The sequence below is a fragment of the Kushneria phosphatilytica genome, assembly GCF_008247605.1.
Taxonomy (GTDB): Bacteria; Pseudomonadota; Gammaproteobacteria; order Pseudomonadales; family Halomonadaceae; genus Kushneria; species Kushneria phosphatilytica.
Genome location: NZ_CP043420.1, coordinates 3,388,063 through 3,445,733 on the forward strand (window position 1 = coordinate 3,388,063; position 57,671 = coordinate 3,445,733).

Genomic DNA, 57,671 nt, shown 5'->3' on the forward strand with positions numbered 1-57,671 from the left:
ACTCGGTCATGCGCCTGCTGCGCATTTTCCCGATAGCTTTCAAGTTGCTGAGTTGCCTTCGGAGAATCCGGCAGCGCACGCAGGTAACCCATTTCGGCCACACGTGCCTGATAGAGATCACGATCAGCATTCAGCATGGCGTCACTGGCCTCGCCGAAGACATGATTGAATTCATGCATGCGCTGCTTGACCGAGTTCATCAGCAGGAAATCCAGCGCCACCACCAGCAGCAGTGACAAGGCGACCCCGATAAATGCGACTGCGTATTTGACGCTGATCCTGTGCCAGTATCTGCTCATTGCCTGCCCCCTCCACTTCCCATGGATGCCGTATCCTTTACGGCTCACGTGTCGTCAGCCGCTTGTGTAGGGGTTATCGGCTTTTATGATCCGGCAGTCGATACCAGGTCCGGGTGTTGTCACCCTTGTTCACATTTGCAGCTCCTGAGGCGCCCGACTCGGATGAACAGACGTAACTTCACCTAAAGTCCAGGTCGGCCTTCCGGAGTGATACAGCGCCGTCACTGCTGGTCTGACGCCGAATCGCTCTCTCCCCAGGACTAAAGTCCCCATCGACAGCCAGGGCTGCGGCCTTTATCAAATACGCACAGATGAATGACATCATATAACTGACAACTCGGTGTGATGTTGCCACTTGCCTTGCGCGGGAGAGTGTTTTGATGAGTCTTGCCAAATCCGATACTTCCGGACCGACCCTGCGGTCCCGCTTTGCGCCCCTGGCTCTGGCCACGGTGAGTGCCATGGTGGGGCTGCTGTCACTGCCGGCCCAGGCGGCCGATAGCGTCACCCTGCGGCTGGGGCACGCCCTCAATGAAGATCACGTGGTGGCGCGCTCCTATCGTCACATGGCCGATGAGATCGAGCAGCTATCCGATGGCAGCATGCATCTGCGCATCTTCCCCAACGGCCAGATGGGCGGCACCCAGGATATGCTGGGACAGATGCAGAATGGCGCGCTGGATCTGGTGCACGCATCAGCGAGCAATCTGGAAAGTTTCGATGATGTCTATTCGGTGTTCAATCTGCCCTATCTGTTCCCCAATCAGGCCGACTTCAAAAAGGTGGTCTTCGGCCCGATCGGACAGCAGATCATGCAGTCCACCAAGGACAAGGGCTTCTTTGCCATTGGCGCCTATGTCGCCGGGTATCGCAGCTTCTACGCCAGCAAGCCGATTCGCACGCCGGCCGATCTCAAGGGCATGAAGATCCGCGTTCAGTCCTCGCCGACCACCATCAGCATGATCAAGCTGATGGGCGGCTCGCCTACCCCGATCGATTTCAGCGAAGTCTACAGCGCGCTGCAGCAGGGTGTGGTTGATGGTGCCGAGAACAATGTGCCCTCTTATGTGCAGACCCGCCACGTCGAACTCGCCAAATACTTCTCCGAGGATCAGCACACTTCGGTGCCGGATTTCCTGACCGTTTCCACCTCCACCTGGAATCGGCTGGATGAGAAGCAGCAACAGATTCTGATGAAGGCCGTGCACGACTCCGAGAAGTACCAGCAGCAGCTGTGGGACAAGGTCGACCAGCAGGCGCGCGAGCAGGCAAAAGAGATGGGCGCGCACTTCGTCGAGGTCGACAAGGCGCCTTTCCGCAAGGCCGTGCAGCCGCTCTACAAGGAGTACAAGCAGGATCCCGAGCACGCCAGACTGCTCAAGCAGATTCGCCAGGCCGAAGAGTCCAGTGATGATCAGCCGCAGAGCTGATCTGCCGTACTGGGGTCGGGCCGGGTCGGTGAGCCGACCCGGCCCGGTGTCGTTGATGCGTCGTCACTCTGTGAGTCTTCCATGACGCTTGAAACCTTCAAGAAACCTGTTGATGCCGTCATCGCCACCCTGACTGTTATCGTCATGGTGGCGCTGGTGTGCTGTGTGGTGTGGCAGGTCTTCAGCCGCTATGTGCTGGCCGAGCCCAGTACCATCACCGGAGAACTCGCCCGCTACTCGATGATCTGGGTCGGTCTGCTGGGCGCGGCCTATACCGTGGGCCTGCAGCGCCATCTGGCCATCGACCTGGTGACCGATGCCATGGGCGCGCGCGGCAGGGCGGCCATGGGTCTTCTGATCAATGCCATGATGATGGCCTTTGCGCTGCTGGTCATTACTTATGGTGGACTCGGGCTGATCGACAAATCGTTCTCCTCCGGGCAGCTCTCACCCGCCATGCGCATTCCCATGGGCTATATCTATTTTGTGCTGCCGATCAGCGGCGTGGTGATGAGCTACTACTGTGTGCTGTTCTGCATCGGTCATCTGATGGATCTGATCCGACCCGAGCAGCATCGGGTCGGGGGGCTGGCTGCGCCGGGCGACCACTATGAAGCCGTGGCCGCGGAAACGGCGGCAAGCCGTTCTGCGAGCCTGAACGAGCGTGAGGAGCCCCGCTGATGGATACCTCGATGCTGACCATGTTCGGCAGTTTCTTCCTGCTGATCTTCCTCGGTGTGCCGGTGGCCTTCTCGATCGGTATTGCCACCGTGATCACCATGCTGCTGACCTTTCCGTTTGATGTCGCGGTCTCGATCGTGGCTCAGCGCATGGCCACCGGTCTGGACAGCTTCACGCTACTGGCCATTCCGTTTTTCATTCTCGCCGGCACCCTGATGAGCAGCGGCGGCATTGCCAAACGGCTGATCGACTTCGCTCAGGTTCTGGTTGGCCGGCTGCCGGGCTCGCTGTCGCACGTCAACATCATGTCCAACATGATGTTCGGCGCCATTTCCGGTTCGGCGGTGGCCGCCGCGGCAGCGGTCGGTGGCACCCTCGGGCCGATCCAGCAGCGCGAAGGCTACCCGGCGCCCTACTCCACCGCGGTCAACGTCTCTTCCTGTGTCACGGGGCTGCTGATCCCGCCCTCCAACGTGCTGATCGTCTACTCGCTGACCTCGGGCGGGGTGTCGATCGCCACCCTGTTCATGGCCGGCTATATCCCCGGTATTCTGATGGGGCTGGGGTTGATGCTGACCGGTGGCATCATTGCCAGACGGCGTGGCTATCCGACTGCCGAGCGGCCGACGCTGAAGCAGGCCACGCAAGCCTTTCTGCGTGCCATTCCCAGCCTGATGATGATCGTGGTGGTGATCGGCGGCATTCTCGGCGGCGTCTTTACCGCCACCGAAGCCTCGGCGATCGCGGTGGTCTACACCTTCGTGCTCTCGGTGCTGATCTATCGTGAGGTGAAGTTCAGCCAGCTGCCGAAACTGATCCTGGAGTCAGTGGTAATGTCCTCGGTGGTACTGCTGCTGATCGGTCTGTCGGTCAGCATGTCCTGGGCGATGAACGTCTCCGGCATCCCTCAGGCGATCAGCGACACCCTGCTGTCAGTCTCCAGCAACCCGATCGTGATCCTGCTGATGATCAACCTGGCGCTGCTGATTGTCGGCGTCTTCATGGACATGACCCCGGCGGTACTGATCTTTACCCCGATCTTCCTGCCAATCGCGACCCAGCTCGGCATCGATCCGGTGCATTTCGGCATCATGATGGTGTTCAACCTCTGTATCGGGCTGCTGACGCCACCGGTGGGCAGCGCGCTGTTTGTCGGCTGCTCCGTTTCGGGGGTCAAGCTGCAGCATCTGATCAAACCGCTGTTACCGTTCTACGCCGTGCTGGTCGTGGTGCTGCTGGCGGTGACCTTCATCCCCGCCCTCTCGCTGGCACTGCCGCATCTGTTCGGTCTGAAGTAACCTGCCCGATGCTCATGAGCCGCCCATATCGGGCGGCTCATGTCGTGCTCTCCACTGCGACCAAAGTTGACAACAGTGGGTGTCCTCGCCATCACTTGTGATCAGTCCCTGCCGCTACAACGGCATTCATGGATTGTCGAGGTTACGTCATGCCCGAAATACTGATGACCTGGCTCACCCATCTGCCCCCCTGGGCACAGGCCGGCGGCGTACTCGCCCTGACGCTGGCTCTTCACGCCGTTCTGGGCTATCTGCATATTCGCCTGCGTCGACTCGAACGCAGCCGCTTTCATCCGCTCAACGTCGCCGCCATCGCCGTTCATCCACCGCTGGTGACAGGTCTCTGGGTTTACGGACTGGCGATCACGTTCTGGTACCTGGTGCCCAATACCGTGGCATGGCATCCGGGTATCATGACGCTGGCCAATGCCGCTGCTGCCCTGCTTGGCGTATGGCTGGTCATCCGGGTATCGCGTCGGCTGATCGCGGTGATGGATCGCTGGGCCACGCAGCGACACAGCCGTTTCGAGCGCTATCTGGCGCCCTTCCTGGTGCGTTGCATCGCCGCCCTGGCCCCGGTGCTGCTGTTATTTTCACTGTTCCCGCTGTTCATTACGTCCACGCGAATCGATGCCGTACTACATAACATCACCAGTCTGCTGCTGATTGCGAGCATCGCCGCGGTGATGATTCATGGGGTCAATGTCACCGAGCGCCTTCTGAGCGAGCGCTACCGGATCGATGTCGATGACAATCTGTTGGCGCGCAAGGTGCATACCCAGATTGCCGTACTGCGCAAGCTGATCAATTTCATTATTATCCTGCTGGCACTGGCCTCGATGCTGATGGTGTTCGACAAGGTGAGACAGCTGGGCGCCAGCATCCTGGCCTCGGCCGGCATTCTGGGCGTGGTGCTGGGGTTCGCTGCGCAGAAGGTGATCGGTAATCTGATTGCCGGTATCCAGATCGCCCTGACCCAGCCGATTCAGCTCGATGATGCCGTAGTGGTCGAAGGCGAATGGGGCTGGGTGGAAGAACTGACCCTCACCTATGTGGTGGTGCGACTGTGGGACTGGCGTCGTCTGGTGTTGCCGATCAACTATTTCATCGATCATCCGTTCGAGAACTGGACCCGGCGCACCAGCGATCTGATCGGGAGCGTCATGCTCTATGCTGATTACTATCTGCCACTCGATACGCTACAGCAGGAGGCCGAACGCATCGCCCGGGCTTCGCCGCTATGGAATGGCAAGGTCTGCAAGGTGCAGCTGCTGGAGATGACCGAGCGCAACATGCAGCTGCGCGTCCTGGTGAGCGCCACCGGCGGCGGCAACACCTTTGATCTGCGCTGCGAGATGCGCGAAGGACTGCTCCGGTTCATTGCCGAACACTACCCCGATGCACTGCCCCGAGTGCGCCTCGACCTGCCGCCGCAGGGCGGTGTCAGCGCCCAGGCAGCCGATAACGCGCACACCGGGGCCGAGCAGGCACGAAATTACAACATCCCTGAGCGCAGTGGTTCGACCGCATCGCCGGGTACCTGAGGCCTGGCAGCCCGGTGGCTGGCAGGCAGCTCGACGCCCTCCAGAGTGAGGAGGGCGCGCTTGCGCTCCAGACCGCCGGCATACCCCCCCAGCTTGCCTGAACCCGCCAACACCCGGTGACAGGGCACGATGACCGATAGCGGATTACGCCCCACCGCGCCACCCACGGCACGCGCATGTCCCGGTGAAAGCGACAACTGTTCGGCCAGCAGACCGTAGGCAGTCACCGTCCCTGGTGGGATGGCCCGTAACGCCTCCCAGACCCGCTGCTGAAATGCCGTCCCGGGCGGTGCCAGCGGCAGATCGAACGCGCGACGTTCACCATTGAAAAAGGCTGTCAGCTGCTCGGCGGCTCGCCGGAGCACCGGCGACCGGCTGGCACTGATCGATACGGGCGACTGTGTCAGTGTCGGAAAGTGACGCTGACCGACAAAGAAGACACCGGTCAGTTGATCGTGCGCATCGGCACGCAGCACCATCTCACCCAATGGGCTCTCCATGCAGGCGTAATGCATCATGGTGAGGTGACCTCCTCTGCTAGTGATACTGGTCCGGATCGAGGCGCATCCTCCCACAGCCGAATGGCGGCGTAGGCACGCCAGGGGGACCAGCGCTCGGCGTACTGCTCAAGGGCTTTGGCACTGGTCAACCCCAACCGCTTCTTGAGCACGGCATCGCCATGGGGAAAGGCATCGGGCCAGGCGAGCGAGCGCATGGCGATGTACTGCACCGTCCATTCCCCGATACCCCGAATGGCACGCAGCGCCGGCAATACGTCATCCGGCGCCATCAGCGGCGCCAGACTCAGTCGCTGAGCGACGATTTCACGCGACAGCGCAATGATCGCCTCCGCCCGCTGACGCAACAGCCCCAGTCCGATCAGCGCCTCCGGATCAAGCCCGGCGATCCGCGAGGCTTCCGGAAAGGCGACACGCAAGCCTGCTGGAGCGCCCGCCACCGGCTCACCGAACTGCTCGACCAGCCGCGATAGAATGCGCCGCGCCTGCGTGACGCGAATCTGTTGGCCGGCGATCGCGCGCACCGCCATTTCAAAACCATCGAAGGCGCCCGGCACCCGCACACCCGGCCGGGCAGCAGCCAGTGCTCCCAGATGGTCATCGATGATCTCCGGTGAACAATCCAGATCGAACAACCGACGCACGCGTGACAATACCCCGGCGATCACCGGGTGCAGGCTCGCCGGCAGGGTCACACTCAACGCATGACGTTCTGGCACATGGCTCACCCTTACCCAGCCATGATGCCACTGCCCTCGACGCTCGATCGCGACCGTGCGGGCATAGTGCTCCCCTTCGATCCACTCCACCCCTTCGATGGCGCGCGGCGCCAGAAAGGATAACAACGCCGACCAGCATAGCGGCGGCCGATAGGCAAGCTCGATACACAGTGGCGCGCCGGCGTCACTACTGCCGGTCCGGCGCAGGGCGCTCGGCGTCAGCCCATAACTGTGACGAAACAGGGCATTGAAGCGTCGCTGACTACCGAAGCCCGCGGCCAGTGACAGTTCGGTCATCGGCAGCCGGGTTTCGGTCAGCAGCCGTTTGGCCAGCAGCAATCGGCGGGTCTGCACGAAACGACCGATACTCACCCCGAAATGGGCTTCGAAGATCCGTCGCAGGTGGCGATCGCTGACACCAATGCGCCTGGCCAGCTCGGCAATCGAGGCATCATCGAGAAAGCCGCTCTCGATCAACGCGGCCGCCGATTGGGCCAGCCGCGCCGACATGTCCGTCATCGCCAGTCCCGGCGCCCGCTCGGGACGACAGCGCAAACAGGGCCGAAACCCCGCCTGTTCGGCAGCAGCACTGTCAGCGAAAAAGCGACAGTTCTCCCGCCGCGGTTTACGTACCCGGCAGATCGGCCGGCAGTAGATGCCGGTAGAGGTCACGCCGGTCAGAAACCAGCCGTCGAAACGGCGATCGCGCGAGAGCATGGCCTGGTAACAGATATCGAAATCGAGGTTCATGCTGCTACTGTATGCCGACCTTACCCGCAGTGCTCGCCGGATTCGGACATGTGGTTGGCGATGTCAGCGGCCCAGGCCGGCAGTGAGATCGGGCTGCACAATCTCGATCCAGTAGCCATCCGGGTCCTTCACGAAGGCAATGTTCGGCATCTTCCCCGTGCCCGGGCGCTTGACGAACTCCACGCCCATATCTTCAAACCAGGTGGTGGCGCTCTCAAGGTTGGGTACGCTGAAGCAGATATGACCGAAGCCCTGGGGCGCATCGTTACCATTGTGATAGGCGAAGTCGGGATCGTCCTCGGTGCCCCAGTTGTGGGTCAGCTCCAGCAGGCCGCGCTGGCTGAAGGTCCATACCGTGCGCTCATCCGGGTCCTCCGGCACACTGTCTTCCGGCAACAGTCGGGTGAGAAAGTAGAGCGTGAACTGCATCTCGGGAAAGTCGAGCTTGCGCAGCAGACGCATGCCGAACACATGAGTATAGAAATGAAGCGAGCGTTCGGGATCCTTCACTCGCAGCATGGAGTGGTTGAGGGTGAAGCCAGCCGCGGCCTCGGGCGACTGTTCGGCTACACCGGGGGCATTTTCGGTAAAGGTCGACACTGCAGACTCCTGTCATGGAACTCGAGTCTGCAAGGGTAGGCGATCCGAAGGCCGATGACTGCCCCCGGGTACGCCTGCCTGGTTCTGGTATCACTGGATGATGCGTTTTCCGGCATGGGGGAGCACCTGCTCGGTCTTCATGCTGCGCATGACCATGCACTGATAAAGCACTTCTCAGGAAAGGATCATCGACAGGTACCCTCCAATCAACGCCAGCACCGTCGTCAGCGCGTAACTGACCGGATACGGTATGGCGGCCACGGAACTCCCCGACTCTTCAATAATGGCATTCAGCCCCGGGGTACTATTACGTCCCCCGGTGGCAGCCCCATCCGCAATAACCGAATTCAGACCAAAGAATTTAAAACCTGCCCAGAAGGCAATGAATGGCGGGACAAGCGCGCCCAGTATGCCTATCAATGCCAGCCACAACATGGTGTCACCTCCCAGTGCCGAGATGACTTTTGGACCGACATTAGCCGACAGGACCGCGACGAATGCATTCAACCCGAAGTCCTGAAGAAAACTTCGTGCCCCCTCATGTACCGGCCCGCCAAACTCGGGATTACGGCTTCGGAAATAACTGACGCCTACCCCGGCAAGAATGCAACCTGCCGAAGTGCCAAGCGCAAACGGGATACCGGAAACCGTAATGCTGATGATCCCCACCAGATAGCCCACCAGCATGGCCAGAGCGAGATACAGCACTTCCGACTTCATTGTCGGCAGAATGGCACGACCTCCCAGTTTTTTCGCTGCCGCTGCAATGGCACTGCCAGGCCCCGTCAAGCGCAAGACATCGCCAAACAGCACCACGCTGTCATGACCCAGGGGGAGCTCATTACCGGCTCGAAAATGAGCCTGCACTTCAACGCCACCCGTGCCATGGCTGGCAAGCTCTTTAAAGGTCTTTCCGGAAACGGCGTGGGAGCCCACATGAACATCTGCGACTTCCAGAGGCACCTGTCGAGCAAGCGCTTCATCCGATTCCGGCCCGATCAACTCTCCCTCTTCAAGAATCAACTCGTGCACGTTCGCCCGCACCGTCACAATATCGTTTGGCGCAAGCGTCAGATCATCCGACAATTCCATTACCTTGTGATCTCGCACGACACGAAGTATCGGCACCTGAGGGTAATCCCGGGCCAATTGCGCAAGGCTACGGCCTATGAGTTGTTGGTGAGTCACGCAAAAGGCGCGCAGATCATAGGGGGAGAATCCCATGACCAGTGCGCCGGGCGCTCCGGGCACGGGATGTGATGCACCACCGCTGTATTCCTTCTCGGCCTGCGCCGCATCCGCTTTGGCGTTTCGCCCAAAAATTCGCGGCAAATAACGAATCAATAGAATAATACCCACACTCGACAACACGTAGCTGATCGCATAGGCCGCCGCCATGTTGGCACCGACTTCTTCGATGGTCATACCGGCAGGAGGGGTATAAGCACCGGTTGCCAGCGCGTTCTGGCCGACACCGAGAATGGCAGTAATTGTATAGCTACCGGAAATCAGGCCTGTTGCATAACCGGGAGCAAGTCCAACCCACTTTGCGCCAAAGTAGCAAATAACCCAGTTCAATACCCATACGATGACGCCGACTCCGATAAAGGCAAGCCCCCCTTTTCGAAGTCCCGAGAAGAATTGCGGGCCTACTTTCAGACCAAGCGCATACATGAAAAGTAACAGCATGAAGGACGATAGAATCCCCGGAATGGCGTAAGTGATTCCATAAACGCCTTCAGCCGTCATGGATATTACAACGCCGACCAGCAGGGAGCCGGCCGTAGAGCCCAGGGATACACCCTTGAAACTGAAACGTCCTATCAGCGTACCCAGCGTCAGTGCCAAAAGAATAAACGCTATAGGCTGATGATCTAATAACTGAAAGAAACCGCGCATTCCATTCTCCGCAGCAAAAGCGACTCGATCGAAGCTTTAACCGATGACACGCCCCCTTTCAGAGGGCGTACTATCCCGGTCAAAAACCGGAAAGTCAGGGTTGAATCGGACACAGCCACGCACGCACAAGCGGTCGCGACAATGTCATCTCAGCCATGATGGAATCCCGGCTTCGCTGTCGAATTGGGTATGGGGTTTTGTGATAGATGACTGATGGCACGCTTCATGTCGTCGAGAAGCAGATGTGCCATATCCCGACTTACACCATGGCGAATCAGAATGCGCTGAACCACTGTTTCTTCCCGATTCGAAGGCAATGGATAGGAGGCGATCTGCCAACCACGCATGCGAAGTCTTTCCGATAAATCATAAAGCGTGAAGCCATGATCCGAGTCGGTCAGCTTGTAAGCTACCGCCGGAAGGCCGCCATGACCGTCATAGATCATTTCAAACGGCCCCATTCCGGCCAGCTTGTCACCAAGCCATTGCGCAGTATCGGCACAGGCTTGCTGTATAGCCGTATAACCATCACGTCCCAGGCGCAGGAAATTATAATATTGCGCTATGATCTCTCCGCCAGGACGTGAGAAATTAAGCGCAAATGTCGGCATATTGCCGCCCAGATAGTCGACATAAAAGATCAGATCCTCAGGCAGATCCTGCTTTGATGCCCAGATCACCCATCCCACGCCGAGCGGCGCCAATCCATACTTGTGCCCGGATGCGTTGATGGAACGCACACGTTCAATCCGAAAGTCCCATACGAGATCACGCTGGATAAAAGGCGCCACGAATCCACCGGAGGCGGCATCAACGTGAATGGGAATATCAAGCCCCAGATCACGCTCGATAGCGTCAAGCTCTCGCGCCAGTGCCTCGACAGGCTCATAGATACCCGTAAATGTGACGCCAAGGGTGGCAATAACCCCTATCGTATTCTCGTCACAATATTTTCGAAGATCTTCTGGTTGTAATCCTAACGCTTCTCCTTCGAGCGGAACTTCCCTGATTTCGACGTCAAAATACCTTGCAAATTTCTTCCAGCAAATTTGCACCGGGCCTGTCACGATATTGGGCTTGCTTGTATCCTTTCCTTCGGCAGCACGTTTTTCACGCCATTTCCACTTGAGTGCCAGCCCGCCCAACATGGCAGCCTCGCTGGAACCGGTGGTTGAACAACCCACGGTGTCCCACGATTTCCGGGCATGCCAAAGATCGGCCAGAATATGAACGCAGCGATTCTCGATTTCTGCTGTCTGGGGATATTCATCCTTGTCGATCATGTTCTTATCGACAGCGTCCGTCATCAGCTGCCTGACTTCGTCTTCAATCCAGGTAGTACAAAAGGTGGCAAGATTCTGGCGCGCATTACCATCCAGTAACAGCTCATCGCGCACCAGTGAATAAGCGGCATGAGGCTCCGTACGACCTTGTGGCATGCGAAACCTGGGCAGGCTGGCTTCTGAGGCATCGGTCGTGTAGATATCGCGAATGGTTGTTTGATCGCCTGAATCAATATGGTGAATGGGCATATTATTTCCTCGGATATAAAATCACTCAAAAAAAACAAGCAAGCACTTATATTCCTATCAGAACCTTTTGATCTTTCCAATCTCGGGATTTTCGGATAATCGAAATTACTGTTGCGTTACATCCGATTCTTTTCTGGAAGAGTGAGTAATATTGATTGTGTCAAATCAGCGTCAGATCACTGATGACACGGCAGGCACTTCAACTCGACATGCACTAAACGAGAGCATAAAAAAACGGGCCCGATCGGGCCCGCTTGTCAGTGGCCGGTATCACGGCAGACGTGATACCGAATCATGGTGGCACTCACTCCTCGAAATAGCTGAAGGTCTCGCCGCTGCGGATATTGAGTAGCGTGTGATAGATCAGCTCGATGACCTGCTCGACATCGCTACGCTGCACCATTTCTACCGTGGTGTGCATGTAGCGCAGTGGCAGCGAGATCAGCGCTGATGCCACGCCCGAATTGCTGTAGGCAAACGAATCAGTATCGGTGCCGGTGGCGCGTGAACGCGGCAGGCGCTGGAACGGAATCTGCTGGTGCTCGGCGGTCTCGATGATGCGTTCGCGCAGCCGATTCTGGATCGCTGGTGCATAGGCGATCACCGGGCCGGCACCGATCCTGTTGGCGCCCTGGGTTTTGGGGTCGATCATCGGCGTACTGGTGTCGTGACAGACATCAGTAACGATTGCCACGTTGGGCTGAATGCGCTCGGCGATCATCTGTGCCCCACGCAGCCCCACCTCTTCCTGTACGGCATTGACGATGTACAGACCGAAGTCAAGCGTCTGACCACGTTCCTTCAGCAACCTGGCCACTTCAGCGATCATGAAACCACCGATGCGGTTGTCGATCGCCCGGCAGACAAACTTGTCGCCATTGAGCACGGTAAACTCATCGGGATAGGTGATCACGCAGCCGACATGGACGCCGAGCGCTTCAACGTCATCCTTCGAGCTGCAGCCGACATCCACGAAGATGTTGTCCGGTTTGGGCGCCTGCTCCTCGCCCTGGCCGCCACGCCGGGTATGAATCGCCGGCCAACCGAAGACCCCGGGCACCACGCCGTTTTTCGTGTGTACATTGACCCGCTTGGAAGGTGCGATCTGGTGATCGCTGCCACCGTTACGGATCACGTAGATCATACCTTCATCGGTGATGTGGTTGACGTACCAGGAGATCTCGTCGGCGTGGCCTTCAATCACTACCTTGTAGGTCGCTTCAGGGTTGATCACACCAACCGCCGTGCCATAGGTATCGGTGAAGAATTCATCCACCCAGGGGCGGAGATACTCCATCCACAGTTTCTGACCCTCCCACTCGTAGCCAGTGGGAGCCGCGTTATTCAGATAGCGTTCGAGAAACGCCATGGCATCGGTACTCAGCAGACCGTTTTCGGCACTCATGATGATGATTGTCCTGATGGAAAATACTCGGGTCCGACAGCGTCGGCCCCCTCTCTATAGCATGATAACCAATTCCCTCCGTCATGCCCGACCCCCAGGTCGATACCTGCGAGAGTGCGACAACCTGTCCCGCGACAGACGACTATCGCAGGCATAGTCTGTACCTATCTCAAGGCGCCTGAGATAGATACAACAAGGGATCATTTCAGGGGAGTTCAAGTATCATGCGTACCATTACCCTATTGTCGGCTGCCGCTCTGGCTCTGGCAGGGAGTGTCATGGCAACACCTGCACTGGCCTATGGTCAGGGCGATTTCTACACCCGGCTGGGGGTCGCCAAGGTGTCGCCGAAAAGCGATAACGGCGATATCGATGCCATCGGGGTCGACAAGATCGATGTTGATGACGACTCCGGCTTTGCCTTCACCCTGGGCTACCGCTTCCTCGACAAGTGGGGTGTGGAACTGCTGGCCGCCCAGCGCTTCAAGCATGACATCAATCTCGACGGCAACGAAGCCGGCTCCACCAAGCATCTGCCGCCCACATTGACCCTGCAGTACTACCCGCTCGGCGGAACCGATGCCCGGGTACAGCCCTACGTCGGCGCCGGGGTCAACTACACCCACTTCTCCGACGAAAAGCTCGACGGCGGCAAGCTCGACATGGATGACTCCTGGGGCTGGGCCGGCCAGATCGGGGTCGACCTGCTGGTAAGCGAACACTGGGCACTCAATGCGGCTGCCTGGTATCTCGATATCGATTCCGATACCACAGCGACCGTGGGCGATCAGTCCTATGACACCAAGGTGCACATTGATCCGGTCGTGGTCATGGGCGGGGTCAGCTATCGCTTCTGAGCGCTGTCGAATTCAGGCGCAAATGATAGCCGCTCCGGGAGCTCAGTCTCCCGGAGCACCATCATGAAAGAACCGGAATCAGCGTCGGTCCTCGCTGCGCTGATCACCATTTGTTGAAGCGGAGGCGGCACTGCGCGCGGCCGCTTCCCGGTTGCGGGCAGCATCATCGCCCGGGATGGTGGCCTCTGCTTCCTCTTTCTCTTTTGTCTGCCTCTCGGCATCCGCACCGTGTTTTTCACGCTCGGGAGTTGTCCCGGGAACGTTGCTCTCCCGGGTACCCGCCGATTTCGCCGAACCATGCTCGGCCTTTTCGCTCGCAGTGCGCTGATCAGTAATCGTCTCCGGCGCCGGCGGCAGATCAATCAGATGCTCGGGATGCACATCCGCCAGTTGCTCGGCATGGTGCGCCACGTGCTGATACATCTCGCGATAATCGCCTGCCATACGGGTCATGATGGTCGAGATTTCCTGGAAGTGCTCGCGTACCTCGGCCCGGTAGGCATCCTGCTCCTTGCGGGATGACTGCACATCACGAGCATTTTGCCGACCCGTCAGCGACCCTAGCCAGTAGCCAAGCAGTAACCCGATGATGCAACCCACCACGACAATGGCAATCCATTCACCGGTACCGATACTGTCCATGCCGAGTACTCCCTGTTGTATTGATTGAATATGCAGGCATCGTGCTCCGAGCTGCCCGGTCATGTTGCCATGACCCCGGAACCCATCCTGTCACAGCAAACCATGGCCCTGGAGGCCATGTCAGACTTTTCAACCCGGCCTGCGACGAACGTCGTAGTTGCAGGCAGCCACGTTTCGATATCCTGCAAGGCTTGACCCCGGGATCGAAATTGGCGCTTGATGAGCGTCACGCGCGCTTACTTCAGACAGACAAGAGAGCCCTGGATGGCTGTCCTCGCTACCGATACCGCTAGCGGTTATCACCGGCTATACCGGCTGCTGATGACCATGATCCTGGTACTGCTGGCCGGCTGCGCCGGTAACCCGCCACTGGATGTCCGGGATACCTCCGGCGCCGAACAGGATCTCTCGATCGACCGGGTGCTGATCATCAATCGGGCCAAAGAGGCACTGGGCACACCCTATCGTTATGGCGGCAACACTGCCAGAGGCATGGATTGCAGCGGTCTGACGCAGATCAGTTACGCTGCCGCCGGCATTTCGATCCCTCGCACCTCACAGCAGCAGTTTGATCGCTTACCCCACCGGGATGTCGCGCGCCCCGGCGACCTGCTCTTCTTCGGCTCGGGCAGCGTCAGTCATGTCGGGGTCTATATCGGTGATAACCGCATGATTCACGCCCCGGGAAGCGGTCGAACAGTCCGCGTCTCCAACATCACCAAACGCTATTGGCGAGAGCACTATCGGGGTACCGCCGGCCCGGCACCATGACCCGGGCAGCTTCAGCTGTCAGAATAAGGCTGTTACTCCTGCCACTCGGAAGGCATGCCATGTCGATGCATCAACCCTGCCTGAGGCTGTCACTGGCCTGCTTTCTGGCACTGAGCCTTGGCGGCTGCGGTCATCATGATGACAAGCCCGCCACCAGCGCACATCAGATCACCAGCCAATTCCTGCTGAAACCGGTCCATCTCAATCGGCGTATCATCCAGCCGGACTGTCATACCCATTGCGCGACCATCACCGTTGACTCCCTGCGCTTTGATAATGCGCCCGGGCTGACCCGTCAGCTTGAGCATCGTCAGCTGGTACTGGCCAGTGATTTCAACGAGAACGCCGACGAAGCCCCTGCTTCCCTCCAGGCGTTCAGCGATCGATTCTTCGCTCAGGCTGCCCAGGAGCATGACCATCATCCGCAAACGGCGCCCTACGAGGCACGCTTCGAGGCCGGCATCATTGCCGACCACGACCATCTGGTGGTAGTCCGACTCGACGATTATGTATTTCGCGGCGGCGCTCATGGTATGCCGACCACCGCCTATATGGTCATTGATACCCGCACCCAGCGAACCGTCACGCTGAATGACATGCTGGTGAAAGGTCGGCGCGACGCCTTCGATCGTGTTCTGAAGGCAGCCCATCAGCGCTGGCTGAAGCGCCTCGATCAACCGCTCGACCCCGAAGACTGGCCCTTCACCTCCAGCGACAACGTTGCACTGATGGAGGACGATGTCGTGGTGAAATATCAGCCCTATGCCATCGCACCCTATGCCGTTGGCCAGCCCGAATTGCACATTCCCTACAGTGATCTGAAGGGCATCTTCAAACCACGCTACCTGCCTCGGGACAGCCACTGAGCCGCTCGACACCAGAGCGCACGTTTATTGAAAGGAGCGCTGCAAGTATTCCCCCGAACAAGGCCAGGTGCCCCGGAGCTGGCAAGGCGGAACCTCTGAAATAAAGAGGCATGAGCCATGTTTCCAGGCATACACACCTTGCTCAAAGTGTCGCCATACAGAGACAATGCCTCATGTTCTGCAGCATTGTCCCGTCAGGGAGCTGTTATGTCCGACACCCATGAAACACCTGCCATTCTCGCTCTGGAGCGTCAGATCGCCTTTCTGGTACGGCGACTGGAGGCCAATCAGAGACGCCGCAACTACCCGCTGGAACGAGCCCACTATCTGCTCCTGCTCATGCTCGAGGAGCAAGAGCCGCAGTCTTCCGGAACACTGGCCGAGCAGTTGGGGCTGGACAGTTCGACGGTCACACGACAGATCAACGTCATGCTGCGCCACGAACTGATTACCCGCACCCCCGATCCTCACGATCGTCGCGGTGGGCTTTTGTATCTCACCGACCATGGTCGCCAACAGCTTGATCAGATGCGCAAGCTCCGCCGTGAGAGCGCCCGGGAGCTGTTTGCCGACTGGGATGAGCCCTCCCGCGCCGAGCTGGCCAGGCTACTCGAGCGCCTCAACAACACCATCGAGCAGCGTGTCGCCGAGCATTTCAGCCGCTCTCGCAGTTGAGTGCAGCTATCATCACGCAATATGGCCCACACCAGTGAGAGATGTGGGCCATCCTTCATCAGCTGGCTCGCAGGCACCGGTATTACCGGGCCAGCGCCGGCCCCGTCGCAGAGCCACTGGCGGGCGCACGGTTCGAGGCTGCGACCTGCTCTCCGAGCGACAGCCAGGTCGGCAATACGGTATCGGGATTGAGCGAAAGGCTGTCGATCCCCTGTTCCATCAGCCAGGCCGCGAAGTCGGGATAATCCGATGGGCCCTGGCCGCAGATGCCGACATACTTGCCCTGTCGTTTCGCAGCGGCAATCGCCATGGTCAGTAGTGCCTTTACCGCTTCATTACGTTCATCAAACTGCTCGGAGACAGTGCCCGAATCGCGATCCAGCCCGAGGGTCAGCTGGGTCATGTCGTTGGAACCGATCGAAAAACCATCGAAATACTCAAGGAACTGATCGGCCAGCAATGCATTGGAAGGCAGCTCACACATCATGATGACCTTCAGGCCGTTCTCACCGCGTTTCAGCCCCTGTTCGGCGAGCACATCGATAACGCCGCGCGCATCCTCAAGGGTGCGCACGAACGGAATCATGATTTCGACATTGGTCAGCCCCATGGTATCCCGCACACGCCTGACCGCCTGACACTCGAGTGCGAAGGCTTCACGGAACGCCGGTGAGACATAGCGCCCGGCACCACGGAAGCCCAGCATCGGGTTCTCTTCATGAGGTTCGTACTGCTCGCCGCCGACCAGATTGGCGTACTCGTTGGTCTTGAAGTCGGAAAGGCGCACAATCACCCGCTGCGGCCAGAACGCTGCCGCCAGCGTCGCCATGCCCTCGGTCAATCGGGCCACATAGAACTCTACCGGATCATCATAGCCGGCGATGCGATGGCGGATCTCGGCCTGCAATTCAGGCGTCTGCTGCTCGAATTCCAGCAGTGCCTTCGGATGGATGCCAATCATGCGGTTGATAATGAACTCCAGCCGCGCCAGTCCCACGCCCTCATTGGGCAGGGAAGCAAAATCGAAGGCACGATCCGGATTGCCAACGTTCATCATCAGCTTCAGCGGCAGTTCGGGCAGATCATCGATGGCAGCGCTCTTCACCTCGAATTCGAGTTCACCCTCGTAGATATAGCCGGTATCGCCCTCGGCACAGGACACGGTCACTCGATCGGTATTCGCCAGCCGTGCGGTGGCATCACCACAGCCGACCACCGCCGGAATGCCCAGCTCGCGGGCAATGATGGCTGCATGGCAGGTACGGCCGCCGCGATTGGTGACGATCGCCGAGGCCCGTTTCATGATCGGCTCCCAGTCCGGGTCGGTCATGTCGGTGACCAGCACATCGCCCCGCTCGACGCGATGCATTTCGCTGATGTCATCGATGATCTTCACCGCACCTGCCCCGATACGCTGACCGATGGCGCGCCCCTCGGCGAGCACCGGACCACGCTCGCCAAGCTGGTAACGCTCCATCACCTGCTGGCGCGAACGTACCGTTTCCGGGCGCGCCTGAACGATGAAGAGCTCACCGCTGTAGCCGTCCTTCGCCCACTCGACATCCATCGGCCGGCCGTAGTGCTGCTCGATCAGCACAGCCTGATGAGCCAGCGACTCGATCTCCGTATCATTCAGGCAAAAGCGCTGGCGTTGCGCTTCGGGCACCGGTTCGATGCGTACCTGCTTGCCGTGCTCGCGCTCCTCGGCATATACCATCCGCTCGGCCTTGGAGCCCAGGCAGCGTCGCACCACAGCAGGGCGCTCGGCGGCCAGCGTCGGCTTGTGAACATAGAACTCATCCGGATTGACCGCGCCCTGTACCACCATCTCGCCCAGCCCCCAGGCGGCGGTCACGAACACCACCTGATCGAAACCGGACTCGGTATCGATGGTAAACATGACACCGGAGCTTGCCTGGTCGGAACGCACCATGCGCTGCACCCCGGCAGAGAGTGAGACTTCCTTGTGGTCGAAGCCCTGATGCACTCGATAGGAGATGGCGCGATCATTGAACAGCGAAGCAAACACATGCTTGATCGCCAACCGGATGGCCTCGAGCCCTTCGACATTGAGGAAGGTTTCCTGCTGACCAGCGAAGGATGCCTCGGGCATGTCTTCGGCCGTGGCCGAGGACCGCACTGCAAATGAGGCACCGGGATTATCCGCCGCCAGCTGCTTGTAGGCTTCAGCGATGGCAGCATCGAGTTCCGCCGGGAAGGGCGTATCAATGATCCACTGACGAATGCGTGCCCCGGCATCGGCCAGTGCCCGGGTATCCTCGATGTCAGTCTCATCAAGCAGGGCATGGATGCGCTGATCCACACCACTCTGTTCGAGGAAACGACGCCAGGCCGCTGCAGTGGTGGCAAAACCGCCCGGTACACGCACCCCCACATCCGTCAGGTTGGCAATCATCTCACCCAGCGATGCATTCTTGCCGCCTACCCGATCGACGTCATTCATGCCTACTTCGTGGTACCAGACCACATCCTTGTCGTTAACTTTACGAGTTGTCATGGCGTCTCTCTCTCGACAGGCTCTCTCGACAGCCACATTCGAATCGGTGTCGTCGTTTTTTTACAGGCACCACGCCTTTAATGGCGATTATTTCAGGTATTAAACGTGCCCTTTGGTTTAATGAAGGCTATCCTTTTTTAACCCACTACAATAGTCTGATTCGCGCTTTTGAAGGCTAATAAGTTTTTGAAATACTACTACATTTAATTAGACTTCAATTTCCATGCATCACTTTTGGCGGGACCATCAGCAGAAAAATATTCCACTACATGACGGGTAAAAAAACGCGTCATCATCGACAGAATACCGAGCAATTGCGACTATCCGGACATGGCAAAATCGCCTTGCACAGCCGTGCAGACGGATCGGTCTCATTGAAAACAGGAGGAAGTGGTGGTGGGAAGCGAGCAGATCGGGCAGAAGAATGTCTTTTACATCTCGGATGGTACGGCCATCACCATGGAAGTGCTTGGGCACGCGGTGCTCTCGCAGTTTCCCATCGAATTTGTCCAGAAGACCTATCCCTTCGTGGAGAGCCGCGAACGTGCCGAAGAGATTCGAGCCCAGATCGATGCCCTGTTTGACAGCACCGGGGAACGACCCATCGTCTTTCATTCGATCGTTTCCGAAGAGATCAAGCACATCATCCTGGCCAGTCGCGGCTTCTGTCATGACGTTATCGAGTCACTGATTACGCCCTTGAGCGAAGAGCTCGACATGACACCCCAGGCCACCCTGCATCGCACCCATGGTCTGACCCATCAGAACCTGGCTCGCTATGATGCCCGGATTGCCGCGGTAGAGTATGCGCTGGCACACGATGATGGTCTGTCGATGCGTCAGCTCGACGAGGCGCAGGTCATTCTTCTGGGCGTTTCCCGTTGCGGCAAGACGCCTGCCAGTCTCTATCTCGCCATGCAGTTCGGACTGCGAGTCGCCAACTATCCATTTATTGCCGATGACATGGCGTCTCTGGACCTGCCCCCGGGGCTGCAACCGTATCGCCAGCGGCTGTTCGGGCTGACCATCAGTCCCGAGCGTCTTTCACGGATTCGCAACGAGCGGCGCAGCGGCAGCAGTTACGCCTCCCTCAGGCAGTGTCGGCTGGAGCTCGGTGAGGTCGAACAGCTGTTTCAGCGCTATCGCATTCCATGGCTGGATACGACCAACTATTCGGTCGAGGAGATTGCCACCCGGCTGATCGACATGATGGGCATCGACCGGCGGATCTTCTGAGGGAAGCAACCCTCACAGAAGTCCCCGGGTTCGCTTTCCATTCCGGACCCCGGATAACGCACCCATCAGCCTGTCCATCATGCGCAAGCCTCAGACTGACTGCCGCTCCCGAGCGCTGACGCCCCGCCCTGGCAAGGGCAGCTGGGCGCATAGCCGCTCTTTCAGGGAAGGCGCGGCAATCCGTCGAATGTCCCGCCAGGCACAGCGGATGGTGCGGCCATGGATCTCGACCAGGCACTCTTCTCCCTGCCGACTGACCGGATGAATGCCCTTGCGATCCAGACGTTCGAGTTCCTGCGCTGTCAGTTCCATCATGTCGAACCCCTCCTGAGCGATAGGCCACGGCGAGCCTGCTTTCGGCTCGAGAATCCGTGCTGTCAGCCACAGGATGCCTCCAGGTCATGTCGCTTTGATGACGTTCCCGGATCGGGATCGTGACTTCTGTAGTATTGCACCAACCACTATTGGCCTCGGGACCCGTATACTGACGAACCGGCCGAAAAAGCGGCAACCGCAGACATGCTGGATAAAGCCTTACGGGCTTTACGCGACTATCACCCGGAAGAGTACGCTCCATGGAAATCATCGAAGTACGAAGCAAGGCCGAGAAGAGACGCTTCGTCGATATACAGTTCAGGCTCAACAGGGATGACCCTGCCTGGATCCCCCCGCTCCGGGACGAAATGATGGGGCTGATCAGCGAACACAAGAATCCCTGGTTCGGTCATGGCACCGCCGGATTTTTCATCGCCATGCGTGATGGCGTCGATGTAGGGCGTATCTCGGCTCAGATCGACCGGCTCTGGAGCGAAATGCCCGAATCCCAGGGAGGCGGCCAGGATACCGGTCATTGGGGGATGTTCGAGGCGATCGATGAAACGGTGGCCGCCGCCCTGATTGCCCATGCCGAGCAGTGGCTGCAAGCGCGAGGCGTTACCCGGGCGATCGGCCCGATCTCGATCTCGATCTGGGATGAGCCCGGCCTGCTGGTACAGGGCCATGAGCAGTCGCCCACAGTAATGATGGGGCATCACAAGGCGATTTATCAGCAGTGGATCGAACAGGCCGGGTATCGGGGCGTCAAGGATCTGAACACCTATGAACTGGATATCTCGAAGCCCTTTCCGCCCCTGATTCAGCGCATTGTCGACTCCGGTGAACGCAACACACGCATCCGCATACGCCAGATCGACAAGAAGCGTTTTGATGAAGAAGCTACCCTGATTCTGTCGCTGCTCAACGATGCGTGGTCCGATAACTGGGGCTTCGTACCGCTGACCGATGCGGAAATTGCCTACGCGGGCAAGAAACTCAAACCGATCGTTTTTCCGGAACTGATCTACGTCGCGGAGTTCGACGGCGAGCCGGTCGCCTTCATGCTGACCCTGCCGAATCTGAACGAACTGCAGCAGGATCTTGATGGCCGTCTTTTTCCGTTCGGTTTTCTCAAGCTGCTGTGGCGGCTCAATGGGGGGCTCTCCGGACGCCCGGCAGTCAACACCGTGCGCGTCCCGCTGATGGGCGTCAAACGCGAGCTGCAGGCATCGCGGCTGGCCTCTCAGATCGCCTTCATGATGATCGAATATACCCGGCGGGCCTCTGTTGAGCACTTCGGTGCCTCCCGCGCCGAGATTGGCTGGATCCTCGAAGACAACCAGGGAATGGTGTCCATTGCCCGAGCAATCGAAAGCCGACTCAACCGGGTCTATCGCATCCATGAGCGCACCATGACCGATTGAACCCCTGGCCCATCGTGGCGCCCATGCCTGATACCTGCCTCTTCAAGTCAAAGGCCCCGGGTGCCGATAGCGACTCCATGAAGAGCGCAGCGCGTGTTCGATTGGTATCGCTCGCTGAAGGCTCATTCGTCTGACCCGTCCACATTGGCACGATCGATCCCGGCATCGAGCCATGACCGTGCCAATCGGCAGATCGCCTTTTCAGAGGAGCCATCCCATGAGCACGACCCAACCCGCCACGGTAGCGGATATCATGATTCGCGACGTGGTGACCCTGCGTGCAGAGCAGTCGCTTCATGACGGCAACGAATTGATGCGCGAGCACCGGATACGTCATCTACCGGTGCTCAACGATCAGGGTCAGCTGGTGGGGCTACTCAACCAGAAGGTCGTGCTGCGGGAGTCGTTGCGGATTGCCGATGGCTACGGCACAAGGCGCCTGAACCATCATCTCGACCAGGTACCGCTCGAGGACGTTATCATCCGTGATGTCACCACGCTCCAGGCCGAGGTGCCATTGGCCGAAGCGGGAGCGCAACTGCTCACTTCCCGTCAGGGCGCCATGCCGGTACTCGACAATGAAGGCCATCTGATCGGTATCGTGTCTTCCGTCGACTTCGTCAGGCTGGCCGTGCAACTGCTCGACACGGATCGAGTCTGACCGCACGGTATGGCAGCGGTCGCCTGAGAGGCGACCGCTCGTTCAATCGACATTGATTCGCGCCATCACTTCACCGGCACTCAGGGTACTGCCCTCCCCTGCCACAATACTCAGGGTGCCCGTGCACTCCGCCATCACCTGGGTTTCCATCTTCATCGCCTCCATGATGGCAATGACATCGCCGGCCGCGACACGACTGCCATCCTCGACCTGCCAGGCATAGAGGTTGCCACTGATGGGTGCCGTGACACTGCCTGCCTCGACTTCAGGCTGCGCCTCGGCGGTTGCGTCAGGGGCCTCGCGTCCAAGCCCCTGCAGCAGGGTCGCTGGCAGCCCGATATGATGGCGCCGACCATCGATATCGATCACGGTACGCAGCATGGCGGGATCATCAGCCACTCGCTGCCGCTCGCCCCACTCCAGCGGTGTGTCGAATTCGGTTTCGATCCAGCGGGTATGAACGCCAAATCCGGGAGCGTCGGGATCATGCGTCTGCCCCGTGAAATCTCCATGCGTCATGACCGCTCGATGAAACGGCAGCACCGACGCCACGCCCTCGATATGAAATTCCGCCAACGCACGCCTGGCCCGAGCGATCGCCTGCTCCCGGTTGGCGCCGGTAACGATCAGCTTGGCCATCAGTGAGTCGAAGTGGCCCGAGACGGCATCACCGCTCTCGATGCCGGTATCCAGCCGAACTCCCGGCCCGGCAGGAGCACCAAAGCGCTCGATACGCCCCGGCGTGGGCAGAAATCCCTTGGCGGCATCCTCGGCATTGATCCGGAACTCGAAGCCATGCCCGCGTGGTGTCGGTGTTTCGGACAACGATAACGGCAGGCCTTCGGCGATGCGCAGCTGCTCGATCACCAGGTCAACGCCGGTCGTCTCTTCGGTCACCGGATGCTCCACCTGGAGTCGCGTATTGACCTCGAGAAACGAGAGCGTGTCGTCACGTCCCAGCAGAAACTCCACCGTACCCGCGCCGACATAGTCGGCCCGGGCGCAGATATCCCGGGCGGCCTGATGAATACGGCTGCGCTGCTCATCGCTCAGAAAGGGGGCCGGTGCCTCCTCGACGAGCTTCTGGTTGCGCCGCTGCAGTGAGCAGTCACGGGTGCCGACCACCACCACATTGCCATGCCGATCCCCCAGCACCTGCGCCTCGATATGTCGCGGACGATCAAGAAACTGCTCGACGAAACACTCGCCTCTGCCAAAGGCCGCTTCGGCTTCGCGCACTGCTGAATGATAAAGTTCGGTCACCTCATCCATGCGCCAGGCCACCTTGAGACCGCGGCCGCCCCCGCCAAAAGCCGCCTTGATGGCGATCGGCAAGCCATGCTGTTCGGCGAAGGCCACGACCTCTTCGGCACTTTCCACGGGATTCTCGGTGCCGTGAACCAGTGGCGCGCCTACCGCCAGCGCCAGCCGGCGTGCCTCCACCTTGTCTCCCAGGGTATCGATGGTGTGCGGCTCAGGCCCAATCCAGACCAGCCCCGCGGCCTGTACGGCGCGGGCGAAATCGGCGCGCTCGGAGAGAAACCCGTAGCCGGGATGAATGGCGTCTGCGCCCGAGCGACGCGCTGCATCCAACAGCTTGTCGATCGAGAGATAGGTTTCTGCAGCGCGCTCGCCATCGAGCGCAAGGGCTTCATCGGCCAATCGGACATGCATGGCCTCCAGGTCGCCGTCGGCATAGACAGCCACCGAGTCGATCCCGTAATCGCGACAGGCATGGATCACACGCACCGCAATTTCACCGCGGTTGGCGATCAGCACCTTCTTCAGGGGCCGGTGAGGGAGGGAGCTGTTCATGGAGAAACCTCGCTTGACTCCGAAAGGGCGTTATCAGCGGATGGCACAGGCTCGGGGATCGGATTGAAACGGATACCGGCGCCTACGGGGATCTGGCCGGCCAGATCGAGGTGATAGTCGGCCACACAGGCGATAACCGGATAACCACCGGTCAATGGGTGATCGGCAAGAAACAGTACCGGCTGGCCATTGGCGGGCACCTGCAGGGCGCCGGTGACCGTACCCTCGCTGGGCAGCTCGCCCTGCCGGGCGCGCTCGAGCGTTTCCTCGCCCGAGAGTCGCAGGCCGACCCGATCGGATTGTGGCGTGACCTGCCATACCTGCTGGCAGAGACGTTCGCGGGCAGCAGCATTAAACCAGTCGCTGCGCGGGCCGGGGACGATATCCAGCGTCACGGTATCTTTCGGCTGCGGGAGCTTGCAGGCCGGTGTCTCATCAAGCGATACCGCGCTCACCGGCAGGTGGGCCGTGTGCAGCGTATCGCCCTTCGCCAGCGGTGCCGGACCCAGCCGGGCCAGCGTATCGGTGGCCGAGCTGCCCAGTATCGGTGTTACGTCGAATCCACCGCGGAGCGCCAGATAACTGCGCGCCCCGGCCGTCGGTGCGCCCAGGGTCAGGGTATCGCCCGGCGCCAGCTCGATCGGCCACCAGGTGCTGACGGCGTAAGCCGGGCCCGCTTCCGGGCGAATCGTCACGGAAAGTTCGGCGCCCGTGATCCCGATCAGTGCCGGGCGGTGACATCTGATTGTCACGCCGCCCTGGGCGATTTCGATGGCCGTCGCATTCGAGGGGTTACCGACCAATCGGTTGGCCGCGCGAAAGGCATCCCGATCCATGGCGCCGGAAGCCGAAACGCCCTGATGGGTCTGTCCGCTGCGCCCGAGGTCCTGGTACAGGCTCTGTAGCCCGGCGTTGACGACCTCGAGCATCGGCGGCTCGTCCCTCGCCGAGCCCTGTGGCGCAGTCACGGGCCTGGCCTGGCGCTTCGGACGCTCACTGGTCGGGCTGAACCGTACTCGCATGCCGGGCTGCAACAGGGCAGCCGGCTCGCGATTGATATCCCACATGTCCAGCGGTGTGACGCCGATCAGTTGCCAGCCACCGGGGCTGTCGGTGGGATAAATACCGCTGAAGGGCCCGGCCAGGCCTACCGCGCCGGCCGGAATACGCGTGCGAGGCGTGCTTCGACGCGGCACATCGAAGCCGGCACCGCCGGTGAGGTAGGCAAAGCCCGGAGCAAAACCACAGAAGGCAACCTGATACTCGGCTTCACAATGACGGCGGATCACCTCATCGGTGGTGAGTTCCAGCAGCCGCGCGACCTCATCGAGATCTTCACCGTCGTAACAGACAGGAATTTCCACCAGCTCACCGGACGCCCGCTGACTACCGGTCAGCGGACACCGGCGCAGCGCTGCAGCCAGCGTTCGAGCGCTGATCCGCCCCGGATCGAAATGCATAAGCAAAGTGCGCGCCGCCGGAATGATGGTGGTGACACCCTCGATCGGATGGGCCTTTAGATGTTCGAACAGGCCCAGCGTTTGCGACAGGTCGTCCAGCTCGACCAGCAGCGCACTCAGGCTAACGGGTAAAATGTTCATGAGAGCTCCTGAAAGTCGAGGCTCATGCAATACCGTCCACAAAGGCACGCAGTTCGATCCCTGCCGCGACCAATCGGCTGCGGACTGCCTGCGCCAGGGCCACGGCATCAGGGCTGTCCCCGTGCACACAGATCGAATCCGCCGCCACGGTGATGTCGATACCTTCGCGACTTTCAACCACACCCTCGCGGACCAGACGCAGCATCCGCTCGGCGACCACCTCGGCATCATGCAGCATGGCATCGGGCTCGCGACGGGAGACCAGGCTGCCATCGCTTTCATAGGCGCGATCGGCAAAAGCCTCGGCGGCCGTATTCAACCCCGCCTCTCTGGCCCAGCCGGTCAACGGCGTGCCTGCCAGCGTCATCAATACCAGTGAAGGATCCACGGCGAGCATCGCCTCGATCACGGCACGTGCCTGACGCTCATCGCGAGCGATGGTGTTGTAGAGGGCGCCATGAGGCTTGACGTAGCTCACCCGGGTGCCGGCGGCTCGCGCCAGTCCCTGAAGCGCACCGATCTGATAGATCACATCGGCGCGCAGATCCTCACTGGCAATATCCATGGCGCGACGGCCAAAGCCCACCAGATCGGGATACGCCACGTGAGCCCCGATCGCCACGCCATTGTCGGCGGCGGCCTTCAGCGTACGCAGGATGCCGGCGGGATCGCCGGCATGAAAACCGCAGGCCACATTGGCACTGGTGACAATGCTCAGCATGGTGTCGTCATCCCCCATGCGCCATTGGCCCAGGCTCTCTCCGAGATCGCTGTTGAGATCGATATGTGCCATGTATGAACTCTCCTGTCAGGCACTCGGCGTCAGAAAGGCGAAAATGGGGCCAATGGACTCAAAGCCCATGTACCAGGTCATGAGGCTGACGATGGCGCCCGCCACCAGCAGCCAGCGCGGATAGCGATAGCCCGCCATCAGATCCTGGCGCCGCCAGGCCACCCAGAGAAAGAGCGTCAGCCCCAGTGGCAGGATCAGTCCATTGAAGCCACCGGCGAACACCAGCAGTGCGGCAGGCGGCGTCCCGAGCAGCAAGAACACGATCAGCGACACCGCGATGAACACCACCGTGGCACGATTGCGCACGGTCTCCTCGATACCGGGGCGGAAGGCGCTCAGAAACGTCATGGAAGTATAGGCCGCACCAATGATGCTGGTGATGCCGGCAGCCCACAGAATCAGACCGAAGGCGCGCAGACCGAACTCGCCTGCCGCAACCTGGAAGGCCTGCGCTGCCGGATTGGCACTCTGGCTGGAGGTGTCGATCACCACCCCGCTGGCGACGACGCCGAGAATCGCGAGAAACAGCACATAGCGCATCACGCCGGTCACCAGAATGCCTCTCAGCGCGGCCTTCGAGACGGTGTCGACATGCTCCACGCCACCCGCACCCCGATCCAGAATACGGTGCGCCCCGGCATAGGTGATGTAGCCACCCACCGTGCCACCCACGATGGTGGTAATGGTGGCAAAGCTGATGTGATCGGGCATGACGGTCTGACGCAGCGCCTCGCCTACCGGCGGATGGGAGGCGAAGGCGACAAATACCGTCAGGACCAGCATCAAAAGACCCAGCACCATCACGATGCGATCAATGGCGACCCCGGCGCGGCGCGACAGGAAGATACCAATGGCTATCAGCCCGCTGAGCAAGCCACCCCACTGTGGGTCGAGCCCCACCAGAGCGTTGACCCCCAGTCCGGCACCGGCAATGTTGCCTACATTGAAGACCAGCCCACCGAAGATCACCAGTACCGCCAGCAGGTAGCCGCTGCCGGGTAGCGCCGCATTGGCTACTTCGGGTGCACGCATGCCGGTGACGGTCACAATCCGCCATATATTCAACTGCACCACGAAGTCGATCACGATCGAGGCTAGGATACCGAAGGCAAAGGCCGCCCCCATCAACGAGGTAAAGGTCGCCGTCTGGGTAATGAACCCCGGTCCGACCGCCGAGGTCGCCATCATGAAAACGGCGCCGATCAATGAGGCCTGCCTCGACTTTGCAAAGTTTTCTTCGGTGCTGGTCGCCATATCGGCTGGACTCCGAAATCGGGTGGATAGTGCTTCATCAAGGCAATTTGCATGCCAGAATGAACAAAGCCGCTGTTAATGCCGCCTCATTACAGCTTGATTGTTCAACAATAATTGCTGACTGACTGAATGTGCATTCGACTTGTGTTCAATAATGGCGCATGGCCTACCCTGTGCGACCCACGGGAGTGCACCACTCACCCTTGCTGCCGGTCGCAGAAATCGGGGAACATCCGGATCGAAGTTCATGACACGCGAAGGGAAGCCGCACCGAAATGACAAAGCCGAGCGCTGGAGAATCCGGCAGAACCCTGGGGGAAACCGTGACAAGCCGCGTGCGGCGCATGCTGGTAGAAGGGGAGCTGGTACCAGGACAGCGGCTATCGGAGGCCGGGCTGAGCGAGCAGCTGGGTGTTTCGCGCAACACCCTGCGAGAAGCGTTTCGCAGTCTGGCCCATGAGGGGCTGGTGACCCACCATCCCAATCGGGGCGTATTCGTCACCACGCCCAGCATGGCCTCCATCGTGGATATCTACCGGCTGCGACGCTTCATCGAGTGCCGCGCCCTGGCAGAAGCCTGGCCCGGGCACCCGGGCGTCCGAGCCATGCGGACTGCTGTCGAAAGCGGCCTGACCCATCGCGAGGCGCAGGACTGGAACGCTGTCGGCACCGCCAACATGACCTTCCATGCCGCCATTGTATCGCTGGCGGACAGCGAAAGACTCAATGTCTTCTTTCGCCGGCTGGCGGCAGAGTTACGCCTCGCCTTTGGCCTGATTGCTGATCCGGAAATGCTGCATGGGCCCTATGTGGCGATGAACCAGCGTGTGCTCGAAGCGCTTGAGGCCGAACAGGCCCAGGAAGCCTCGCAACTGCTCGAGCACTACCTGGTACAGTCGGAACGTATCGTGCTGGCGGCCTATACGCGCTATGAAGCGGGCGCCAACATCGCGTCAACGCCCGGAATGGACTGAGAAAAGCAAAGGCGCCGGCCCCGGGAAGCCGACTGCCGCGGAATCAGCGCTGCATCAGCGGACCGTTCATGCGCTCGAACCAGGCGTCGAGCTCTGCTCGGGAGGCGCGGCGGCGCTCTTCCGCCCCCCCGTAGCCGACTTCCACCTCACCCGCGGCGATCCGCTGCATCACCGAGTCGGCAAACGCATCGACCGGTTCACCATGGACGTGTACCCCCACGCCACCCAGGTCCGTATTGACCGCCGGGGGCGCAATCTCAATGACCTCGATGGGCGTGTGGGCCAGCTCACCGCGCAGGGAGAGGGAGAAGGAGTGCAGAGCGGCCTTGGTCGCCGAATAGACCGGCGCGAACAGACCCGGCACAAAGGCCAGCCCCGACGAGACATTGATAACAGCAGCGCGTGGCTGGGCCCGAAAATGGTCCAGTACCAGCGATGCCAGATGCACTGGCGCTTCGAAATTGATGGCGATCTCCTGCTGACGCTCCGACCAGGGCGCGTCATCCTCGGCAAAACGGTGGCGACGCTGCAGCCCGGCATTGTTGACCAGCACGTTGAAGTTCGGAAACTCCCGGGTGATCTGCTCGATCAGTGCCTCACGCCCCTGCTGATGCTCGACATCACCCACACGCACATGCAATGCCGGATGCTGCTGCTGTGCTTCACGCAGCCGGTCTTCGCGCCGCCCACAAATGATGACTTCACTGCCAGCGTCCAGAAAACGCTCGGCGATGGCCAGCCCAATGCCACTGCCACCCCCCGTCACCAGTACCGTGTTGCCTGAAAGATCCATACCTGCTCCATAGCCTGCCATTTCACCATAACGTCCAGGATAGCAAATACCCGGAAGCAGGCAGCAGGTCTTTCAGTCGTCGTTGCGCGGCTGTTGAACTTTCCCCGGCGGGTGCAGGTTTTCTCCCCAGCGCGGCATACCCTTGATGTCGATATCAAACAGATCCAGCGCCCGCGCCACGCTGTGATCAATCATCGTCTCCAGCGAGTCGGGCCGGGCGTAAAAGGCAGGGACCGGTGGAAACATGATCGCTCCCATTTCAGTCAGGGCGGTCATGGTGCGCAGATGCCCCAGATGCAGTGGCGTTTCACGCAACATCAGCACCAGCCGGCGACGCTCCTTGAGCACCACGTCAGCCGCCCGGGAGATCAGATTGGTCGTGGCGCCGCTGGCGATCTCGGACATGGTCTTCACCGAACAGGGCGCCACCAGCATCCCCAGGGTACGAAACGAGCCTGAGGAGAGCGAGGCGCCTATATCGCCCACCGGATGCACCTCATCGGCCAGCTCAAACAGCGCCTCACGGCTGATCCCGGTCTCGTAGCGCCGGGTCAGATCGGCGGATTTCGACAGGATCAGATGAGTTTCTACCTCCAGTGGCCGCAGCATCTCCAGCGCTCTGGCGCCATAGACGAAGCCACTGGCCCCGGTGATGGCAACAATCAACCGACGACGACTCATGGGCACGCTCCCTCCCCGACCAACCGAAGTGGCAACAGGCAAGGATCGTGGGATAGGCGCCTGCACTGTCTGAATGCATCTCTCATGGGCGTCGGGACCGTCCGATCGAAAGTGATCCTGCAGGATACACCCCTGGCAGGTGACTCGGGAGGGCCCAGTCCATTCTGTCGCTCACCGCTTGAGCCCGCTATGGTCACAGACATCAAACCATGGAGAAGCGCTGATGAAAGCCATTGCCACCGTGTCGCTGAGCGGCCGCCTGGTCGACAAGCTCGAGGCCATTGCCGCGGCCGGTTTTGATGGCGTCGAACTGTTCGAACCGGATGTGCGCGAAGCCGAGGAGTCACCGCAGACCATTGCTGAACTGGCAACTCGGCTGGGCCTGGCCATCGTGGCGCTACAGCCGTGGCCGGATGTGCTGGGAGCACCGGATTTTGATGCATTTGCCATGGCCCGTCTCGACGGCCAGCTTGAGCTGATGGCCGAGCTGGGTACTGATCGACTGCTGATGTGCACCAGTACACGGAAGGATGCGCTGACCGACTTCACGCGTAATCGCGACCAGCTTGCCGTCATTACCGAACGGGTGCACGCCGCGGATGCCCGGGTCGGACTGGAAGCGCTGAGCTGGGGCCATCTGCCGGCTTATCATCAGGTCTGGCCATTGATCGAGGCCATCGCTCATCCCGCACTGGGTATCGTCATCGACAGCTTTCACATTCTGGCCCGACAGGAACCGCTTGAGCTGCTGGCGACCCTGCCTGCCGATCGGATCACCCTGGTCCAGCTGGCCGATGCTCACCCCCGCGCAGGACGCACGCTGCTCGACTGGAGCCGACATGGACGCTGTTTCCCGGGCGAAGGAGAGCTGCTGAACAGGGCCTTTCTCTCGGCACTGGAGCAAACCGGCTACAAGGGCGCCTGGTCGCTGGAGATCTTCAATGATGCCCCCCGTCCGGCCGAGGACGTCGCCCTCGAGGGCTACCGCTCGCTGGAGACCCTTGTTCCCCGTCTCCAGGAGCGCTGACGTGCAGATGCGTGATCATGCTGCAGCGATGATGAGTTCGCCTTCGCGCGACAGGACATAGGGCTGGAGATCTTCAGCCAGCGCCAGGCACCCCGTATAACGGTCGCGCGCTTCACGCTCGAGCTCTGCCATCGAGTTCTGCGCCCGGCGATCCCGGCCATAGCGGGGGCTGAAGTGGGTTAGCAGCAGGTTGGGCACACCTTCGGCCTCGGCAAAGGCGGCAATACGCGCAGCACTGCAATGGCCATTGTCGGTGCCCAGGCGCTCGATGACCTCTTCGGTATAGGTTGCCTCGTGCACCAGCAGATCAGCGCCCTGACAGAGACCGGTCAGCCGCGCCGGCACATTGTTGTCTCCGGAGACCACCAGCCGGCGTGGCCGTCGCGCCATCAGTTGGTAATGCTCACCCTTCAGCTGACGACCCTGTGCGTCATATACCGTCTCGCCCTTCTGCAATCGACCCCACAAGGGGCCGCGGGGTACCCCATCAGCTTCCAGCCGAGCTGTATCGAGCGAGGCCTCGATGCCCCGTTCCTCGAACGCATAGCCATGGCACTCGATACCATGGGAGAGTGCCGCAGCGGTGATAGTAAATTCCGTTAGCACCAGCGATTCGGTCAGGGTCGCGGCGTCAATGAAATGCAGCGGGAAATCGAGATGCAATCCGGTAGTCTCACGCACCGCCGTCAGAAACGTCCACACGGCCTGCGGGCCGATCAGTGTCAGTGGCGTACGCCGACCAGCCATCGAAGCACTGGCCAGCAGCCCCGGCAGGCCATAGCAGTGATCGCCATGAACGTGGGTGATCAGCACGGCCTCCAGACGCGCCAGGCTCAGTGACATGCGCATCAGTTGGTGCTGAGTGCCCTCGCCGCAATCGATCAGATACCAGCGCCGACTGTGCTCAGGCTGCAGTGTCAGACCGCTGACATTACGCTGCCGGCTCGGCACGCCGGCGCAAGAGCCTGTAAAACGCAACCGCATGAGCAAGGCTCCGAACGAGTTTCAGGAGTGGCGGGAGGGTAAGGAAGGCTCGGGATGATCCGGATGACGCAGCACCCCGGAGTAGTCGCGCACATTACCGACTACCCAGTCTTGCGGGGAGAGCTCCCGTCCATGACCCTGCAACACATGTACGTTGCCGGTGCCCTCGATAATGACTGCCTGAACACGGCTCGTATCCAGCACATTGGCCTGACGCAACTGCTGGCGCAGATCATCTTCCGTCACCCGCGCCACCGCCATGTTTTTCCACAGCAGCTGTCCGCCCTGTCCCATCACCAGAATGGGGGCATTATCCACCGCGGCCTGCAGTCGCCGGGAGCGCTGCCGCAGTCGCGACACCAGCAGCTGTAGTGCATACAGGCCGAACAGGGCCGTCATACCCTGTAATAGTGAAGGATCAGCGGCGGCGATGGTCGTTGCGATGACCGAGCCGATGGCAATGGTGATGGCGATGTCGAACGCCGACATTTCAGCAAAGCTGCGTACTCCTGCCCATCGGGCCAGCAGCAGCGCCGTGATATACATGCCCACGGTACTGGCCAGCACAGCCAGTAGCGGACCGGGTGGGTCCAGAAACCATTCCATGCCCATGCGTCATGCTCCCTTTCTGAAAATGAACTCCCGGATCATTGCACTGCCCGGGGGTGCTCGAACGGCAAGCCCCGCGGTCATCAACATCGCACGCCTGCCCGAGCGCACGCTGAAGTGAGACAGCGTACTTGCCACGAAGACTCTGCTAGAGTGGCAGCATGATGTCTCTGCGAGGCTGTTTCACATGAAACACTGGCTGTTGTGCGTAATGATGATGGCGGCAGGAATGGGGGCCGCCGGCAGTGCTGCGGCCGCTGATCCGGCCAATCCACTGATCGGTGACAAGTGGACCTTTCGGCCCCTGATTATCGTAACGCCTTCCGTGGACAACCCCGACTATCAGCGCATGCGCGGCATCATCGCCACCCGGCGGGAGGCGTTCGAGGACCGCGACATGCTGCTCTACACCATCGAGAATGGTGAAGGCGAGCGTGGCGGCAAGCCCATGACCGAGGCTGAGACAACGGCGCTGCTGAACGCACTCAAGCTTGACCCGCACGGTCCCCTGACCACGGTGCTGGTTGGCAAGGATGGCGGCAAGAAAGTCCAGCAAACCGGCTTTGTCGACCCGATGACGATCTTCGATACCATCGACCGGATGCCGATGCGCCAGGCCGGGAATTAGGCCAGCTACTCCTCGTCCATCCTGCGAGTCTCGTTGGCCAGCTCATAGAACCCCGGTTTGGCGGACATCCAGATCTGCTCGGTCATCACCAGCCCTTCGGGATCATCAAGCATGCCAGCCGTTACCGCATAGGTGTCCGCTTTCAGATTATGAAAGAACAGCTGACTACCGCAGTGACGGCAGAAACCACGCTCGGCCTGTTCGGAGGAGCGATAACGCCCGACCGCGCTCTCATCCTCGAAACGGGGCCCCTCGACACACGCCACGGCGAACATCGGTCCGCCCGCCAGCCGCTGGCACATCCGACAGTGGCATACGCTCACTTCGCCCGAATGCTGTAGCGTATAGCGTACTGCGCCACACAGGCAGCCACCGCTGCCTTCGACTCCAGACTGACTCATGATTGGCATCTCCTTCCCTGGCATTTCAGGTTTCAGTATCGTCAATCCACAGGGCTCTCTGCCAGCGCAATGCCTGACGACTGTCTCTCGGCAGGGCCATGACAAGAGGTGTATCAGTGGTTAGTTTCAATTCGGGCTGCCAGGTTGAAAGACACCGAAACCACCCACGGAGCGTGCCTGATGAGCCTTGAACTCTACCTGCTGGGCTGGACCCTGGTTCTTGCCATCGTTCAGATCCTGCTACCCGCGATGCTGCGCAACCAGGAAACCGGTATTGAATATAACACCGGGCCTCGCGATGAACCCGGCCCACCCATGGGGCGCATCACTGCCCGACTGACCCGGGCGCAAAAGAATCTGTTCGAAACCCTGCCGCTGTTCGTCGGCGCCGTTCTGATTGCCCATGTGGGTGGCCAGGAGGGGGCGCTCACCGCCTGGGGCGCGTGGCTCTATCTGCTGGCCCGGGTAGCCTATGTCCCCCTCTATGCCATGGGCATTCCATGGGTGCGCTCATTGGTGTGGGCCGTGTCGCTACTGGGATTGATACTGGTGCTACTGGCCGTGCTGTTCTAACAGCCCAGGGCAGCATGCCCCTCCTTCAGGGGCGCCATTCAGGGCGGGTTTCAGTCCATCAGGGCCACCTGGAACCCGCTATACTGATCAGTGTTGCAGCATCCGTCAGATACTGCCCTGAGAGGGTTCCGCCATGAAGCATCTGCTGGTGGTTGCATTACTGATGGTCCCACTTCCTGCTCCAACTGCATGGGCTGCCCCACAGCCCAATCAGCCACTCGTCTCACTCTCCGGCATTACCGCAAAAGCCAGCGTCGCGCATAACCGTGAGTTCTGTACCGATAGCCGCAAGCCCGACTGGCAGAAAAGACACTGCATCCGACAGGGTAGGGGCTGAATTCAGCGCGAGCTGATCGCAGCTCTATTATCAACCGCCTCGATAGAGGCGGTTATTTTTTACTCTCCTTCCGCCTGATCTATCAATCCAGATGATATCCACCTTTGATGTGTTCGATTCGTCTCGAGCGCTTACGAGGATCAGACTATCACCATCAGCTCGACAAGAGCTTTCAACTATCAAGGGAAGGATATCTTCATGTCTCGCATTACTCGTCCCCATACGCTGGCCGCCCTCATTATTGCCGCCGCCCTGCCCACTGCCGCACTGGCCAATCCGATTGACGCCGGACAGGGTGAAAGTGCTGCCATGGCCGCTCATTTCGAACAGCAGAGCCAGGCTGTCAGCCTCAGCGACAACACACTGAGCGGCCCGCTTGCCGAGACCAGTGTCACGGCTCAGGTCGGTCAGGGGCAAAGCGCTGCCATGACCGAAACCTATCGCCAGAACACCCAGCCGCTGAATCTCGGTCGGGAATCGGTGGCCGACATGGAAGGGCATTATCAAAGTACCTCTGAGCGGGCTATCAAGTTCAGCGGCCACGGAGAAAGCGCTGCCATGGCCAGGACCTATCGCAATATCAGCGAGCCGCTCAAGGTCAGTGATCACACCGTGGCCTATCAGGATCTGTACCAGCAGGACGTTCTGCATGGCACACATGCCTGAAGCGATGTGATCACCCGATCATGATCGGGTCAGCGTTCTCTCGGGCCCGTTCGGTATTGCCGAACGGGCCCAAAAGTTTGCCTATTGAAAAAGAACTTCGGTCTGCCAGCGGCGGAGGCAACGCCTGGTGAGGCATGTCAGCTCGAAGGCCTTGAGCGCGCCGGTCGCTCGCGGGACTCGCCATCATCAGAACGATCACGAGCCAGGTTGTGGGCACTGTTGATCAATCCCACGTGGGAGAAGGCCTGCGGGAAGTTGCCCAGCAGACACTGTGCATCGGGATGGTACTCCTCGGAGAGCAGACCGAGATCGTTGCGCACCCCGCTCAGCCGGTCGAACAGTTCACGCGCTTCATCGCGCCGACCCAGCAGCAGCAGGTTATCGACCAGCCAGAAACCACAGACCAGAAAAGCGCCCTCCCCTCTGGTCAGATCTTCCTCTTTCTTATCCGTGACAAAGCGATAGACAAAGCCATCCTTCATCAGATCCTGCTGGATGGCTTCGATGGTGCCGACCATGCGCGGATCATCAGCGGGCAGAAAACCGACCAGCGGGATCAGCAGCAGCGAAGCATCAAGGGCCTCCCCGCCGTAGTACTGCACGAAGGTATTGCGCTCCCGGTTGAAACCATGTTCGCAGATATCGTCATGAATCTGCTGGCGTAGCGCCTTCCAGCGCGCCACGTCACCTTCCAGCCCATAATCCTCGACCCCCTTGATGGCACGATCGAATGCCACCCAGGCCATCACCCTGGAATGGGTGTAATGCCGCTCTGGTCCGCGCAGCTCCCACAGGCTCGCGCCGGTATCCTGCCAATGATCTTCGAGATACTCCACCAGCTGGCACTGCACCTGCCAGAGGTCCTCATCAGGATCGAGGTCGTGAATACGCCCGACATGCAGCCCATCCATGACCTCACCATGAATATCAAGCTGTACCTGACGATAGGCCCCGTTACCGATACGCACCGGAGTGCAGCCATTGAAGCCCGAAAGCCAGGACAGCTTTTGCTCGGGCAACCGTCGCTCACCGGCGATACCATAAATCGGCTGCAGCTTGCCGGGCTCGCCGGCGGCCACCCGCAGCAGCCACTGCCGCCAGGCGTAAGCCTCTTCCTTGTAGCCGGAAGCCAGCAGGGCATAGAGCGTGAAAGTGGCATCACGCAGCCAGGTATAGCGATAATCCCAGTTGGCCTCGCCGTGGATGCGCTCCGGCAGTGAGCAACTGGCCGCGCCCACCATGCCACCGGTCTGGGCATCGGTCAGCGCCTTCAGGGTGATCAGCGAGCGCACCACCGGTTCACGGAATTCATCATCTACATCACACCGGCTGGCCCAGTCACGCCACCACTGCTCGACCTCATCCATCGCCTGAAATGCATCGCCGACTTCCGGCTCATCCTTGTGGGATTCATACCAGGTCAGCACAAAGGGGACTCGCTCACCTTCGCTGACCGTAAAGGTGGCCCGGGAGTGGCCATCACCATCTTTCAACGCAAAGGGCGCCCACAGGCGCAGGGCATTCGGGCCGGAGATGGCCGACATACCCTGCTCGCCATGATGGACCAGCGGCGTGACATCGCCATAATCGAAACGAAACAGGGTATCGCACAGCATCTCCACACTGCCGCTGCGGCCCTCGACGACCCGCATCAGATCGATGGTGGTTTCCCCGTCCTGACACACCGGCATGAAATCGATGACCGCCACGCGCCCATCGGCGGTTTCAAACTCCGTTTCCAGCACCAGCGTCTCACCTCGATAGCGACGCGAGCGAGCGGTCACCTCGCCGGTCGGCACAATCTGCCAGTAACCGTTATCCCGGGTGCCCAGTAGTGAGGCACAGCAGGCATCGGAGTCGAAACGAGGCATACACAGCCATTCGATCGAGGCATCACGATCGATGAGCGCACTGGTACGCATATTGCCGATAAAGCCGTAATCCTCGATGCGCTTGTCAGTGGCCGCCATGCCGAATACTCCTTCAATAGTGAAGCGATCGATGCATTGAGTTGCATCCTGTTCATACCGAGCCACTGCAAATCTTCACCATGAAATACCTGCATGCCTCGGCGCTGCGGCTCGCTTCGCTTCTGAAACCGAAACGAATACCGAATCTACTGCTGGTATCCCTGCCACCCCGCTCTCCCGAATCGGCCCGCCCATGAGAAAACCATCTGTCATTTCACGGACGAAAAATTACATGCCGATACATCAGCCTTTAAAAGTGGTCAGTCGGCCCATTTTTCTCAACCAGTGGGTGGCGCCTTGCGGCTGAATTTTTTTCATTTCAACTCACGCGGAACCCTCAGCTTAAATGGGGTTTAAGTTTCACCCACTGTCTGGATCACCTGGTCAGGAGTGTACGCGCCGCTCTATGCGCTCCGGCGTTCCCCGACGCTACGGGCGAGCGGCATGCCTGTAGTCTTACCCATGAGGAAAGGAGTCCCCATGTCCGTCAGCAAGCGACAGGAAGTTGTCGTCATTACCGGCGCCGGTGCCGGTCTGGGTCGCGCCACCGCGCGAGAATTTGCCCGCCGCGGCGCCCATCTCGGGTTGATTTCACGCGATGAAACGCGCCTGGCGGCGGTGAAAAGCGAAGCCGAAGCCCTGGGCGCCCGCGTCGTCACCGTGGCCGCCGATGTCGCCGATGCCGCGCAGATCGAAGCGGCAGCCGATCGCATCGAGAGCGAGCTCGGCCCCCTCGATATCTGGGTCAATGACGCCATGACCACTGTCTTCTCGCCGCTGCATGCAATGACTGCCGAGGAGTTCAAGCGCGTCACCGAAGTCACCTATCTGGGCAATGTCAACGGCACCATGGCCGCGCTCAAACGAATGCGCCCTCGCGATCACGGCACCATCGTTCAGGTCGGTTCGGCGCTCGCCTACCGCCCTGTCCCCCTGCAGACTGCCTACTGCGGCGCCAAGCACGCCATCAAGGGCTATACGGAAGGATTGCGCTGCGAGCTGCTCAATGAGGGGAGCCGGGTGCACGTCACCATCGTCGAGATGCCGGGGCTCAATACGCCTCAGTTTGACTGGTGCCGCAGTCATCTCTCTCATCGTGCCCGTCCGGTGGCACCGGTTTATCAGCCTGAAGTCGGCGCCAGGGCCATCTACTGGGCAGCGCATCATCGCCGCCGTCAGCTCTACGTGGGCATTCCCTCGGTGCTGACCATCTGGGGCAACAAGCTGATGCCCGGTCTGATGGATCGCTATCTCGCTCGCAATGCCGTTAGTGGTCAGCAGACGGCGACTCGGGAAGATCCGGATCGCGCCGACAACCTTTGGCAACCGGTACCCGGTGACAAGGGTGCACATGGTCGCTTCAACCGCGAATCACACGCCAGCAGCGCCCAGCTGTGGGCGGCGACCCATCGGCGTGAAATCGGTCTGGTGGCCGGTGCGGCAGTGGTACTGGGCGCGGTACTCGGCAGCACCGGTCGCGCACGCCGCCGCCGTGTGTCGCGACGCTGAACCGATAGCTCGTCGGTCGGTCACCGATTCGCCCAATGCCGGAAGACAGTATGCTGCATGCACGGTTATGCTGAAGATCACTTCCGACAGGAGCGAGCGCAGTGAGAGAACGAGACGTTGATTGCTGGCTGACCGACATGGACGGCGTGCTGGTGCACGAAAACAAGGCGTTGCCCGGAGCTGCGGAACTGATCGAACAGTGGCGCACTCAGGGCAAGCCCTTTCTGGTACTGACCAACAATTCCATCTATACCCCGCGCGATCTCAGCGCCCGGCTGGGTCGCAGCGGTATCGAAGTCCCCGAGGACCGCATCTGGACCTCGGCACTGGCTACCGCCACCTTTCTGCGTGATCAGTCACCCAATGGCTCGGCTTTTGTCATCGGCGAGGCCGGTATCACCACTGCCATGCACGAGGCCGGCTTCGTGATGACCGATGTGGCACCGGATTTTGTCGTGCTGGGCGAAACCCGCACCTACTCCTTCGAGGCGATTACCCGGGCGATCCGACTGATCAATGACGGTGCTCGCTTCATCGCCACCAATCCCGATGTCACCAGCCCCAGCGCCGATGGTCCGCTACCGGCGACGGGTGCCGTGGCAGCGCTGATCACCAGCGCGACCCGGCGCGAGCCCTATGTCATCGGCAAACCCAATCCGATGATGTTCCGCTCCGCCATGAACCGGCTGGGCGCACATTCCGAGCGTACCGGCATGATCGGTGATCGCATGGATACGGATGTGGTGGCCGGCATCGAAGCGGGGCTGCATACCGTGCTGGTACTGTCCGGCATTGCCGATCGCGCCGAGGTCGAGCGCTACCCCTTCCGGCCCAAGGAAATTCTGGATTCAGTGGCCGATCTGCTCGATGACTCCGGTAGCAGTAAAGGCAAAAATGACGGTCAGAGCCGAAAGGCTGCTTCAGGTGAGTCGAAGTCCGGCAAAAACGAGAAGTAGTCCATGATGGTCGGGTCCGGGATTAACGGGCCCGACATCCGCGTCGGCTCGGATGCTTTGGGATAATAGGTGGTATGCCACAGCGCGGTCTGCACTGAAGTCAATTTGAAAAATCTGACGTTGTGATGACACTCCCGAGTCACCAAAGTTCACGGATAGGCATGATTCAGCTAGGATAGTGAAACCCTGCACCTGGCGCTCCATCAACGGGCGGCAGGAAAAAGAAGCAGCGGCCGAACGCCCCCGGACCTGCCTGTCTGAAGCGTTGGCCGCTGCAAGGGTTTTGCATCACTCCCGATGCATGGACTTCCTGTCCGACACACTTCCCTGTGCGCCATAGCCTCGGCTTCCTGCCAGGCATCATGCGGCACTTCCCGTGCCTTGCCGACAATTCCTGTCGAAGAACAGCTCTCCCTGCTGCCTCATGGCGATCCCTGCCATGAATACCAATGATACGACAGTATGCCTCGTTCAATAATTAATGAATGTTATTAGTGAGAGTGAAGTTTTTTCATTGCGAACATCATTTTTAAATCAAACCTTTCCGCCAAGGCCAACAATCTCATACAAAACCGGCATCAATGTTTAATACTGTTAATAACAGTAACCAATATTACCTGATGATGCCGCATCCAACCTGCACACACACTCGTTAAGCCATCCGCCAGCCCCTGGCCAGCCGGTACCAGGCGGGATCATCAGGCCAGCAGCAGCGTTTTGACCTATCTACTCAGCCCGCCATCTGCTATTGCCTACCATGATAAAATCGATGATTGAACAACGGCAAATAACTGCATCTCCCTCAGCAATGCCAATAATGGCTTCTGATTTAAAAGCTGACTGTAGAATTTCCTTTTTATTATAACTTCATGACAAATTATTCTATTTTTTCACCACCCTGTTGCGGCACGGGCACAATACCTGCCTGACCGGAATGGTGGCTCGGTCACTTCATGCGAATATCCTTTTATCTGGCCTGTCTGACCACGTACGACACCGCAACACTATTCGCAAAAATCGAATATCAACAGCCTTTTTTTGCGCTGGCATTCGTTCGAATCGGTTGGAATGATAAGCCTCATGATTCCGGCATTAATGGCCGGCTATAGACAGGAGCACCTTCATGATAACCCTGCGTCCCGCTGAAGAACGTGGTCATGCCGATCATGGCTGGCTCGAGAGCTACCACTCGTTTTCATTCGCCAATTACCATGACCCCGAACACATGCAATTCAGTGTGTTGCGTGTCATCAACGAGGATCGCGTCGCGCCGGGAGGCGGGTTCGGCCTGCACGGTCATCGCGACATGGAAATCTTCTCCTATGTCCTCTCAGGCGAACTCGCCCACCGCGATACCCTGGGCAATGGCTCGGCGATCGGCCCGGGACGCGTACAGCTGATGACTACTGGCACCGGCGTTCAGCACAGTGAGTACAATCACTCTGAAAGCGAACCGGTACACTTTCTGCAGATCTGGCTGTTTCCACGTGAGCGCGGCCTGACACCACGCTACAGCGAGGCCGATTTTTCTCCGGCGGACAAACGTGGCCGCCTTTGCCCGATCGTTTCTTTTGATGGTCGTGAGGGCTCGCTGATCCTGCAACAGGATGCCGTGGTCTACGCCACCCTGCTTGATGGCGACGAAACGGTAACGCACAAACTCGCTACCGGCCGGCAAGGCTATGTCCACGTGATTCGCGGACAGGTCAGCGTCAATGGGCAGCCGCTCGCGGGTGGCGACGCCCTGATGCTCAGTGACGAGCCGAATATTCGACTGATGGCCGGTGAGGACGCCGAAGTACTGGTGTTCGATCTGCCCTGAGTGCATGGTCCGATCCATCAGCGGCGATCATTCCGTGATCGCCGCTTTTCCCGGCACAGACGGGGCAAACCAACGCTACTGAACCAAAGCGCAATCGCACCTGACGCTTTTTACCGCCATGCTGGCCGTTCATTTTTTGCGGAACGACACCAGTGAAGAACGCCGGCCTGCTCAATGCCCCGCTGAACGCCCTGATCGCCGAACTCGGCCATACCGATACTCTGGTCATCGCCGATGCCGGGCTGCCCATCCCGCTCCATGTGCCCCGAATCGATCTGGCCATCACACCCGGCTTTCCCGATTTCCGTGGTGTCCTCGACGCCGTGCTCGCCGAACTCTGCATTGAAGGTGCCACTCTCGCCGAGGAGATCACTACGCATAATGCGGCGTTGGAGAAGCAGATTCATCATCGTCTCAACCAGCTCATGCCGGCAGCCATTGCCCCTGCATATCTCTCCCACGAGCACTTCAAGGCTCGCTTGCAGAAGGTACGCGGCGTGGTACGCACCGGCGAATGTACGCCCTATGCCAATATCCTGTTGCACTGCGGCGTGCCCTTTTGAAACATTGCCGGTCACATCCACTTGTATATCCCCGACATTGACCGCCACCCGACAGCCTTCAGGTAATTTCATGACCACCCGCTTTCGCCTGCACAATTATGGCTCGATCAACATCGACCACGTTTATCGCGTACCTCATCTGGTGCGCCCCGGCGAGACCCTCGCCAGTCGGGAATATCGCCCGGTACTGGGGGGCAAGGGGGCCAACCAGAGTCTGGCGATGGCGCGCGCCGGTGGTGATGTTACCCACTGGGGCAGACTCGGGGAGAGCGACCGCTGGGCGCTGGCCCCTCTTCGGGAGGCCGGTGTCAGCAGCGAACAGATCGAGCTCATCGAGGGGCCCAGCGGCCATACCGTGATCCAGGTCGATGATGAAGGGGAGAACGCCATCGTATTATTCGGTGGCGCCAATCAGGGGTTCGACGCCACACGGCTGGATACCCTGTTTGCCACCACAACACCGGGTGACTGGCTGCTGTTGCAAAATGAGTGCAACGACACCGCCACCGTGATCGAGCACGCCCTCGAGGCCGGGCTGCATGTGGCTTTCAATCCTGCCCCCATGGTCGAGGCCATTCGCCAACTGCCACTGGAACGATTGGCCCTGTTGTTTCTCAACCGGGTAGAAGCGGCCACGCTGGCCGAATGCGACGAGAAAGCACCCACCGAGCAACTGATCCAGGCACTGACCGAGCGCTACCCCGGCCCGGATATCGTGCTCACTCTGGGTCGCGACGGCGCCCACTTCCTGCCGGGCAGAGCCAGCAATGAGAGTGTCCTTTTCGAGCCGGCCCTGAAAGTCAGGGCGGTTGATACCACCGGCGCCGGCGACACCTTCATCGGCTACTTTCTTGCGGCCCTGCAGGCCAATCGTACCATCAGCGAGTGTCTGGCCCGCGCCAGCGCCGCGGCCGCACTTGGCGTCCAGCGCTCCGGCGCGGCCGACAGCATTCCGCTCAAGGAAGAGGTCGAACGCCTGTTGGCCGAATCGTCATGAAAACGGCCGCCCCGAAGGGCGGCCGCTCTCTCTGACAAGCGCTGGTGGCATTACTGAGCGTTCTTCGGCTTATCGGGATCGGCACCTGCCAGACAGTTCACTGTCTCGCCGCCCTGATCGTTGATCTGATCGCCACTCGGCCGGCGCTCGCCGGTTACCAGGCGGGTATACGCTGCCAGCCCATCGACCATGGTACGCCCGAGCTGCATGGCGTCATTGGCCCGGGTGGTCGAATAGAAAGTCAGCAGCGATTCGGCGCGCTCACGCTTGCCCTGCCTGATCAGTGTGCGGGCCGAATCCTCTACCCAGCCGATATCGTTGAAGCTCTGCTGCTCGAAACCGCGCAGCATACGCTGCACCATCGGCCGGTAAATATCAGGCTTCTCACACATGTAATACATCACCTGCTTGAAGCGACGCCCGGCGAAATCGCTGGCTTCCTGGAGTTCATGGTCGGGATTGAGAAAGTGCGAACCTGCCCCCTTGGTGAGATAACGGTGCTGGGCAAAGGAGAGCGGCACCTGCTGTACTCCCAGCCACCAGGGAATATAGGGTGCGGCTACCGAACCGGTGGGCGCCACCCAGATGCGCACCATGTCGGGATCAATGCCTTTTTCAAGTGTCACGACCTGACCGTAGCCGGCCTCGTCGTCGGAAATCCGATAGTCACGGACCCGCTCGATCATGTCCTGCTCGCTGACTGGTGCCATCTCCCGAGTGGCCTTTTCCAGCTCAGCCTGGGTCATGTACTTGTAACCACCGGTACGGGCCTTCGTATCCTGCCGACCATAGACCTGAAAGACATTGAAGGGCTGCCCACTGTCAGGGTCGAACCAGCCCTGCTGTTCGGCAAACGAGATCAGGTTCTTCGATCCCATGTAGTCAGGGTTATTACGATAATCCTGTGGAAAATCCTGAATGTAGCCGGGATAGAGGACACGCACATCATCCGGTCCCAGTCGTTCGGCGGCCCACAATCCTTGCCCCCCGGGAAATTCCCAGACGACCCAGGCTTCATTGGGGTCAGCGATCAGATGGGTGTTGCCGCCATAGGTGGCATAACCATATCTCGCGATCAGATCGCCGATCAGCTCGACCCCTTCCCGAGCCGTTTTTGCCCGCTCCAGCACCAGTCGCGCCAGGTCGCTGTACTGCACGCCCCGTTGCGGCGTGGGTGTCATGTCGATCAGCTCCTTGCGCGCTGTCGCCCAGACATCGCGCACGGCTACCTGATGTTCGTTGACGCCGCCATTGGTCAGCGGTGCCGGAAAGCCCTCGTAGTCCGAATAGGACATCGAGAGATAGCGATACGTATGGCGGACCTGAGGAATCTCGATCAGCCGGCCTGGTATCCAGGCCGCCTCGGTCACGCCCACCTTGAGCGTTTCATCGGGCTTGTGATCAGCACCAGGCACGATCTCCAGCCAGTGACTGGAGACTTCTTCGCCGGTACCACCGACCAGCACCCCGCCGCTTTCGGTGAGATTTTTACCCACATAAAAGGCATGGCTGGCCCAGCCCGACGGGCTGAGCGTCATCAGTGCGGTCGCCAGAGCGGCGATGAGCGGTTGTCGTTTCATGAGTTCCCTTGTTTTTACTGATCAGGAACCCTGCAGTATAGATAAATAATTACTGTTATTTATCCTTGAAACAAATATCCATAACCGGGAATTAAGAAACTCACCCCGACAACCGTTTCTCACGGCCATACAACAGCAGCAACAGGATGATGATCACACCGAAGACGATGTTCTTGCCCGCCTGCTGAATCTGGATCGTCGATAGCACCGACTGCAGCAGCACCACAATCAGCGAACCGGAAATGGAGCCCAGATACCCCCCGGCCCCGCCCATGATGTTGGTGCCGCCGATGATCACCGCGGCAATCGGCACCAGCAGATAGTCATTGCCCATGCCGAGATAGGTTTGCGAGGAGTAGCCGGTCAGCAGGATACCGGCGATGGCCGCACATAACCCGGAAGTAGCGAAAGCACCGAGATAGACCCGACGGCTGTCTACACCGGAGAGAAACAGCGCGGCCTCGTTATTGCCGGTGGCATAGAGATAGCGTCCGAAGCGCGAGCGGTGCAGCACCAGCAGCGCAATCCCGCCGAGCACGATCCACAACAGCAGCGGCACCGGCATGCCGGCCAGTGTGCCCGAGCCCAGGGTGCGCACCAGCGACGGAATCTCGACCTTGGGTGGCTGGGCGTGGGTGTAAACCAGCGTCACCCCCTCCAGAAAGGCATTCATGCCCAACGTCCAGACCAGCGAATGAATACGAAAGATCGCCGTACCGATACAGTTGAACATGCCCACCAGCGTACCGCTGAGCAGTGCCGCCCCCATGGCCACCGGAGTGCTGTAACCCTGGGAGCACAGCGTGGCCATGAGAATCGCCGAAAAGGTCAGATTCCATGGGACCGACAGATCAATCTGGCCGGTGATGATCACCATGGTCTGGCCGATGGCAATGATGCCGATGAAGGCACCGATCTGCAGCAGATTGCGCACATTGGCCCACGAGGCATAGTGCGGGTTGATCAGTGCCGCCACCACGAAAAGCACGATCAACAGTACATAGGAGATCACCACACCCTGACGCAGCCAGGCGGGAACGGTCGGCCATTGCCGGGTACCGGTCAGTGCCATCGCTTAGCTCCTCAATACATGTAGCCAGTTGCGGGTACGCAGCCGCCACAGATTGGCCACGCTCAGCACGACCACCAGAATCGCGCCCTGCAGCAGGTTCTGATAGAAGGGTGAAATACCGGTAGCAAACAGCACGCTGATCAACAGCGACAGGAAATAGGCACCGAACAGCGGCCCCAGCGCCACACCGCGCCCGCCCCCCAGGACAGCGCCGCCGAACACCACGGCAGCCACCGAATTGAGCGTGTAGGTGGTGCCGATGGTGGCATCCCCCGAGGTGGTCTGAGCCGTCAGAAAGAGCCCGGCACAGGCGGCCAGTAATCCGCCGGCGGTATAGGCCCACATGGTCGTGCGCTGGACATTGATGCCCGAGACCCGGGCTCCTTCGCGATTGTCACCGATGGCCTGGATGGCCCGCCCCAGCCGTGAACGCCTCAGGGGCAGCCAGACCAGTATGATCACCGCCAGCAGAAACAGCAGCGCAAAGGGCAGATAGCCCCAGCTGCCGGTCAGGGCATTGGCAAACCAGCCCGGCACCTCGCCGCCGGGCTGTGGGCGTACCATCAGCCCCACGCCGGTGTAGATGTAAAGCGTGGCCAGGGTCACGATGATCGGCTGGATGCGCCCGTAGGCAACGATCACGCCATTGAGCCAGCCTGCCAGCGTTCCCGCTGCCAGACTGAGCAGCAGTACCCCCACTGCACCGGCCGGATGAGTGCCCATATAGGTCGCGGCAATGGCATTGGTCAGCGCGACGATCGCGCCCACCGAAAGATCCACGCCCCCGGTCAGCACCACGATCAACTGCGCCAGCGTGGCGATGGCCAGGGTGGTGCCCTGATTGACCGACAGGGTCACCCCGAACGGCGAGAGAATCAGCGGCTGCTGCCAGGCGAAATATCCGAACAGCACGATCAGGCCCACGATGGCTGTCAGTGAACTGCGATAGCGCTCGCCAATCATGGGCGTTCCTCCTGCCGCGATGACTCGTCACCCGTCTCAGCATCCTGTCCGCCCAGCGAGGCCGCCAGAATGGCATTTTCACTGATCGCCTCACCTTCCAGTTCACATGTGATGCGGTGATCGTTCATCACCAGCACCCGATGGCAGAGCCCCACCAGCTCGGAAAGTTCGGTGGTATAGAGCAGCACCGTTTTGCCGGCACCGGCCAGCTCCTCGATCAGGGCGTAGAAGGCGCGCTTGGTTCCCACATCCACACCCCGAGTGGGGTCGTAGAAGAGAAAGATGTCACCGCCGGCCTCGAGCCATTTGGCGATCACTACCTTCTGCTGGTTCCCACCACTGAGCGCATGCACCGGCAGCTCCATGCTGGCAGCGCGAATTTCCATGCGCTGCATGCCACGTTCGGCAGTGGCGCGTTCGCGCCGGCGCTCGACCCAGCCCAGCCGGGTCAGTCCGCCCAGACTCGCCATGACAATGTTCTCGCGCAGTGAGAGTGGCTGTAGCAGCCCCTCGGTCTTGCGATCCTCGGGGATCAGTGCAAAGCCGGCACGGGTCGCCCGCCACGGGGTCCCCAGCCGCACACTTCTGCCATGAACCCGGACCTGCCCTGTCATCCGACGCAACATGCCGAACAGCGCCAGCAGCAGATCGCCCTGCCCCTGACCTTCCAGCCCGGCAATACCCAGCACCTCGCCGGCACGAGCTGAAAAGGATACATCGCGCAGTATCTCACCGGCCCCCAGCCCTTCGACCTGCAATACCGTGGGCGCATCGGCGGCCAGCTCGGCGCGCGGCGGGAAGGACTGCTCGATCCGCTCACCCAGCATCATCTCGATCAGACGCCCCTCATCCATCTCGCGTGCTTCCACGGTGCCCACGTTGCGACCGTTGCGAAACACGGTCAGACGGTCAGCCAGTTCGCGCACTTCTGCCATGCGATGCGAGATGAACAGGATCGAGCGGCCCTCGTCACGCAGCCGATTGAGTAGTGCAAACAGTCGCCGGACCTCCTCATGACCCAGTGCCGAAGTGCCTTCATCGACAATCAGGATGCGTGGATCATGAGAAAGTGCCTTGACGATTTCGACCAGCTGGCGATCGGCCAGGGGAAGACGGGTCACCAGACGGGTCGGGGGGATATGGCGGATATCGAGCCGCTCGAACAGGGCACGCACCCGCTCGTTGAGCGCCCGGCTGCGAATCTGCCCCAGCCGGCCGACCGGCTCATGGGCCAGCATGATGTTCTCGGCCACACTCAGGTGCGGACACAGCGAGAGTTCCTGAAAGACCGCCGCGATACCGGCACTGGCGGCCTCAAGCGGATTATGCAACCTGACCGTCCGGCCCTCCACGCGCAGCTCGCCCTCATCCGGCAGTTGCACACCGCAGAGAATCTTGACCAGGGTACTCTTGCCGGCACCATTGGCACCCAGCAGTACATGAATCTCGCCCCGCCGACAGCTGAAATCAGCGCCATCGAGCGCCGTGGTGCCACCGAAACGCCTGGTGATGCCAACCGCCTCCAGTGACAGTGCGGCCTCATCCGGCGCCGTGCCGGAAGGCGTCTGTCTTGTTGATGCCGAGGTCTGCATGCTTCACACGCTCCTGTCGAGGTCCCGGCCAGCAGCCGGGAACCCCGTGCTTCAGATCTGCTGATTCAGAATGGCCTGGGCATCGAAGTTGAGATCGCAGGCCGGAATGCTGATGGCGGCATAGAAGCTGTCCGGCACGTTGCTGAAGTAGTTCACTCCCTCCTTGAGATTGGCACTGGCTACCTCGTTGAAAGGCACACTGATCGCCTGCGGCATCTGCTCACCCTGCAGCATCTGGAGTGCCACCTTGATCGACATCGCCGACAGGGCCGCCGACTGGCCGATCGAGAGAATGGGGAAGCCATCCTGCGCGGCCTGCTGGCGGAAGCCGTTGACCCCCTCGCCGCCAATGGGCGGCACCTTCGCCCCGGCCTGCTTGAAGGCCCGCACAATGCCGCTCTCGCCACCTTCACTCCATACCGCGTCGAAACCCGAGCTCGACGCCAGGGCATCCGCCGTCACCTTCTGGGCCGTACCGTTGTCCCAGTTACCGTACACATCGGTAGTACGAATCTGCGGATGCTTGTCGAAAACCGAGCGGCCCCCCTTGTAGCGTTCGTTGTCGACGAAGGTCCCGGCCACACCACGGACCATCAGAACATTGCCGCTATCGCCGATCTGCTTGACGATGAACTCGGCCCAGCGCCGTCCCATCTCGAACTGGTCCTGGTTGACGGTCACGGCCTTCGGGGTGGTTACCACGTTGTCGAATGACACCACCAGAATGCCGGCATTGACGGCGCGATCGATGGTGGAATTGAGTCCGGTGGGGCTGGCGGCATTGAGCACGATGGCGTCTACACCGCTGAGAATCATCTGATTGATCTGGGCAATCTGAGCGTTGACGTCATTACCGGCGCTGGAAATGGTCAGCTTTTTGATCAGTGGTTTGACCGCATCGCGCTCACTGTAGAGGCGCGCAATCTTGACCATCTCGCTGCGCCACTCATTGCCGATGTAGGAATTGCTCAGGGCGATGTTATAAGGCGGGTTCTTCTTCGGCCAGGAGATCATCCTTGTCTGATCGTCCCACGGTCGAAAACAGCTGGCATCCGTCTCTGCCCATGCCAGCGATCCAATCGAACCCATGAGCCAGCTGGCTCCGATGGTCCCTGCTGCCCCCACCAGGAAGTCTCTCCGACGCATGATGATCCCCCTTGTTCCGGCCGTTGGCTTCCCACAGGTGGTTGGTGCTATCAGGAAAGCCCTCTTTCTTCTCTACTGCACGGATCAGGGTTGCACCAGTCATCCATATGTCGAACAAACCATGGTTTATGGCTGCAAAAGACGCCGAAACCATACGTAGATGATTGATTTCCTGAAGGATCGCTTTTCAACACCGCTGACGCTCGGCCTTGCGCTCATTACCGGAAAGTCGAGGTTGAAGAGAAGTAAAATGATACGACCCTGCCTCGATCCCGGCAGATGAGACCCATTACGGCACCGGGTCATCGCACCGCATACCAACAGGCGTATCCGGATGGCTTCCCCCGGAACCTGCAGAATGCGACGATCACATTCCCCCTGCCCTTTCCGGAGTCGTCATGAAACTGCTGGTGCTCAACGGTCCCAATCTCAACCTGCTCGGACAACGTGAACCCGATCTCTACGGTCATGAAACGCTGGCCGACATTGAAAACACCCTGCGCCGGCAAGCGCTCGACAACGGCATCGAGATCGATTTCCTGCAGACCAACCACGAAGGGGAACTGATCGAGCGCATTCATGCTGCCCGGCAGGAGAGTGACGCCATCATCATCAATCCGGCTGCCTGGTCGCATACCTCAGTGGCCCTGCTGGATGCACTGAACGCTTTTGAAGGTCAGGTCGTGGAAGTGCATCTCTCCAACATCCACAAGCGCGAGGCGTTTCGTCATCACTCTTACATCTCCGCCCGCGCCGATGGCGTCATCGCGGGGCTGGGCAGTTTCGGCTACCAGGCAGCGATGGAATTTCTGCTGCGATAGCGGTTATCGCCCCCGAATCGCGACTGAAGTCGCTCCTACACGGATCGGCCCGGTGAATGTGGCAAAACCAGAACCGGCTCCGGTAATCGGTCATCCCCCGGCAGCCTCCCCCGGTCTCCGCTGGCCAATGGTGTTGCAGGAGCGACTTCAGTCGAACTCACCCTGCAGCCGATGTGAGCCTGGGGTGCCGTAGGAGCGACTTCAGTCGCGATGGCTTTCTTCTCGGCTGTATTGCCACAACACTGATCGTTATCTACTCGCCCACAAGCTTGATCGGCTCACACCGCGACAGCCGCCCCGGGTGGCTGTCGTTTCTCTATCACCCCGAGCGATGCTTCATCCACACCGCGCCAAGTACCGAGAGCGCACAGCCGCCGGCCAGATAGATGGCCACCGGGACCCAACTGCCACCGGCCAGATCCACCAGCGCTGCAGCGATAAACGGCGTGAAGCCACCGCCGACCACACTCGCCACCTGATAACCCACCCCGGCGCCGCTGTAGCGATAGGCAGTACCGAACAGCTCAGCGAAGATCGGCTGCTGCACGCAGACCACCATATCGTGTGCCAGGTTGGCGAGCATGACGGCAAACAGCACGATCCATAACACCGAGCGCGCTTCCAGGGCCAGAAAGAACGGGAAGGCCGCCAGCACGCCGATACAGGCACCGGTGAGATAGACCCGGCGGCGACCGAAACGATCCGCCAGCCACGCAAAGCAGGGGATCGTCACGCAGCTGATCGCGCCCACCAGCAGACCGATGTTGAGAAACAGCTCACGCGACAGCCCCAGATTGACCGTCGAATAGCTCAGCGCAAAGGTGGTCACGATATACATGGTGAACAGCTCCGCCAGGCGCATGGCGATAATCACCACGAACGCCTGAGGATGGCGACGTAGCGCCTCGAGCACCGGTGGCCGGGCCGGCTTCTCCCGCTGCTGCGCTGCCTTGATAAACTCCGGCGACTCCTCGAGCCGGGTACGGATCAGCAGCGCTATTCCGACCAGCACCAGACTGAACAGGAATGGCAGCCGCCAGCCCCAGCTCTCAAAGGCGGCGTCACTGAGCAGATGACTGAGCAGCGACACACTGCCGGTCGCCAGGATCAGCCCCACGCCGTAGCCCACCTGTACACCGCTGCTGTAGAAGGCCCGCCGGCCGGCGGGGGCGCTCTCCACCGCCATCAGCGCTGCACCACCCCACTCACCACCCACGGCAAAGCCCTGAATGGCACGCAACAGCACCAGTGCCACAGGGGCCCACAGCCCAATGGCGTCATAGGTGGGCAGTACGCCGATCAACGCCGTGGCAACGCCCATCATCATCACGGTAAGCATCAGCATTCGCTTGCGACCGAGGCGGTCACCAAAGTGACCGAACACGACGCCGCCCAGCGGGCGAAACAGGAAGCCCACGCCGAAGGTCGCCAGCGACGCCAGGGTACCGGCCGCAGGACTGACATTGGGAAAGAACTGCGAATGAAAGATCAGTGCGGCCACGATGCCGTAGAGCAGGAAGTCATACCAGTCCACGACCGCCCCAATGAAACTGCCCAGCGCCGCCCGGCGCGCCTGACGGGTTGGCGACAGGCACACCCCGGTGGATACTTCTGCACTCACGTTCACATCATCCTTTCGGCCGTTTTATGCTCAACTTCGCATGTGCGAAGAGCGGCAACCATGCCATCGGCACTGGTCGGCGTCCATCAGGGAGCACCGGGATCGCAAAAGGCAACAGGCCCCGCTCGCCAGGATGACCACAGTGATCAGCGTCACTACGCTCCTCGAGGACTACAGGGCGCACCTATAACGTACACAGGAGTCGACATGACCCAATGGCAGGCCCTGCGCGGCGAGCTGCTCGGCTTTCATCGCGATCCCGGCGACAGCGAACAGCCCCGCGCCAACTCGCTCACTCACTACCCCGATGGCGTGGTACTGATCCGCGACGGCGTGATCGAGGCTGTCGATCATTACGCCGCGATGGCACCCCATCTCGATCACACGGTAGCTATCGCACACTATCCGGGTCAGTTGATCATGCCGGGGTTCATCGACCCGCACCTGCACTTCAGCCAGCTCGACATCATTGCCTCACATGGGCGCCAGCTGATCGACTGGCTCAACACCTATACCTTTCCCGAGGAGATCCGCCTCAACGACCGCGATTATGCCGAGGCACTGGCAGAGGGGTTTATCCAGCAGCTGCTGGCGCACGGCACCACCACGGCACTGGCCTTCTGCACCAGTCATCCGAACTCGGTGAATGCGCTGTTCGAACGGGCCGAGCGCGAACGGATGCGACTGATCGCTGGCAAGGTGATGATGGATCGCAACGCCCCTGAGGCGCTGTGCGACACGGTCGACAGCAGCATACGCGATAGCCGTGCGCTGATGCGCCACTGGCACGGTCGCGGCCGGCTGGAGTACGCCGTCACCCCACGCTTTGCACCGACCTCGACCCCGGAGCAGCTTACCGCAGCCGGAAGGTTATGGCGGGAAGATCCGGGGATGGTGATGCAGACCCACCTGTGCGAAAACCGCGCCGAAATCGAGTGGGTGGCCGAACTCTATCCCGAAGCGAAGGATTATCTTGACGTCTATCAGCGTGCCGGACTGCTGGGACCACGCAGCGTGTTCGCCCACGCCATTCACATCGACGATGACATGCGTACCCGGCTGCGCGACGGTGGCGGCGCAATTGCCTTTTGTCCCAGCTCCAACACCTTTCTCGGCAGCGGCCTGTTCGATCGCCGCGCTGCACGAGCGGCCGGCGTGCCGGTAGGGCTCGCCACCGATATCGGTGCCGGCACCAGCCTATCGCAACTGACCACGCTCTCGGATGCCTACAAGGTCTGTCAGCTACAGGGCGATGCCCTTACGCCCTGGCAGGCCTTTGATGCGCTGACCCGCGGCAATGCGCAGATGCTGGGACTGGCGGATCGCATCGGGCGGCTGGCCCCCGGTCTGGAGGCCGATCTGGTGGTGCTCGACCCCGCCTCGACACCGCTCATGGCGCGCAAGCAGGCGCATGGGCCAACGCTGGCCGAGAAGCTCTTCAATCTGATGATGCTGGGCGACGATCGCACCATCCGCGCCACCTGGGTCATGGGTCGGCTGGCGTATGAACGGGCATAAGATGCGGGAATTTCGTGGCTGAAGCCGCCTATCGCGACTGAAGTCGCTCCTACAGCCCCTTGGAACATATCGAATGCAGGGGTGAATTCGACTGTGATCGCAGCTGAGCCCGATCCTGCAACCCCACTGGAGTGGATTCAATGGTAATCGCCACTGAAGTCGCTCCTACAACCCCCCTGGAGCAACCAGATACCCGGGAAATTGGACCGGCAGGTTATCGTGGCTGAACCATGCTCATCCCTATGCCGGGCCAACGCATGTAGGAGCGACTTCAGTCGCGATTCGGGAGGCGGCGGCCATCAGATGGCAGGTCGAATCATCCATGATCAGGCCGCACGGACATCGTGGTTGACCGGAGGTTGTCCTTTCCACCGAGGGAACAAGTGCAGGAGCGACTTCAGTCGCGATTGTCACAAGAAGGAAATCCTACCGATCAGCTGCCGCGATAGACACTGTACGCCCACGGCGTTATCAGCAGCCCCACGTGAGCACACTGCCCATGGGTCAGCGTTATCGTGACCGGCACCCGATCCAGAAAGGGAGAGTCCACGCCCCGGGCAAGAAAATAGTCGCGCACATGAAAACGCAGCGTATAGTGCCCGCCTTCGCCCGCTTCGAGCAGCGGCGCGGCCAGCCCGCCGGAGGTATCGGTCACGGCATGTGCACAGGGTGTAGTCGCCTCATGCGCGAACAGATCGATGTGCAGTCCGGCTGCCGGCAGGCCACCGTGCTGATCGAGCACATGCGTGGTCAGGGTCGCCATGATGGCCACCTCTCTGTAGTCGGTTACACTCATCGGCGAACATGATCACGTCCGTGAGCGTGCCAGACCCCATCAACAGAGGGAAGATACCCTTCGACTGGCGCCTGCACGAACAGTGCCCTTTTTCAACCTGCAGGAGAGCCCCATGCACGATGAACGCCTCTCCAGTCCGGCGGTGGCGCGCAATCGCGAACCCCTGCGCGAAGTGCTGGCTCGCGTACTGCCAACCTCCGCACGAGTACTGGAAATCGCCAGTGGCAGCGGCGAGCATGCCTGCTACTTCACCACCCGGCTACCGGGTCTGATCTGGCAGCCCACCGATCCCGATCCACAGGCGCTGGCCTCGATCCAGGCATGGCGCGCCGATCAACCGGGTGTGGATAACCCGGGTGCTGTGGACAACGCCGCGAGCCACCTGCTGGCACCGCTTAAGCTGGATGTCACTCAGCGCCCCTGGCCGGACACAGTGGGCAAGATCGACGCCCTGGTCTGCATCAACATGATCCACATCGCCCCGTGGGCCGCGGCCCAGGCACTGTTCGCCGAAGCGGGCGAGCGCCTGCCACAGCACGGACCACTGGTGCTTTACGGTCCCTTCCGGCGCCATGGGGAGCATACCGCGCCGAGCAATACAGCGTTCGATCACAGCCTGCAGGCGCGTGACTCCCGCTGGGGCATTCGCGATCTGGAGAGCGACGTCGTACCGCTGGCCGAACAACATGGCCTGACACTCGACGAAGTGATCATCATGCCAGCCAATAATCTGAGCGTGGTGCTGCGCCGGCGCTGACCCGAAGCAGAGGATCAGTCCTCCGGATGACGCCGACGCTGCTGCTCACCCTCGGCGCGGGTCTGCTCTACACAGGATTTCGACACCAGACCATGCTGATGGGCATGCTCGGCCAGGGTCGCACTGTCCTCGGCGAGCGTCAGGGTACAGTCGGAGCGCGATACCTCATCGGCCAGCTCCCGAATGGCATCGCTGCGCCGGCCATCCCGGCTGACATCGCGAATGTAGATATTGCTGATCCGCCCCGGATGATCACGCACAATCTGGGCATAGACTTCCGGATCATGCTGACCACTGTCACCGATCAACACGAACGGCATGTCCTCATAAAGTGACAGCATCTTTTCGATCAGCGTCTGCTTGTGATCCTCGGCCTTCTGCGGCATCGGATGTTGCAGGGTCAGGCCCCATTCGCGCAGAAACAGGACCGGCCCCACCGGAATACGGTTGATCTGGAAGAAGGTCTCGAGCACCTCATAGATGCTCCAGGGACCTCGGGAAACGTAGAGCATTGGCCGCTGACGCTGGCCGTCTGCACCTTCGTGCAGTCCCTGATAGAAGCTCGCCACACCGGGAAAGGCCGTGCGCCGCTCGGCCTTCTCGAAGAACAGCCGATAGAACATGGTCAGCTTGTTGGCGACCCCGGTGTGCATCACGGTGTCATCGATATCGCTGATGACTACCCGGTCAACATCCGGCGGTGGCACATAAATATCGGTACTGGCCGTGGCCCCCGCCGTCGCGCGGGCGCGTCGGCTGCCGGGGTCCCCACTGCCGGTCAGTAGCCGAAAATCGGCCTGATGCCAGACACGATCGGCCGGCAGTGGTTCATCCAGTTCAATGTTGGCATGAAAATACCCGTAGCGATCGGTCGTCACGACACAGCGGGTATCATTGACCCGAATTTCGACTTCGACATCGTGAATGCCCCAGCGAATGCTGCGTCGCACCAGATCGACCAGATCACTCATCAGGGAATCCTGGCGAGTGGGCAAATTAAGGCCGGGCTGTCGAAATACCCGGCCAATCAGAAAGACTTCGGTACGTGAGCCATAGCCACGATAGGAGTGGATGACGCGCCCGCCATGGGCGCGCTCCGATTTCATCGGGCGCACGGCCACCTTCAGCAGCCGGCGCAATCCACGCTTCATGGCACGGGACATGGTGTCGATTCCGGAAAGCAGCATGCAGCCTGCGAGAGTTGGTCAATATGCAACGAGCTGACGATAAACGTAGTCGTTTGCTGCGCTGACTGCATGATGAATCCGTGTTACCGGACTACTGGTTACCGGATGCCTGATTGCCGCGCCCCCGGCCACCACGACGCCGACGCCGTGCCGGACGCTCGCCTTCCTTGCGTGGCGACTGCTCGTTGCGCTCACGACCGCCCTGTCCCCGGGAACGCTGCTGACGCTGACCGCCAGCGGGGCGGGCATTGCGCCGCTGGCCGGGAGGCCCGGGATCCTCGGTCTGACCGCCAGCGCTGGACAGTTCTTCCTGTACCGCCCGGGCATCGAAGTTTTTGCTTTCGTGCACGGGTACCGGCTTGCCGATCAGTCGTTCGATACCCTTGAGCTGATCACGTTCATCCGGCGCCACCAGTGACATCGCGCTGCCACTGGCACCGGCACGGCCGGTGCGGCCGATGCGGTGAACATAGTCCGCCGGCACATTCGGCAGTTCGAAGTTGATGACGTGGGGCAGATGGGCAATATCGATGCCACGGGCCGCGACATCGGTGGCCACCAGGATGCGCACTTCGCCCGACTTGAAGCCGTTGAGCGCCGAAGTACGCGCATTCTGGCTCTTGTTGCCATGAATCGCCGCCGCGGTAATACCGGCCTTCTGCAGGTTCTTTGTCACCCGATTGGCCATGTGCTTGGTCGCCGTGAAGACCAGCGCCTGCTCGAGCTGTTGCTGCCGGATCAGGTGCACCAGCAACGCGGTCTTCGAAGGCTTGTCGATCTTGTAGACCGACTGGTCGACTGTTTCGGCCGCCGTATTGCGCGGCGCCACATCAATGCTGACCGGCTGATCGAGCAGCTTGTCCGCCAGCTGGCGAATTTCGCTGGAGAAGGTCGCCGAGAACAGCAGGGTCTGACGCTGCTGCGGCACCAGTTTGAGAATCTTGCGAATGTCGTGAATGAAGCCCATATCGAGCATGCGATCGGCTTCATCAAGCACCAGCGTCTCGACCTGATCGAGGCGCACA

54 protein-coding genes (2 of these 54 only partly in view) are annotated in these 57,671 nt (G+C 60.3%); 25 read left to right on the top strand and 29 right to left on the bottom strand.

The window, feature by feature from the left end:
• Positions 1–299 carry the beginning of a methyl-accepting chemotaxis protein gene (locus tag FY550_RS15755; RefSeq protein ID WP_070979840.1) on the bottom strand. Its footprint begins 1,405 nt before the window's first position, so the window shows 299 of its 1,704 coding nt (coding positions 1–299); the start codon lies at positions 297–299; the stop codon falls past the left edge of the window.
• A 380-nt stretch (positions 300–679) separates the two neighbouring features.
• Between FY550_RS15755 and FY550_RS15760 the strand changes: the two genes are divergently transcribed.
• The 4 genes from FY550_RS15760 to FY550_RS15775 all read left to right on the top strand — a co-directional run bounded on the left by FY550_RS15760 (position 680) and on the right by FY550_RS15775 (position 5,252).
• Entirely contained in the window at positions 680–1,729 is a 1,050-nt protein-coding gene (locus FY550_RS15760) for a TRAP transporter substrate-binding protein (protein WP_199287820.1), read from the top strand.
• Between the two features lie 81 nt (positions 1,730–1,810).
• Positions 1,811–2,410 carry a TRAP transporter small permease gene (locus FY550_RS15765; protein WP_070979842.1) on the top strand — a complete coding sequence of 200 codons (600 nt, stop codon included), beginning with the start codon at positions 1,811–1,813 and terminating at the stop codon, positions 2,408–2,410.
• Entirely contained in the window at positions 2,410–3,708 is a 1,299-nt protein-coding gene (locus FY550_RS15770; protein ID WP_070979844.1) for a TRAP transporter large permease, read from the top strand. The genes FY550_RS15765 and FY550_RS15770 overlap by 1 nt, the downstream gene beginning before the upstream one ends.
• Positions 3,709–3,857: 149 nt before the next feature.
• On the top strand, positions 3,858–5,252 hold the full coding sequence (locus tag FY550_RS15775) for a mechanosensitive ion channel family protein (protein WP_084388191.1): 1,395 nt from the start codon (positions 3,858–3,860) through the stop codon (positions 5,250–5,252).
• On the opposite strand, the gene FY550_RS15780 is transcribed toward FY550_RS15775, so the two are convergent.
• From FY550_RS15780 to FY550_RS15805, 6 genes are all read right to left on the bottom strand, one after another.
• Positions 5,204–5,770 carry a methylated-DNA--[protein]-cysteine S-methyltransferase gene (locus FY550_RS15780; RefSeq protein ID WP_070979846.1) on the bottom strand — a complete coding sequence of 189 codons (567 nt, stop codon included), beginning with the start codon at positions 5,768–5,770 and terminating at the stop codon, positions 5,204–5,206. The genes FY550_RS15775 and FY550_RS15780 overlap by 49 nt on opposite strands.
• A complete protein-coding gene (gene alkA, locus FY550_RS15785; RefSeq protein WP_070979848.1) occupies positions 5,767–7,239 on the bottom strand; it encodes a DNA-3-methyladenine glycosylase 2 in 1,473 nt (490 codons plus the stop codon). The genes FY550_RS15780 and alkA overlap by 4 nt, the downstream gene beginning before the upstream one ends.
• Before the next feature lie 63 nt (positions 7,240–7,302).
• Positions 7,303–7,839 carry a lactoylglutathione lyase gene (gloA, locus tag FY550_RS15790; protein ID WP_070979850.1) on the bottom strand — a complete coding sequence of 179 codons (537 nt, stop codon included), beginning with the start codon at positions 7,837–7,839 and terminating at the stop codon, positions 7,303–7,305.
• 174 nt (positions 7,840–8,013) lie between these two features.
• Positions 8,014–9,738: an aspartate:alanine exchanger family transporter gene (locus tag FY550_RS15795; protein ID WP_199287821.1), complete on the bottom strand. Its 1,725-nt coding sequence runs from the start codon at positions 9,736–9,738 to the stop codon at positions 8,014–8,016.
• 149 nt (positions 9,739–9,887) lie between these two features.
• Entirely contained in the window at positions 9,888–11,270 is a 1,383-nt protein-coding gene (locus tag FY550_RS15800; protein WP_070979855.1) for a glutamate decarboxylase, read from the bottom strand.
• Between the two features lie 304 nt (positions 11,271–11,574).
• Entirely contained in the window at positions 11,575–12,675 is a 1,101-nt protein-coding gene (locus tag FY550_RS15805; protein ID WP_070979857.1) for a M42 family metallopeptidase, read from the bottom strand.
• 224 nt (positions 12,676–12,899) lie between these two features.
• Here FY550_RS15805 and FY550_RS15810 point away from each other — a divergent pair, with 224 nt between their 5' ends.
• Positions 12,900–13,532 (top strand): OmpW/AlkL family protein, encoded by a 633-nt coding sequence (locus FY550_RS15810; protein ID WP_070979860.1) that lies wholly within the window; start codon positions 12,900–12,902, stop codon positions 13,530–13,532.
• A 78-nt stretch (positions 13,533–13,610) separates the two neighbouring features.
• Here the strand turns inward: FY550_RS15810 and FY550_RS15815 are convergent, their stop codons facing one another.
• Positions 13,611–14,174: a ZapG family protein gene (locus FY550_RS15815; protein ID WP_168201491.1), complete on the bottom strand. Its 564-nt coding sequence runs from the start codon at positions 14,172–14,174 to the stop codon at positions 13,611–13,613.
• Between the two features lie 264 nt (positions 14,175–14,438).
• Here FY550_RS15815 and FY550_RS15820 point away from each other — a divergent pair, with 264 nt between their 5' ends.
• The 3 genes from FY550_RS15820 to FY550_RS15830 all read left to right on the top strand — a co-directional run bounded on the left by FY550_RS15820 (position 14,439) and on the right by FY550_RS15830 (position 16,486).
• Positions 14,439–14,945 carry a C40 family peptidase gene (locus FY550_RS15820; RefSeq protein ID WP_070979867.1) on the top strand — a complete coding sequence of 169 codons (507 nt, stop codon included), beginning with the start codon at positions 14,439–14,441 and terminating at the stop codon, positions 14,943–14,945.
• 59 nt (positions 14,946–15,004) lie between these two features.
• On the top strand, positions 15,005–15,811 hold the full coding sequence (locus tag FY550_RS15825; RefSeq protein WP_070979868.1) for an RsiV family protein: 807 nt from the start codon (positions 15,005–15,007) through the stop codon (positions 15,809–15,811).
• Positions 15,812–16,018: 207 nt separating this feature from the next.
• Positions 16,019–16,486: a MarR family winged helix-turn-helix transcriptional regulator gene (locus FY550_RS15830; RefSeq protein ID WP_168201492.1), complete on the top strand. Its 468-nt coding sequence runs from the start codon at positions 16,019–16,021 to the stop codon at positions 16,484–16,486.
• Between the two features lie 82 nt (positions 16,487–16,568).
• Here FY550_RS15830 and ppsA read toward each other — a convergent pair whose 3' ends face one another.
• Entirely contained in the window at positions 16,569–19,004 is a 2,436-nt protein-coding gene (gene ppsA / locus FY550_RS15835) for a phosphoenolpyruvate synthase (protein WP_070979875.1), read from the bottom strand.
• Between the two features lie 393 nt (positions 19,005–19,397).
• On the opposite strand from ppsA, the gene ppsR reads away from it, so the two are divergent.
• Positions 19,398–20,240: a posphoenolpyruvate synthetase regulatory kinase/phosphorylase PpsR gene (gene ppsR, locus FY550_RS15840; protein WP_276204993.1), complete on the top strand. Its 843-nt coding sequence runs from the start codon at positions 19,398–19,400 to the stop codon at positions 20,238–20,240.
• Between the two features lie 90 nt (positions 20,241–20,330).
• Here the strand turns inward: ppsR and FY550_RS15845 are convergent, their stop codons facing one another.
• Positions 20,331–20,555 (bottom strand): hypothetical protein, encoded by a 225-nt coding sequence (locus tag FY550_RS15845; protein WP_070979877.1) that lies wholly within the window; start codon positions 20,553–20,555, stop codon positions 20,331–20,333.
• 260 nt (positions 20,556–20,815) lie between these two features.
• On the opposite strand from FY550_RS15845, the gene FY550_RS15850 reads away from it, so the two are divergent.
• Positions 20,816–21,979, top strand: a complete 1,164-nt coding sequence (locus FY550_RS15850) for an N-acetyltransferase (protein WP_070979879.1) — start codon at positions 20,816–20,818, stop codon at positions 21,977–21,979.
• Between the two features lie 217 nt (positions 21,980–22,196).
• Entirely contained in the window at positions 22,197–22,640 is a 444-nt protein-coding gene (locus FY550_RS15855; protein ID WP_149054657.1) for a CBS domain-containing protein, read from the top strand.
• Between the two features lie 42 nt (positions 22,641–22,682).
• Here FY550_RS15855 and FY550_RS15860 read toward each other — a convergent pair whose 3' ends face one another.
• Genes FY550_RS15860 through FY550_RS15875 form a run of 4 tightly spaced genes read right to left on the bottom strand, consistent with a single transcriptional unit; the run spans position 22,683 to position 28,103 of the window.
• Positions 22,683–24,455 carry an acetyl/propionyl/methylcrotonyl-CoA carboxylase subunit alpha gene (locus FY550_RS15860; RefSeq protein ID WP_233350226.1) on the bottom strand — a complete coding sequence of 591 codons (1,773 nt, stop codon included), beginning with the start codon at positions 24,453–24,455 and terminating at the stop codon, positions 22,683–22,685.
• Positions 24,452–26,056: a 5-oxoprolinase subunit B/C family protein gene (locus FY550_RS15865; protein ID WP_070979884.1), complete on the bottom strand. Its 1,605-nt coding sequence runs from the start codon at positions 26,054–26,056 to the stop codon at positions 24,452–24,454. Before FY550_RS15865 ends, FY550_RS15860 begins: the two co-directional genes overlap by 4 nt.
• Before the next feature lie 22 nt (positions 26,057–26,078).
• Positions 26,079–26,849, bottom strand: a complete 771-nt coding sequence (locus tag FY550_RS15870) for a LamB/YcsF family protein (protein WP_070979887.1) — start codon at positions 26,847–26,849, stop codon at positions 26,079–26,081.
• A 15-nt stretch (positions 26,850–26,864) separates the two neighbouring features.
• Positions 26,865–28,103: an NRAMP family divalent metal transporter gene (locus FY550_RS15875; RefSeq protein ID WP_070979889.1), complete on the bottom strand. Its 1,239-nt coding sequence runs from the start codon at positions 28,101–28,103 to the stop codon at positions 26,865–26,867.
• A 275-nt stretch (positions 28,104–28,378) separates the two neighbouring features.
• Between FY550_RS15875 and FY550_RS15880 the strand changes: the two genes are divergently transcribed.
• Positions 28,379–29,077 (top strand): GntR family transcriptional regulator, encoded by a 699-nt coding sequence (locus FY550_RS15880; protein ID WP_084388195.1) that lies wholly within the window; start codon positions 28,379–28,381, stop codon positions 29,075–29,077.
• Positions 29,078–29,120: 43 nt separating this feature from the next.
• Here FY550_RS15880 and FY550_RS15885 read toward each other — a convergent pair whose 3' ends face one another.
• A complete protein-coding gene (locus FY550_RS15885) occupies positions 29,121–29,870 on the bottom strand; it encodes an SDR family oxidoreductase (RefSeq protein WP_070979893.1) in 750 nt (249 codons plus the stop codon).
• 72 nt (positions 29,871–29,942) lie between these two features.
• Positions 29,943–30,551: a UbiX family flavin prenyltransferase gene (locus FY550_RS15890; RefSeq protein ID WP_070979896.1), complete on the bottom strand. Its 609-nt coding sequence runs from the start codon at positions 30,549–30,551 to the stop codon at positions 29,943–29,945.
• Between the two features lie 223 nt (positions 30,552–30,774).
• Here FY550_RS15890 and FY550_RS15895 point away from each other — a divergent pair, with 223 nt between their 5' ends.
• A complete protein-coding gene (locus tag FY550_RS15895; RefSeq protein ID WP_070979898.1) occupies positions 30,775–31,578 on the top strand; it encodes a sugar phosphate isomerase/epimerase family protein in 804 nt (267 codons plus the stop codon).
• 15 nt (positions 31,579–31,593) lie between these two features.
• Here the strand turns inward: FY550_RS15895 and FY550_RS15900 are convergent, their stop codons facing one another.
• The gene (locus tag FY550_RS15900) at positions 31,594–32,562 is read right to left on the bottom strand and encodes a ribonuclease Z (protein WP_070979900.1); all 969 of its coding nucleotides are present in this window, start codon (positions 32,560–32,562) and stop codon (positions 31,594–31,596) included.
• 21 nt (positions 32,563–32,583) lie between these two features.
• Positions 32,584–33,174, bottom strand: coding sequence for a DUF421 domain-containing protein (locus FY550_RS15905; RefSeq protein ID WP_149054658.1), 591 nt, complete (start codon positions 33,172–33,174; stop codon positions 32,584–32,586).
• Here FY550_RS15905 and FY550_RS17150 point away from each other — a divergent pair.
• A complete protein-coding gene (locus tag FY550_RS17150; RefSeq protein ID WP_267902457.1) occupies positions 33,167–33,292 on the top strand; it encodes a hypothetical protein in 126 nt (41 codons plus the stop codon). The two genes, FY550_RS15905 and FY550_RS17150, sit on opposite strands and share 8 nt — an antisense overlap.
• A gap of 66 nt (positions 33,293–33,358) precedes the next feature.
• Complete coding sequence (locus tag FY550_RS15910) at positions 33,359–33,799, top strand: DUF4174 domain-containing protein (protein WP_070979904.1); 441 nt, start codon at positions 33,359–33,361, stop codon at positions 33,797–33,799.
• A 5-nt stretch (positions 33,800–33,804) separates the two neighbouring features.
• On the opposite strand, the gene FY550_RS15915 is transcribed toward FY550_RS15910, so the two are convergent.
• The gene (locus FY550_RS15915) at positions 33,805–34,200 is read right to left on the bottom strand and encodes a GFA family protein (RefSeq protein ID WP_070979906.1); all 396 of its coding nucleotides are present in this window, start codon (positions 34,198–34,200) and stop codon (positions 33,805–33,807) included.
• 180 nt (positions 34,201–34,380) lie between these two features.
• On the opposite strand from FY550_RS15915, the gene FY550_RS15920 reads away from it, so the two are divergent.
• Positions 34,381–34,773: an MAPEG family protein gene (locus tag FY550_RS15920; RefSeq protein ID WP_070979908.1), complete on the top strand. Its 393-nt coding sequence runs from the start codon at positions 34,381–34,383 to the stop codon at positions 34,771–34,773.
• A 535-nt stretch (positions 34,774–35,308) separates the two neighbouring features.
• Positions 35,309–35,776, top strand: a complete 468-nt coding sequence (locus tag FY550_RS15925) for a hypothetical protein (protein ID WP_149054659.1) — start codon at positions 35,309–35,311, stop codon at positions 35,774–35,776.
• 137 nt (positions 35,777–35,913) lie between these two features.
• On the opposite strand, the gene FY550_RS15930 is transcribed toward FY550_RS15925, so the two are convergent.
• The gene (locus FY550_RS15930) at positions 35,914–37,746 is read right to left on the bottom strand and encodes a glycoside hydrolase family 15 protein (RefSeq protein WP_070979915.1); all 1,833 of its coding nucleotides are present in this window, start codon (positions 37,744–37,746) and stop codon (positions 35,914–35,916) included.
• Between the two features lie 480 nt (positions 37,747–38,226).
• Between FY550_RS15930 and FY550_RS15935 the strand changes: the two genes are divergently transcribed.
• From FY550_RS15935 to FY550_RS15955, 5 genes are all read left to right on the top strand, one after another.
• The gene (locus tag FY550_RS15935; protein WP_070979917.1) at positions 38,227–39,255 is read left to right on the top strand and encodes an SDR family oxidoreductase; all 1,029 of its coding nucleotides are present in this window, start codon (positions 38,227–38,229) and stop codon (positions 39,253–39,255) included.
• A gap of 101 nt (positions 39,256–39,356) precedes the next feature.
• Positions 39,357–40,211, top strand: coding sequence for an HAD-IIA family hydrolase (locus FY550_RS15940; protein WP_233350227.1), 855 nt, complete (start codon positions 39,357–39,359; stop codon positions 40,209–40,211).
• Positions 40,212–41,334: 1,123 nt separating this feature from the next.
• Positions 41,335–42,033 carry a pirin family protein gene (locus FY550_RS15945; protein WP_070979920.1) on the top strand — a complete coding sequence of 233 codons (699 nt, stop codon included), beginning with the start codon at positions 41,335–41,337 and terminating at the stop codon, positions 42,031–42,033.
• Positions 42,034–42,185: 152 nt separating this feature from the next.
• Positions 42,186–42,596: a D-ribose pyranase gene (gene rbsD, locus FY550_RS15950; RefSeq protein WP_070979922.1), complete on the top strand. Its 411-nt coding sequence runs from the start codon at positions 42,186–42,188 to the stop codon at positions 42,594–42,596.
• Between the two features lie 70 nt (positions 42,597–42,666).
• Entirely contained in the window at positions 42,667–43,593 is a 927-nt protein-coding gene (locus FY550_RS15955; RefSeq protein ID WP_070979924.1) for a ribokinase, read from the top strand.
• Positions 43,594–43,643: 50 nt separating this feature from the next.
• Here the strand turns inward: FY550_RS15955 and FY550_RS15960 are convergent, their stop codons facing one another.
• The 5 genes from FY550_RS15960 to FY550_RS15980 form a co-directional block, all read right to left on the bottom strand.
• A complete protein-coding gene (locus FY550_RS15960; protein WP_070979927.1) occupies positions 43,644–45,173 on the bottom strand; it encodes a C69 family dipeptidase in 1,530 nt (509 codons plus the stop codon).
• A 100-nt stretch (positions 45,174–45,273) separates the two neighbouring features.
• The gene (locus FY550_RS15965; RefSeq protein ID WP_070979930.1) at positions 45,274–46,245 is read right to left on the bottom strand and encodes an ABC transporter permease; all 972 of its coding nucleotides are present in this window, start codon (positions 46,243–46,245) and stop codon (positions 45,274–45,276) included.
• Between the two features lie 3 nt (positions 46,246–46,248).
• On the bottom strand, positions 46,249–47,208 hold the full coding sequence (locus tag FY550_RS15970) for an ABC transporter permease (protein WP_070979932.1): 960 nt from the start codon (positions 47,206–47,208) through the stop codon (positions 46,249–46,251).
• Positions 47,205–48,800, bottom strand: coding sequence for a sugar ABC transporter ATP-binding protein (locus FY550_RS15975; protein WP_084388197.1), 1,596 nt, complete (start codon positions 48,798–48,800; stop codon positions 47,205–47,207). The genes FY550_RS15970 and FY550_RS15975 overlap by 4 nt, the downstream gene beginning before the upstream one ends.
• 51 nt (positions 48,801–48,851) lie before the next feature.
• The gene (locus FY550_RS15980) at positions 48,852–49,889 is read right to left on the bottom strand and encodes a sugar ABC transporter substrate-binding protein (RefSeq protein ID WP_168169342.1); all 1,038 of its coding nucleotides are present in this window, start codon (positions 49,887–49,889) and stop codon (positions 48,852–48,854) included.
• Positions 49,890–50,344: 455 nt separating this feature from the next.
• Between FY550_RS15980 and aroQ the strand changes: the two genes are divergently transcribed.
• On the top strand, positions 50,345–50,767 hold the full coding sequence (aroQ, locus tag FY550_RS15985; protein WP_149054660.1) for a type II 3-dehydroquinate dehydratase: 423 nt from the start codon (positions 50,345–50,347) through the stop codon (positions 50,765–50,767).
• A 319-nt stretch (positions 50,768–51,086) separates the two neighbouring features.
• On the opposite strand, the gene shiA is transcribed toward aroQ, so the two are convergent.
• Positions 51,087–52,388: a shikimate transporter gene (shiA, locus tag FY550_RS15990; protein WP_199287822.1), complete on the bottom strand. Its 1,302-nt coding sequence runs from the start codon at positions 52,386–52,388 to the stop codon at positions 51,087–51,089.
• 207 nt (positions 52,389–52,595) lie between these two features.
• Between shiA and guaD the strand changes: the two genes are divergently transcribed.
• Entirely contained in the window at positions 52,596–53,906 is a 1,311-nt protein-coding gene (gene guaD, locus FY550_RS15995) for a guanine deaminase (RefSeq protein WP_149054661.1), read from the top strand.
• A 433-nt stretch (positions 53,907–54,339) separates the two neighbouring features.
• Here the strand turns inward: guaD and FY550_RS16000 are convergent, their stop codons facing one another.
• Positions 54,340–54,702 carry a hydroxyisourate hydrolase gene (locus FY550_RS16000; RefSeq protein WP_233350228.1) on the bottom strand — a complete coding sequence of 121 codons (363 nt, stop codon included), beginning with the start codon at positions 54,700–54,702 and terminating at the stop codon, positions 54,340–54,342.
• Positions 54,703–54,814: 112 nt separating this feature from the next.
• Between FY550_RS16000 and FY550_RS16005 the strand changes: the two genes are divergently transcribed.
• A complete protein-coding gene (locus FY550_RS16005) occupies positions 54,815–55,459 on the top strand; it encodes a DUF938 domain-containing protein (RefSeq protein WP_070979941.1) in 645 nt (214 codons plus the stop codon).
• Positions 55,460–55,473: 14 nt separating this feature from the next.
• Here FY550_RS16005 and FY550_RS16010 read toward each other — a convergent pair whose 3' ends face one another.
• Complete coding sequence (locus FY550_RS16010; RefSeq protein ID WP_233350229.1) at positions 55,474–56,646, bottom strand: App1 family protein; 1,173 nt, start codon at positions 56,644–56,646, stop codon at positions 55,474–55,476.
• 91 nt (positions 56,647–56,737) lie between these two features.
• Positions 56,738–57,671: the 3' portion of a DEAD/DEAH box helicase gene (locus tag FY550_RS16015; protein ID WP_070979946.1), read on the bottom strand. It continues 431 nt past the right edge of the window; the window shows 934 of its 1,365 coding nt (coding positions 432–1,365); its start codon lies beyond the right edge, outside the window; it ends in the stop codon at positions 56,738–56,740.

Coding starts and splice junctions, on each gene's coding strand:
- FY550_RS15760 (WP_199287820.1), top strand. CDS start 680: ATGAGTCTTGCCAAATCCGATACTTCCGGACCGACCCTGCGGTCCCGC.
- FY550_RS15765 (WP_070979842.1), top strand. CDS start 1,811: ATGACGCTTGAAACCTTCAAGAAACCTGTTGATGCCGTCATCGCCACC.
- FY550_RS15770 (WP_070979844.1), top strand. CDS start 2,410: ATGGATACCTCGATGCTGACCATGTTCGGCAGTTTCTTCCTGCTGATC.
- FY550_RS15775 (WP_084388191.1), top strand. CDS start 3,858: ATGCCCGAAATACTGATGACCTGGCTCACCCATCTGCCCCCCTGGGCA.
- FY550_RS15780 (WP_070979846.1), bottom strand. CDS start 5,770: ATGATGCATTACGCCTGCATGGAGAGCCCATTGGGTGAGATGGTGCTG.
- alkA (WP_070979848.1), bottom strand. CDS start 7,239: ATGAACCTCGATTTCGATATCTGTTACCAGGCCATGCTCTCGCGCGAT.
- FY550_RS15795 (WP_199287821.1), bottom strand. CDS start 9,738: ATGCGCGGTTTCTTTCAGTTATTAGATCATCAGCCTATAGCGTTTATT.
- FY550_RS15800 (WP_070979855.1), bottom strand. CDS start 11,270: ATGCCCATTCACCATATTGATTCAGGCGATCAAACAACCATTCGCGAT.
- FY550_RS15805 (WP_070979857.1), bottom strand. CDS start 12,675: ATGAGTGCCGAAAACGGTCTGCTGAGTACCGATGCCATGGCGTTTCTC.
- FY550_RS15810 (WP_070979860.1), top strand. CDS start 12,900: ATGCGTACCATTACCCTATTGTCGGCTGCCGCTCTGGCTCTGGCAGGG.
- FY550_RS15815 (WP_168201491.1), bottom strand. CDS start 14,174: ATGGACAGTATCGGTACCGGTGAATGGATTGCCATTGTCGTGGTGGGT.
- FY550_RS15820 (WP_070979867.1), top strand. CDS start 14,439: ATGGCTGTCCTCGCTACCGATACCGCTAGCGGTTATCACCGGCTATAC.
- FY550_RS15825 (WP_070979868.1), top strand. CDS start 15,005: ATGTCGATGCATCAACCCTGCCTGAGGCTGTCACTGGCCTGCTTTCTG.
- FY550_RS15830 (WP_168201492.1), top strand. CDS start 16,019: ATGTCCGACACCCATGAAACACCTGCCATTCTCGCTCTGGAGCGTCAG.
- ppsA (WP_070979875.1), bottom strand. CDS start 19,004: ATGACAACTCGTAAAGTTAACGACAAGGATGTGGTCTGGTACCACGAA.
- FY550_RS15845 (WP_070979877.1), bottom strand. CDS start 20,555: ATGATGGAACTGACAGCGCAGGAACTCGAACGTCTGGATCGCAAGGGC.
- FY550_RS15850 (WP_070979879.1), top strand. CDS start 20,816: ATGGAAATCATCGAAGTACGAAGCAAGGCCGAGAAGAGACGCTTCGTC.
- FY550_RS15855 (WP_149054657.1), top strand. CDS start 22,197: ATGAGCACGACCCAACCCGCCACGGTAGCGGATATCATGATTCGCGAC.
- FY550_RS15860 (WP_233350226.1), bottom strand. CDS start 24,455: ATGAACAGCTCCCTCCCTCACCGGCCCCTGAAGAAGGTGCTGATCGCC.
- FY550_RS15865 (WP_070979884.1), bottom strand. CDS start 26,056: ATGAACATTTTACCCGTTAGCCTGAGTGCGCTGCTGGTCGAGCTGGAC.
- FY550_RS15870 (WP_070979887.1), bottom strand. CDS start 26,849: ATGGCACATATCGATCTCAACAGCGATCTCGGAGAGAGCCTGGGCCAA.
- FY550_RS15875 (WP_070979889.1), bottom strand. CDS start 28,103: ATGGCGACCAGCACCGAAGAAAACTTTGCAAAGTCGAGGCAGGCCTCA.
- FY550_RS15880 (WP_084388195.1), top strand. CDS start 28,379: ATGACAAAGCCGAGCGCTGGAGAATCCGGCAGAACCCTGGGGGAAACC.
- FY550_RS15885 (WP_070979893.1), bottom strand. CDS start 29,870: ATGGATCTTTCAGGCAACACGGTACTGGTGACGGGGGGTGGCAGTGGC.
- FY550_RS15890 (WP_070979896.1), bottom strand. CDS start 30,551: ATGAGTCGTCGTCGGTTGATTGTTGCCATCACCGGGGCCAGTGGCTTC.
- FY550_RS15895 (WP_070979898.1), top strand. CDS start 30,775: ATGAAAGCCATTGCCACCGTGTCGCTGAGCGGCCGCCTGGTCGACAAG.
- FY550_RS15900 (WP_070979900.1), bottom strand. CDS start 32,562: ATGCGGTTGCGTTTTACAGGCTCTTGCGCCGGCGTGCCGAGCCGGCAG.
- FY550_RS17150 (WP_267902457.1), top strand. CDS start 33,167: ATGCCCATGCGTCATGCTCCCTTTCTGAAAATGAACTCCCGGATCATT.
- FY550_RS15905 (WP_149054658.1), bottom strand. CDS start 33,174: ATGGGCATGGAATGGTTTCTGGACCCACCCGGTCCGCTACTGGCTGTG.
- FY550_RS15910 (WP_070979904.1), top strand. CDS start 33,359: ATGAAACACTGGCTGTTGTGCGTAATGATGATGGCGGCAGGAATGGGG.
- FY550_RS15915 (WP_070979906.1), bottom strand. CDS start 34,200: ATGAGTCAGTCTGGAGTCGAAGGCAGCGGTGGCTGCCTGTGTGGCGCA.
- FY550_RS15920 (WP_070979908.1), top strand. CDS start 34,381: ATGAGCCTTGAACTCTACCTGCTGGGCTGGACCCTGGTTCTTGCCATC.
- FY550_RS15925 (WP_149054659.1), top strand. CDS start 35,309: ATGTCTCGCATTACTCGTCCCCATACGCTGGCCGCCCTCATTATTGCC.
- FY550_RS15930 (WP_070979915.1), bottom strand. CDS start 37,746: ATGGCGGCCACTGACAAGCGCATCGAGGATTACGGCTTTATCGGCAAT.
- FY550_RS15935 (WP_070979917.1), top strand. CDS start 38,227: ATGTCCGTCAGCAAGCGACAGGAAGTTGTCGTCATTACCGGCGCCGGT.
- FY550_RS15945 (WP_070979920.1), top strand. CDS start 41,335: ATGATAACCCTGCGTCCCGCTGAAGAACGTGGTCATGCCGATCATGGC.
- FY550_RS15955 (WP_070979924.1), top strand. CDS start 42,667: ATGACCACCCGCTTTCGCCTGCACAATTATGGCTCGATCAACATCGAC.
- FY550_RS15960 (WP_070979927.1), bottom strand. CDS start 45,173: ATGAAACGACAACCGCTCATCGCCGCTCTGGCGACCGCACTGATGACG.
- FY550_RS15965 (WP_070979930.1), bottom strand. CDS start 46,245: ATGGCACTGACCGGTACCCGGCAATGGCCGACCGTTCCCGCCTGGCTG.
- FY550_RS15970 (WP_070979932.1), bottom strand. CDS start 47,208: ATGATTGGCGAGCGCTATCGCAGTTCACTGACAGCCATCGTGGGCCTG.
- FY550_RS15975 (WP_084388197.1), bottom strand. CDS start 48,800: ATGCAGACCTCGGCATCAACAAGACAGACGCCTTCCGGCACGGCGCCG.
- FY550_RS15980 (WP_168169342.1), bottom strand. CDS start 49,889: ATGGGTTCGATTGGATCGCTGGCATGGGCAGAGACGGATGCCAGCTGT.
- aroQ (WP_149054660.1), top strand. CDS start 50,345: ATGAAACTGCTGGTGCTCAACGGTCCCAATCTCAACCTGCTCGGACAA.
- guaD (WP_149054661.1), top strand. CDS start 52,596: ATGACCCAATGGCAGGCCCTGCGCGGCGAGCTGCTCGGCTTTCATCGC.
- FY550_RS16000 (WP_233350228.1), bottom strand. CDS start 54,702: ATGAGTGTAACCGACTACAGAGAGGTGGCCATCATGGCGACCCTGACC.
- FY550_RS16005 (WP_070979941.1), top strand. CDS start 54,815: ATGCACGATGAACGCCTCTCCAGTCCGGCGGTGGCGCGCAATCGCGAA.
- FY550_RS16010 (WP_233350229.1), bottom strand. CDS start 56,646: ATGCTGCTTTCCGGAATCGACACCATGTCCCGTGCCATGAAGCGTGGA.